The 57,671-nt window shown below is 51.0% G+C and carries 50 protein-coding genes, 14 tRNA genes, 3 rRNA genes and 2 pseudogenes (2 of these 69 running past the window's edge); 15 read left to right on the top strand and 54 right to left on the bottom strand.

The genetic code is table 11. The annotated features are described in order from the left end of the window. From NST99_RS04265 to NST99_RS04220, 10 genes and pseudogenes are all read right to left on the bottom strand, one after another. Nucleotides 1–1,203: the 5' portion of an adenine deaminase gene (locus tag NST99_RS04265; protein ID WP_341089898.1), read on the bottom strand. It extends 519 nt beyond the left edge of the window; 1,203 of the gene's 1,722 nt are visible here — the first part of the coding sequence; the start codon lies at nt 1,201–1,203; its stop codon lies beyond the left edge, outside the window. Nucleotides 1,204–1,226: 23 nt separating this feature from the next. Next, nucleotides 1,227–2,291 (bottom strand): ABC transporter ATP-binding protein, encoded by a 1,065-nt coding sequence (locus NST99_RS04260; protein ID WP_341089897.1) that lies wholly within the window; start codon nt 2,289–2,291, stop codon nt 1,227–1,229. Nucleotides 2,292–2,307: 16 nt separating this feature from the next. Then, a complete protein-coding gene (locus NST99_RS04255) occupies nt 2,308–3,096 on the bottom strand; it encodes an ABC transporter permease (protein ID WP_038586142.1) in 789 nt (262 codons plus the stop codon). A 4-nt stretch (nt 3,097–3,100) separates the two neighbouring features. Next, nucleotides 3,101–3,928, bottom strand: coding sequence for an ABC transporter permease (locus NST99_RS04250; RefSeq protein ID WP_341089896.1), 828 nt, complete (start codon nt 3,926–3,928; stop codon nt 3,101–3,103). Nucleotides 3,929–3,931: 3 nt separating this feature from the next. Next, nucleotides 3,932–4,894: a nucleoside hydrolase gene (locus tag NST99_RS04245; protein WP_341089895.1), complete on the bottom strand. Its 963-nt coding sequence runs from the start codon at nt 4,892–4,894 to the stop codon at nt 3,932–3,934. Nucleotides 4,895–4,896: 2 nt separating this feature from the next. Then, nucleotides 4,897–5,982 carry an ABC transporter substrate-binding protein gene (locus NST99_RS04240; RefSeq protein WP_341089894.1) on the bottom strand — a complete coding sequence of 362 codons (1,086 nt, stop codon included), beginning with the start codon at nt 5,980–5,982 and terminating at the stop codon, nt 4,897–4,899. A gap of 297 nt (nt 5,983–6,279) precedes the next feature. Beyond that, nucleotides 6,280–6,624 carry a DUF2294 domain-containing protein gene (locus tag NST99_RS04235; RefSeq protein ID WP_341089893.1) on the bottom strand — a complete coding sequence of 115 codons (345 nt, stop codon included), beginning with the start codon at nt 6,622–6,624 and terminating at the stop codon, nt 6,280–6,282. 359 nt (nt 6,625–6,983) lie between these two features. Further along, nucleotides 6,984–7,175 carry a GH36 C-terminal domain-containing protein gene (locus NST99_RS04230; protein WP_341089891.1) on the bottom strand — a complete coding sequence of 64 codons (192 nt, stop codon included), beginning with the start codon at nt 7,173–7,175 and terminating at the stop codon, nt 6,984–6,986. Continuing rightward, nucleotides 7,156–7,872, bottom strand: a pseudogene (locus tag NST99_RS04225) (glycoside hydrolase family 36 N-terminal domain-containing protein); the annotation flags it as partial. The pseudogene NST99_RS04225 and the gene NST99_RS04230, both read right to left, overlap by 20 nt. Next, entirely contained in the window at nt 7,859–10,411 is a 2,553-nt protein-coding gene (locus tag NST99_RS04220) for a beta-mannosidase (protein WP_341089890.1), read from the bottom strand. The pseudogene NST99_RS04225 and the gene NST99_RS04220, both read right to left, overlap by 14 nt. Before the next feature lie 196 nt (nt 10,412–10,607). Here NST99_RS04220 and NST99_RS04215 point away from each other — a divergent pair, with 196 nt between their 5' ends. The 6 genes from NST99_RS04215 to NST99_RS04190 all read left to right on the top strand — a co-directional run bounded on the left by NST99_RS04215 (nt 10,608) and on the right by NST99_RS04190 (nt 17,921). Continuing rightward, a complete protein-coding gene (locus tag NST99_RS04215) occupies nt 10,608–11,948 on the top strand; it encodes an ABC transporter substrate-binding protein (RefSeq protein ID WP_341089889.1) in 1,341 nt (446 codons plus the stop codon). 124 nt (nt 11,949–12,072) lie between these two features. After that, a complete protein-coding gene (locus NST99_RS04210; protein ID WP_038586119.1) occupies nt 12,073–12,966 on the top strand; it encodes a carbohydrate ABC transporter permease in 894 nt (297 codons plus the stop codon). A 2-nt stretch (nt 12,967–12,968) separates the two neighbouring features. Beyond that, nucleotides 12,969–13,802, top strand: a complete 834-nt coding sequence (locus tag NST99_RS04205) for a carbohydrate ABC transporter permease (RefSeq protein WP_038586116.1) — start codon at nt 12,969–12,971, stop codon at nt 13,800–13,802. Nucleotides 13,803–13,826: 24 nt separating this feature from the next. Next, the gene (locus NST99_RS04200; RefSeq protein WP_341089888.1) at nt 13,827–15,647 is read left to right on the top strand and encodes a cache domain-containing sensor histidine kinase; all 1,821 of its coding nucleotides are present in this window, start codon (nt 13,827–13,829) and stop codon (nt 15,645–15,647) included. A gap of 26 nt (nt 15,648–15,673) precedes the next feature. Further along, nucleotides 15,674–17,170 carry a response regulator gene (locus tag NST99_RS04195; RefSeq protein ID WP_341089887.1) on the top strand — a complete coding sequence of 499 codons (1,497 nt, stop codon included), beginning with the start codon at nt 15,674–15,676 and terminating at the stop codon, nt 17,168–17,170. A 13-nt stretch (nt 17,171–17,183) separates the two neighbouring features. Further along, entirely contained in the window at nt 17,184–17,921 is a 738-nt protein-coding gene (locus NST99_RS04190; protein ID WP_341089886.1) for a spermidine synthase, read from the top strand. 30 nt (nt 17,922–17,951) lie between these two features. Here NST99_RS04190 and NST99_RS04185 read toward each other — a convergent pair whose 3' ends face one another. From NST99_RS04185 to NST99_RS04175, 3 genes are all read right to left on the bottom strand, one after another. Next, complete coding sequence (locus tag NST99_RS04185; protein WP_341097547.1) at nt 17,952–18,293, bottom strand: nuclear transport factor 2 family protein; 342 nt, start codon at nt 18,291–18,293, stop codon at nt 17,952–17,954. A 215-nt stretch (nt 18,294–18,508) separates the two neighbouring features. Next, nucleotides 18,509–19,396: a serine/threonine protein kinase gene (locus NST99_RS04180; protein WP_341089884.1), complete on the bottom strand. Its 888-nt coding sequence runs from the start codon at nt 19,394–19,396 to the stop codon at nt 18,509–18,511. A 50-nt stretch (nt 19,397–19,446) separates the two neighbouring features. Beyond that, a complete protein-coding gene (locus NST99_RS04175) occupies nt 19,447–20,061 on the bottom strand; it encodes a hypothetical protein (protein WP_341089883.1) in 615 nt (204 codons plus the stop codon). A 306-nt stretch (nt 20,062–20,367) separates the two neighbouring features. On the opposite strand from NST99_RS04175, the gene NST99_RS04170 reads away from it, so the two are divergent. Together NST99_RS04170 and NST99_RS04165 are read left to right on the top strand one after the other, a co-directional pair. Further along, nucleotides 20,368–21,120 carry a 3'-5' exonuclease gene (locus tag NST99_RS04170; protein WP_341089882.1) on the top strand — a complete coding sequence of 251 codons (753 nt, stop codon included), beginning with the start codon at nt 20,368–20,370 and terminating at the stop codon, nt 21,118–21,120. Nucleotides 21,121–21,340: 220 nt separating this feature from the next. Then, nucleotides 21,341–22,105 (top strand): MerR family transcriptional regulator, encoded by a 765-nt coding sequence (locus NST99_RS04165; protein WP_341089881.1) that lies wholly within the window; start codon nt 21,341–21,343, stop codon nt 22,103–22,105. 117 nt (nt 22,106–22,222) lie between these two features. On the opposite strand, the gene NST99_RS04160 is transcribed toward NST99_RS04165, so the two are convergent. The 6 genes from NST99_RS04160 to rbsK form a co-directional block, all read right to left on the bottom strand. Further along, the gene (locus NST99_RS04160; RefSeq protein ID WP_341089879.1) at nt 22,223–22,792 is read right to left on the bottom strand and encodes a PepSY domain-containing protein; all 570 of its coding nucleotides are present in this window, start codon (nt 22,790–22,792) and stop codon (nt 22,223–22,225) included. A 106-nt stretch (nt 22,793–22,898) separates the two neighbouring features. Continuing rightward, complete coding sequence (locus NST99_RS04155) at nt 22,899–23,498, bottom strand: PepSY domain-containing protein (protein ID WP_341089877.1); 600 nt, start codon at nt 23,496–23,498, stop codon at nt 22,899–22,901. After that, nucleotides 23,495–24,859: a sensor histidine kinase gene (locus NST99_RS04150; protein ID WP_341089875.1), complete on the bottom strand. Its 1,365-nt coding sequence runs from the start codon at nt 24,857–24,859 to the stop codon at nt 23,495–23,497. The genes NST99_RS04155 and NST99_RS04150 overlap by 4 nt, the downstream gene beginning before the upstream one ends. After that, complete coding sequence (locus NST99_RS04145) at nt 24,856–25,548, bottom strand: response regulator transcription factor (protein WP_341089874.1); 693 nt, start codon at nt 25,546–25,548, stop codon at nt 24,856–24,858. The genes NST99_RS04150 and NST99_RS04145 overlap by 4 nt, the downstream gene beginning before the upstream one ends. Nucleotides 25,549–25,886: 338 nt before the next feature. Then, nucleotides 25,887–26,651, bottom strand: coding sequence for a type I 3-dehydroquinate dehydratase (aroD, locus tag NST99_RS04140; RefSeq protein ID WP_341089873.1), 765 nt, complete (start codon nt 26,649–26,651; stop codon nt 25,887–25,889). Nucleotides 26,652–26,694: 43 nt separating this feature from the next. Beyond that, on the bottom strand, nt 26,695–27,612 hold the full coding sequence (rbsK, locus tag NST99_RS04135) for a ribokinase (RefSeq protein WP_341097546.1): 918 nt from the start codon (nt 27,610–27,612) through the stop codon (nt 26,695–26,697). Nucleotides 27,613–28,054: 442 nt separating this feature from the next. Here rbsK and glgP point away from each other — a divergent pair, with 442 nt between their 5' ends. Continuing rightward, nucleotides 28,055–29,671, top strand: coding sequence for an alpha-glucan family phosphorylase (glgP, locus tag NST99_RS04130; protein WP_341089871.1), 1,617 nt, complete (start codon nt 28,055–28,057; stop codon nt 29,669–29,671). Between the two features lie 356 nt (nt 29,672–30,027). Beyond that, nucleotides 30,028–31,485 carry a catalase KatA gene (gene katA / locus NST99_RS04125; protein WP_341089870.1) on the top strand — a complete coding sequence of 486 codons (1,458 nt, stop codon included), beginning with the start codon at nt 30,028–30,030 and terminating at the stop codon, nt 31,483–31,485. A gap of 94 nt (nt 31,486–31,579) precedes the next feature. Here katA and NST99_RS04120 read toward each other — a convergent pair whose 3' ends face one another. The 20 genes from NST99_RS04120 to NST99_RS04025 form a co-directional block, all read right to left on the bottom strand. Further along, nucleotides 31,580–32,533 carry a helix-turn-helix transcriptional regulator gene (locus tag NST99_RS04120; protein WP_341089869.1) on the bottom strand — a complete coding sequence of 318 codons (954 nt, stop codon included), beginning with the start codon at nt 32,531–32,533 and terminating at the stop codon, nt 31,580–31,582. A 372-nt stretch (nt 32,534–32,905) separates the two neighbouring features. Next, nucleotides 32,906–32,976, bottom strand: a tRNA-Gly gene (locus NST99_RS04115). A 12-nt stretch (nt 32,977–32,988) separates the two neighbouring features. Continuing rightward, nucleotides 32,989–33,062: transfer RNA gene (locus NST99_RS04110), tRNA-Pro, on the bottom strand. Nucleotides 33,063–33,075: 13 nt separating this feature from the next. Continuing rightward, nucleotides 33,076–33,152 (bottom strand) — tRNA-Arg (locus NST99_RS04105). 10 nt (nt 33,153–33,162) lie between these two features. After that, nucleotides 33,163–33,237, bottom strand: a tRNA-Gly gene (locus NST99_RS04100). Nucleotides 33,238–33,244: 7 nt separating this feature from the next. Further along, nucleotides 33,245–33,328, bottom strand: a tRNA-Leu gene (locus tag NST99_RS04095). A gap of 14 nt (nt 33,329–33,342) precedes the next feature. Then, nucleotides 33,343–33,418, bottom strand: a tRNA-Lys gene (locus NST99_RS04090). A gap of 9 nt (nt 33,419–33,427) precedes the next feature. Next, nucleotides 33,428–33,502, bottom strand: a tRNA-Gln gene (locus NST99_RS04085). A gap of 111 nt (nt 33,503–33,613) precedes the next feature. After that, a tRNA-Asp gene (locus NST99_RS04080) sits at nt 33,614–33,691 on the bottom strand. Nucleotides 33,692–33,695: 4 nt separating this feature from the next. Continuing rightward, nucleotides 33,696–33,772: transfer RNA gene (locus tag NST99_RS04075), tRNA-Met, on the bottom strand. A gap of 81 nt (nt 33,773–33,853) precedes the next feature. Next, nucleotides 33,854–33,929 (bottom strand) — tRNA-Val (locus tag NST99_RS04070). Between the two features lie 6 nt (nt 33,930–33,935). Further along, nucleotides 33,936–34,007: transfer RNA gene (locus NST99_RS04065), tRNA-Glu, on the bottom strand. Nucleotides 34,008–34,025: 18 nt separating this feature from the next. Continuing rightward, nucleotides 34,026–34,118: transfer RNA gene (locus NST99_RS04060), tRNA-Ser, on the bottom strand. Between the two features lie 3 nt (nt 34,119–34,121). Beyond that, nucleotides 34,122–34,197 (bottom strand) — tRNA-Asn (locus tag NST99_RS04055). A gap of 3 nt (nt 34,198–34,200) precedes the next feature. Beyond that, nucleotides 34,201–34,277 (bottom strand) — tRNA-Ile (locus NST99_RS04050). 57 nt (nt 34,278–34,334) lie between these two features. After that, nucleotides 34,335–34,451: ribosomal RNA gene (gene rrf / locus NST99_RS04045) — 5S ribosomal RNA — on the bottom strand. Between the two features lie 77 nt (nt 34,452–34,528). Continuing rightward, nucleotides 34,529–37,456, bottom strand: a 23S ribosomal RNA gene (locus NST99_RS04040). Nucleotides 37,457–37,683: 227 nt separating this feature from the next. Continuing rightward, nucleotides 37,684–39,239, bottom strand: a 16S ribosomal RNA gene (locus NST99_RS04035). The 16S, 23S and 5S rRNA genes sit together here with 14 tRNA genes alongside, the layout of an rRNA operon. 353 nt (nt 39,240–39,592) lie before the next feature. Further along, entirely contained in the window at nt 39,593–40,801 is a 1,209-nt protein-coding gene (locus NST99_RS04030) for an Acg family FMN-binding oxidoreductase (RefSeq protein WP_341089868.1), read from the bottom strand. Nucleotides 40,802–40,814: 13 nt separating this feature from the next. After that, nucleotides 40,815–41,462: a TetR/AcrR family transcriptional regulator gene (locus tag NST99_RS04025; protein ID WP_341089867.1), complete on the bottom strand. Its 648-nt coding sequence runs from the start codon at nt 41,460–41,462 to the stop codon at nt 40,815–40,817. Between the two features lie 271 nt (nt 41,463–41,733). On the opposite strand from NST99_RS04025, the gene NST99_RS04020 reads away from it, so the two are divergent. Beyond that, nucleotides 41,734–41,859 carry a DUF4023 family protein gene (locus NST99_RS04020; RefSeq protein ID WP_341089863.1) on the top strand — a complete coding sequence of 42 codons (126 nt, stop codon included), beginning with the start codon at nt 41,734–41,736 and terminating at the stop codon, nt 41,857–41,859. 92 nt (nt 41,860–41,951) lie between these two features. Here NST99_RS04020 and NST99_RS04015 read toward each other — a convergent pair whose 3' ends face one another. The 3 genes from NST99_RS04015 to NST99_RS04005 all read right to left on the bottom strand — a co-directional run bounded on the left by NST99_RS04015 (nt 41,952) and on the right by NST99_RS04005 (nt 44,244). After that, nucleotides 41,952–42,647, bottom strand: coding sequence for a hypothetical protein (locus tag NST99_RS04015; RefSeq protein WP_341089861.1), 696 nt, complete (start codon nt 42,645–42,647; stop codon nt 41,952–41,954). 160 nt (nt 42,648–42,807) lie between these two features. After that, a complete protein-coding gene (locus NST99_RS04010; RefSeq protein WP_341089860.1) occupies nt 42,808–43,335 on the bottom strand; it encodes a GNAT family N-acetyltransferase in 528 nt (175 codons plus the stop codon). A gap of 57 nt (nt 43,336–43,392) precedes the next feature. After that, nucleotides 43,393–44,244, bottom strand: a complete 852-nt coding sequence (locus tag NST99_RS04005) for a hypothetical protein (RefSeq protein WP_341089859.1) — start codon at nt 44,242–44,244, stop codon at nt 43,393–43,395. Nucleotides 44,245–44,669: 425 nt separating this feature from the next. Between NST99_RS04005 and NST99_RS04000 the strand changes: the two genes are divergently transcribed. Beyond that, complete coding sequence (locus NST99_RS04000; RefSeq protein WP_341097545.1) at nt 44,670–46,214, top strand: acyl-CoA synthetase; 1,545 nt, start codon at nt 44,670–44,672, stop codon at nt 46,212–46,214. Between the two features lie 123 nt (nt 46,215–46,337). Here NST99_RS04000 and NST99_RS03995 read toward each other — a convergent pair whose 3' ends face one another. The 4 genes from NST99_RS03995 to NST99_RS03980 form a co-directional block, all read right to left on the bottom strand. Further along, entirely contained in the window at nt 46,338–47,231 is an 894-nt protein-coding gene (locus NST99_RS03995) for a CPBP family intramembrane glutamic endopeptidase (protein WP_341089858.1), read from the bottom strand. Nucleotides 47,232–47,306: 75 nt separating this feature from the next. After that, on the bottom strand, nt 47,307–47,903 hold the full coding sequence (locus NST99_RS03990) for a hypothetical protein (RefSeq protein WP_341089857.1): 597 nt from the start codon (nt 47,901–47,903) through the stop codon (nt 47,307–47,309). Between the two features lie 176 nt (nt 47,904–48,079). Further along, entirely contained in the window at nt 48,080–48,520 is a 441-nt protein-coding gene (locus NST99_RS03985; RefSeq protein WP_038586039.1) for a HEAT repeat domain-containing protein, read from the bottom strand. 158 nt (nt 48,521–48,678) lie between these two features. Next, nucleotides 48,679–49,584: an aminoglycoside phosphotransferase family protein gene (locus NST99_RS03980; protein WP_341089856.1), complete on the bottom strand. Its 906-nt coding sequence runs from the start codon at nt 49,582–49,584 to the stop codon at nt 48,679–48,681. 355 nt (nt 49,585–49,939) lie between these two features. On the opposite strand from NST99_RS03980, the gene NST99_RS03975 reads away from it, so the two are divergent. From NST99_RS03975 to NST99_RS03965, 3 genes are all read left to right on the top strand, one after another. Then, nucleotides 49,940–50,326, top strand: coding sequence for a hypothetical protein (locus tag NST99_RS03975; RefSeq protein WP_341089855.1), 387 nt, complete (start codon nt 49,940–49,942; stop codon nt 50,324–50,326). Between the two features lie 285 nt (nt 50,327–50,611). Further along, nucleotides 50,612–51,796 carry a nucleotidyltransferase domain-containing protein gene (locus NST99_RS03970; protein ID WP_341089854.1) on the top strand — a complete coding sequence of 395 codons (1,185 nt, stop codon included), beginning with the start codon at nt 50,612–50,614 and terminating at the stop codon, nt 51,794–51,796. Beyond that, nucleotides 51,760–52,140: a hypothetical protein gene (locus tag NST99_RS03965; protein WP_341089853.1), complete on the top strand. Its 381-nt coding sequence runs from the start codon at nt 51,760–51,762 to the stop codon at nt 52,138–52,140. Before NST99_RS03970 ends, NST99_RS03965 begins: the two co-directional genes overlap by 37 nt. A 960-nt stretch (nt 52,141–53,100) precedes the next feature. On the opposite strand, the pseudogene NST99_RS03960 reads toward NST99_RS03965, so the two are convergent. From NST99_RS03960 to NST99_RS03925, 8 genes and pseudogenes are all read right to left on the bottom strand, one after another. Then, nucleotides 53,101–54,891 (bottom strand): annotated as a pseudogene (locus NST99_RS03960) (ABC transporter ATP-binding protein). Nucleotides 54,892–54,904: 13 nt separating this feature from the next. Further along, nucleotides 54,905–55,108, bottom strand: coding sequence for a lasso peptide biosynthesis B2 protein (locus NST99_RS03955; RefSeq protein ID WP_341089851.1), 204 nt, complete (start codon nt 55,106–55,108; stop codon nt 54,905–54,907). A 10-nt stretch (nt 55,109–55,118) separates the two neighbouring features. Then, the gene (locus tag NST99_RS03950) at nt 55,119–55,361 is read right to left on the bottom strand and encodes a hypothetical protein (RefSeq protein WP_341089849.1); all 243 of its coding nucleotides are present in this window, start codon (nt 55,359–55,361) and stop codon (nt 55,119–55,121) included. Further along, a complete protein-coding gene (locus NST99_RS03945; RefSeq protein WP_341089848.1) occupies nt 55,358–55,657 on the bottom strand; it encodes a lasso peptide biosynthesis PqqD family chaperone in 300 nt (99 codons plus the stop codon). The genes NST99_RS03950 and NST99_RS03945 overlap by 4 nt, the downstream gene beginning before the upstream one ends. Before the next feature lie 4 nt (nt 55,658–55,661). Continuing rightward, the gene (locus NST99_RS03940; RefSeq protein WP_341089847.1) at nt 55,662–56,150 is read right to left on the bottom strand and encodes a hypothetical protein; all 489 of its coding nucleotides are present in this window, start codon (nt 56,148–56,150) and stop codon (nt 55,662–55,664) included. A 108-nt stretch (nt 56,151–56,258) separates the two neighbouring features. After that, nucleotides 56,259–56,669: a hypothetical protein gene (locus NST99_RS03935; protein ID WP_341089845.1), complete on the bottom strand. Its 411-nt coding sequence runs from the start codon at nt 56,667–56,669 to the stop codon at nt 56,259–56,261. 33 nt (nt 56,670–56,702) lie between these two features. Further along, on the bottom strand, nt 56,703–56,828 hold the full coding sequence (locus tag NST99_RS03930; protein ID WP_038586022.1) for a paeninodin family lasso peptide: 126 nt from the start codon (nt 56,826–56,828) through the stop codon (nt 56,703–56,705). Between the two features lie 31 nt (nt 56,829–56,859). Beyond that, nucleotides 56,860–57,671, bottom strand: partial view of an asparagine synthase-related protein gene (locus NST99_RS03925; RefSeq protein ID WP_341089844.1) — the end only. 1,117 nt of this gene lie beyond the right edge of the window; 812 of the gene's 1,929 nt are visible here — the last part of the coding sequence; its start codon lies off the right edge, out of view — the gene reads right to left on this strand; it ends in the stop codon at nt 56,860–56,862.

Raw genomic sequence — 57,671 nt, 5'->3', positions numbered from 1 at the left:
TTTCTCTTCGGTAAACGTGGACACGTTGTTGACCATCATCACCCGGCAGCCATAGCGGCCGTCCGCCAGCTCCGATGACACCGCGAAGTCACTTGCAGCCAATGGAGCCAACTGCACGCTGCGGTAGAAATGGGCCGGGAACCGCGGCCCCCGCTCCACCTGAGGCAGCGGCTGCATGCGGTCGTAGACCTGGACGCCCCGTTTGTAGACCTTTTCGACCGCGAAGCTGCCCAGATCCGACAGCAGCACATAATCGGCGGCTTTGTTCGGGGCGATCACGCCGCGGTCAGCCATCTTCATCCGCCGGGCCGGGGTGAAGGTGGCTGCATAGACTGCGTCCTCCGGTGCCATGCCCATGGCGATGGCTTTGCGTACCAGATGATCAAGGTGTCCGGTCTGCACCAGGGAATCGGTCATCACATCATCGGTCACGAAGCAGAAATGCTCGCTGACCGCATGGCTGATCAGATACTCCATCACATCCGGGGTCATCGATTTCTCCTGAATCTCGATGAACATCCCCGCTGCAATCCGGGCGGTCAGCCCTTCGATGCTCTGGTGGGTGTGATCTGAATCAATCCCGGCATAGATCAGGCGGTGCAGATCAAGGTCCAGCAGCTTCGGCGTATGCCCCTCGATGACAAGACCGGGATAACGGCTGCGGACATGCTGGATGATGCGGTTGCTTTTGCAATCAGGGTCGCGGATGACATCAACATAATTCATCACTTCGCCCAGACAGATCATCTGCTCCGTCTCCATCAGCTCGTCGATATCAGCAACTTCAATCGACCCGCCCGTTGTCTCCAGCGGAGTCGCCGGCACCGAGCTTGGAATCGCGTAGAACATATCCACCTGACAGTCCCGGCTGGCCCGGATCATCTCATGTACACCCTCTACACCGAATACATTGGCCATTTCATGCGGTTCTGGAACAATTGTAGTGACCCCATGCTGCAGAATACCGTAGGAGAAGGTCTCCGGCGTAATCATTGTGCTCTCGATATGCAGATGGATATCAATCAGGCCTGGCACCATATATCGGCCTTCCGCCTGAATGACTTCCCCAGCTGTGAACGTCTCCGCGCCGAGCGCCCCCACATAGAGGAAACGCCCCTCTTTCACGGCGACATTTGCCGTCTCGAACCGTTTATAGTAACTGTTGTACACTTTAGCGTTCAGTATAAGTTGATCTGTAATCATCATGTATGCTCCTTAATGACGCGCTACTGCACCAGCACCAGCTTCTCTTTTGGAAAATAAACCGTAACCTGCTGTCCTTGAATGAAAGGCTGCTCCATTTCCTGATTAACAGTGAATACACCCAGCTCCGTCTCTACCTGGTATTGATAGCTGCGGCCGAGATACGTGCTGATCTGCACCGTGCCAGGCAGTGTGTTGCCGGCGGCGTTTGGATCAGGCGCAGTGCCGAGCAGCTGCAGATCGTCAGGACGGATGGCACCAAGTAATCCGGTATTGCCTTCCCCGCCCGGCCGTTTGGCCGCCAGGAACTTCAGCGCTCCCCGGCTGAGCTCGATATCCGCTCCCTCGTCATTCCTGCCCTCAAAGGAAATGAAGTTCCCGAACCCGATGAACCGGGCCACAAATTCACTGGCCGGATACTTGAAGATCGCCGATGGCTTGTCGAGCTGCTCGATCTTGCCATTATTCATCACGGCTACCTGATCGGAGATGGAGAAGCACTCCTCCTGGTCATGGGAGACATAGACGGTCGTAATGCCCAGCTCCTGCTGAATGCGGCGGATTTCCACCCGCATGTTCACCCGCAGATTGGCATCAAGATTACTGAGCGGCTCGTCGAACAGCAGCAGGTCCGGCTCGATGACCAGCGCTCTGGCAATCGCTACCCGTTGGCGTTGTCCGCCGGAAAGGGCAGCGGGCAGTCTTTTCTCAAAGCCGCCCAGGCTGACAATTTCCAGCATCCGGGTAACACGCTTCTTAACCTCCGCTTCCTTCAGCTTGCGCAGCCGGAGGCCGAACGCTACATTGTCATAGACTGACAGATGCGGGAACAGCGCGTAGCTCTGAAACACAAAACCGAAATTCCGCTTTTCCACGGGGATCTTGGTATAGTCCTTCCCGCCGAACATGAATGCTCCTGATTCCGCGTTCAGAAAACCGGCGATCAGCCGCAGTGTGGTCGTTTTGCCGCAGCCGCTGGGGCCGAGCAGCGAGAGAAGCTGCCCCTTGGCCAGCGACAGATTGAAATCCTCCAGGATCAAACGGTTGTCATACGCAACCGATACATGATCAAGACTTAATAGTGACATTGCGTTATGCCTCCGTTTATCGTTTGGTAAAATAAGCGAATCCCATCAGACGTTCAATGACGAACATCAGCGCCGCCGTCAGCACCATCAGAATGACTGAAATCGCGGCAATCGTGGGATCGAAGTAATTTTGCACATAAGTCAGCATTTGAATCGGCAGGGTACTAATCCCCGGGCCGGTCATGAACACGGAAATGTCCACATTGTTGAAGGATTCCAGAAAAGCAATCAGAATGGCCGCCAGAATACCGGAACGGATATTGGGCAGGACCACTTTAAAGAACGTGTACAATCTGGAAGCCCCCAGGCTCTGTGCCGCTTCTTCCACGGCGAAATCGAAGTTCTCCAGACTCGAGGCAATCACCCGGATAATAAAAGGGAGCATGATTACCGTATGTCCGATTAACAGTCCGGCTACAATCGGCAGCCCGTACACTACAATCAGGTAGCGCAGCAGCGTGAAGCCCAGAACAATGCCGGGAATCAGGACGGGGGACAGAAAAATCGCATTCAGCGTATCCCGGCCGCGGAACCGGTATCTGCTCAGCGCGTAGGCCGCAGGCACACCCAGGAGAAGCGCCAGCAAATTGCCGAGCAGCGAGATCACAATCGAGGTCTTGAAGGTCTCCATGAACGCGCTGACCTCGAAGATATTTTTGTACCACTTCAATGAAAAGCCCTCAGGGGGGAATTTCAGGACTGTGCCCGGCTCAAAGGAAGTAACGGAAATGATGATGAGCGGACCCAGCAGAAAAATAAAGACCAGCAGCGTATACAGCGACAGCGCGCGGTTTCCTTCCTTCATGTTCTCACCCCTTCGGATTTAATCGGTTGGCCCAGACGTTCATCAGCCCCACGACCACAAATGTAATGACGATCATAATTACGGCAATAACCGAGGCCGACTGCCAGTCATTCAGCGTCATGGCATTCTGGTACAGGAAGGTGGAGACCACCCGTTCCTTACCGCCGAGCAGCGCCGGCGTGGTATAGGCCGTCAGACTGCCGACGAAGACGAGAATTCCGCCGATGATCAGCCCCGGCACTGTCAGCGGGAAGGTGATTTTGCGGAACGCCGCAAACGGGGAAGCGCCCAGACTGCGCGCCGCCCGGACCAGCTCATGGTCCAGATTCTCCATGACCCCCAGCAGTGTGATGATGATCAGCGGCAGGAATAAATGCACCAGCCCGATCATCATTGCCGTAGGCGTATAGAGAATATCCAGGGGTTTCCCGATCAGCCCGGTGTTGACCAGGAAGGAGTTGATCAGCCCCTTTTTGCCGAGAATAATCATCCAGCTGAAGGAACGCACAACGGGACTGGTCAGCAGCGGGAAGATCGACAGCGCCAGCAGAAGGCTCTTCTTCCGTGCGCTTGCCCGCGAAATATAATAAGCCGCCGGATACCCGAGCAGCATGCAGACCAGCGTGGTCACGACACTTACCCGGAGCGTAGTCAGCAGGATGCGGTTAAAGTACCCGTCGCGGAAAAAATGCAGATACCCTTCCAGAGTCAGCTTCCCATCCTGCACGAAAGTGGAGGCAATGGTCAGCGTGATCGGGACCAGCATGAAGGCCGCCAGGAACAAGAGGCCCGGCAGCAGCAGATACATTGCTCTTTTGTTCTTGTTCTTCATTTTCTAATGACTCCCGTCCTTCTTCGGCTCTTGGTTCAAGCTATCAATGAAACACTCCAGAAAAGCGGCCGCGTCCACCTCCAGGCAGACAGCGGCATTTACCGGCTTGCCCAGCCGGTTCTGAAAATCGCAGACGGTCTGGCCGTCGCACAGCTCGCTTCGGGTCTCCACATCCACATAATAATCGTGCACGGTGACGAACCCGCGGTTCAGGGCCACGCCAACCGCCAGCGGATCATGCAGGGCACAGGCCTGCACACCGTTGCGCTCATAATAACGCTCCCGGTAGCCGGAGGTGCTCTGCTCCACATAATCGCGGATCGCCGGAATGCGCAGCTTCGCAATGTCCTCCGCGCTAAGCAGCGCACGGCGGGTCACATCCAGCCCGACCAGCGTCAGCCGGGGGAATCCGGCAGCCAGTACCTGCTTCGCGGCCTCCGGATCGACGTACATGTTGTATTCCGCCGTCGGCGTGATATTGCCGAAGCCCTGCACCACGCCGCCCATGATGATTACCTCAGCGGCATGCTGGGTAAGCTCCGGGCATTTCTGCAGTGCGCGCGCCAGATTGGCCAGCGGCGCGGTCATGATCAGCGTGACCTCGCCGGGCTGCGCCAGCACCTGGCGGATGATGAAGTCCTCCGCAGGCTCTGCTTCGGCCTGCTTTGTTACCGGCATATCCCCCAATGCACCGCCGATGCCATCCGCACCGTGCACACGGTGCTCAAAAATCGCTTCACGGGCCAGCGGCTTGTCCGCTCCGCGGTATACCGGAATCTGCCCGGACACGCCGAGCAGCTGGAGAATTTTGCAGGTGTTCAGGGTTGCCTGATCCAGCGAGACATTGCCGCTGACTGTGGTGATGCCGAGAATGTCAAGCTGTCCGCTCGTCACCGCCAGCATAATCGCCAGCGCGTCATCCACCCCTGTATCTACGTCCAGAATGACTTTTTTACGCCCCGTCATCCTTAGCCGCCAATCTCACGGTTGAAGCGGTCCGTCCACTCTGTAATGTGCTCGTTCACGAAGGACATATCCAGCTTGCGCAGCTTGCCGATAACATCCGGACCGTACGTTACGCCCACAGCTTCTTCAGGTGTCAGCTTTACGTTCATATTGACAGGGGAATCGACCTTTGCTTTGGCGGATGCCGCCTGCACTTCATCGCTCAGCTGCCAGTTGATGAACTCTTCGGCAAGCTCTTTATTGTTGCTGCCTTTGACAACGTTGACTGTATTCATTACGGCATAAGCACCTTCAGACGGTGCGATAAATTTGGCGTCAGGCACAGCAGCCTGCAGATCCTTGAAGTACATTTCCATAATCGGACCACCGGCAATTTCCTCCTGGCCGAACATGTTCACATACTCGGAAGTCTGGCCATAGTATTTAACAACCTTACTGTCCAGCTCCTTCAGCTTCGTGAATGCTGTATCCTCGTTGAAGTCCGCATTGCCCGCCGCAAGAGATGCCGCATCTACAACCATTGGACCTGCTGTAGCTGTAATTGCCGGCATCGCCAGGTTTTTATCAAACTTCGTCCACAGATCGCTCCAGCCGGTTACGTCACCTTTAACCAGTGCCGGATTATAGGCAATTCCCAGGCGTCCGATCGTATACGCAGGACCATATTCTGCACCCAGCGGGGCTTTGGCGATATCATAAAGGTTCTGGAGATTCGGAATCTTGCTGCTGTCGATCGTTTCGAATAAACCTTCATTAATTGCCTGCTGCGCATAATAGTCCGACAGATAAATGACATCCACATCGGAGCTGCCTTGACGGATTTTGTTCAGACGCTCGGCGTTGTTGCCGATTTCCACCACGATTTTCACATTGTGCTCTTTCTCAAACGGCGCATAGACCGATGCCTTGAAGAAATCTTCCGAAAAACCCCAGGTGGAGACAACCAGTTCCGTAGGCTCGCCCGATTGTGCCGTTTCCGGTGCAGCTGCGTTATTTGTTCCTGTGTTGTTCGTCGAGGTATTGTTGCCGCAAGCAGCAAGCACAGCAGTCAGTGTAAGGGCAAGGCCCGCATTCATTATTTTTTTCATTAGAATAACCTCCCAAGTGTAATATGCTGTACAAATCCAGTCTTCATCCTATAGTTGCGGCAATTTCAGTTCTCTTCATTCCAGTGAGCTTCTGGCGGAAAACGGTTTGGCAGCACCTCCTGTTGGTAGTAAAAGCTTGATTCCCCTTATTTTTTCATAAAAAAAAGAAAAGCATTCTTGTAGGAACAAGAACACTTTTCTTTGTATAAACAAAGCAAAGAGCTACCCGTAATAGAAGGACGGTCTTCGCTTAAGATAGATCAAAAACGAAAATCCGCAGATATCATGTTGAATCTGTCATTCTCCGGCCAATATCATATTCGTAAAGGCCCACCCCGTCGGTGCGTCATAATCCCTGAGCAGAACCTCAATCGTTAGTCCCATCTCTGCTTCAAGTCTTTCCTTGAACCTCTTCTTAAACAGCAGTGACATCCGAAAATCCACTTCCTGCTTAAGTTCAGGCGCTTCGCCTTCCAGGGCGGTCGACCGGGGAGATCTGCGGTGCTTGGCGTGAAAGGTAATGACCCGCTGATCGACAGTAACGCGGAGCAGGGTCGTCCCGAAACCAAACAAATCCTTAGCGATCTCATTGTAGATCTGGCACATTTTCTTCTTCTGCTCGCTGTTTTCCAGTTCTGCCATGAAACCACCTTTGAAAACAGAATATCGTACAATTCCTTCGATAGCAATTGTTATTATACATAAATATCGCATTTTCAGCAACAAAAAAGCAATAACTTACATGAAAGTTACATTAAACACGAACAATTAGGGTTTTCAGCAGGCCAATGTTTAGAAAAGTGCTCCGATTTCAGACGCACTTTCACCTCTGATTCCGCTATACAACCCGCCTACACCAAATTCAGATGCACTTCTACCTCTCATTTCCCCATATTGCCCGCCTACGCCAAATTCAGATGCACTTTTACCTCTCAATGGTCCCCCAAACAAAACAAAAGAAGCCAAGTCCCCCTGGCTTCTCCTGTTCTCCCAAATGCTAATTACGGTTGTGCCCTTAAGCGGAAACATCCGCTCACATAGTCCTGCTGGATGTCCGGCAGCGCCAGCCCGGCCTGCATCAGCCGGTCACCGCCGAAGACTTCACCGCTGTCTGTAAGCGTGTAGTCATAGTCGGGGTTCAGGCCGCTAAGCAGCAGACTGCGGCGAGGCGGGCTTGCCGAACCAGCCGTCATCGAGCACAAACAGCTCGATGCCCAGCTTCGAGCCTTTGGCGGCGATCTCCACCAGCTTGTCGGCATTGAAATTGAAATAGGAAAGCCGTATACCTCGCCCTGGTGCTCATCTGTACCCGGCTTGGCCAGCGCGGCAAACGGATTGTGCTGATGGCTGCTCATTCCACGGCGGGACTGGAGTGCGGTAGTGCCCTGTTCCAGCCGTCTGCGGGTCAGGTTGGCTTCCCGCGACCAGCCGCCGGAAAGATAGATCAGATCGAATTGGCCGTCCTCCGGGAAATCGACGGAAGCGCTCAGCGCGCAGCAGGTCAAGCGGCGCCTGGCCGTCATTAACAAATCCTACCGAGCGGGCAATCACATCCGTGTCACGATATACGGTATAGCGTAAAATGACGTTCAGCGACGAGTAATCATCACGCAGCGTAATTTCCAGCGTATCTGCTTCTTCAGGGGACTCCACATACACGGAAGGAAGTCCGGCGAGCGTTGGCTTGCCCTGCAGTACACGGTATCCGGTGTACTGCAGCTCAGTAATCCGCGTGCCGTCCGCAAGCTTGGCCTGATAAGCCGGCACACGGAAATCTCCCGTGCCGTACTGGGGATATTCCTGTGGAAGCCGGTCCAGGCCGGTGCCCGCCCCGAGATGCGGCAGACCACCCAGGTTGCCGTCCTGGCGCAGTTTTTTACCCCAGGTAATCTTCCTTCACATAGTCAGCCATCGAATGAATCTCAAGCCCCTTTGGCGCTGCCGGAATGAAGTCCCGATCTCCATTGCCCCGCAGCATAAACTGCACCGTCTTCGGCTCACCCGGAAGCAGATCAAAGAAGTTATCCGAGAAGATGCCTTCCTCTTCCGCAGTCAGGTATACCCCTCTGGCCAGCACATCGCTGCTGACCGTAAAGTCCAGGCTGCCCGGAATCTCGGTCACCGTAAGAACCGGCCGGTTCAGCTTGCTGTCCTTGGCCGAAGCAAAGTAATGCTCCTTACGCTCCAGTAGGGAGCCGTCCGCCAGCAGAGAAGCCACCAACACCACCTGCTTCGGATCGTTACTCTGCAGCAGTTCCGCAGTCGGCACCGCGAAGACCACCGCCGCCGAATCGGCCTCCAGCTGAACCGGCGGCGTCCATTCACGCAATAGCGAGCCGCTGAAATCATACAGCCGGAGTACCAGTTCACCAGCCAGTGCCTTTTGAAGATCTGAAACGGCATGCACTTGCAGGTTCTCCCCATCCATCTCTTCAATAGAGAGCATAAGCTCCTGGAAGCTTTTGCGCACCGTATATTGCAGCGCCTTCCAGCGGCCGTAATAATCCATGCCAGCCCAGGAAGCCACCGGCCAGCAGTCGTTCATCTGCCAGTACAGTGTTCCCATGCAATACGGCTTGTTTCTTCTGTGGCTTTCAATAGCAATTCTCATCGCCTCTGCCTGAAGAATCTGACTCATATACAGGAATGACCTGAAGTCCTTCGGCTGCGGCAGGTAGATGTCCATATACTCTTTAATGATCAGGTTGCCCCGTCCATTCTTCTGGTGAGCCAGCATCACTTCCGATTCCAGCTCCATATCCTCTTCCTCCGCGTAGCTCAGCACCGATTTCAGCTCAGGAAAGGACTGGAAGCCGTATTCGCTCATGAAGCGGCCAACCTTGACGTTATAGTTCTCAAAAGGCTCAATCCCGTGCCACACACCCCAGTAATGAATATCGCCCTCACCCATGATTCGCGTCGCATGCTGATCTTGATCAGTAGTAAGTTCACGAAGCGGAGAGGACGGCCAGTAATCAGCACCCGGATGATAAGCCGCTACCGCTTCCGGCAGAATGCGGTGGAAGATTTCTTCATAATAACCCCAGAGCGTTTCGCGGATCTCGGCGCTGTAGCCTTCTTTCCAGCCCCAGCCCATGTTATCCTCATATTGCGACCAGGCGGAGTCAATCTCATTATTGCCGCACCATAGGGCGATGCAGGGATGATTGCGCAATCTGCGTACGTTGTATTCTGCTTCCTTCCGTACATTCTCAAGAAAAGGCTCATCTCCGGGGTACATGCTGCAGGCGAACATGAAATCCTGCCAGACCAGCAGCCCATACTCATCACACAGCCGATAAAAAACTTCCTCCTCATAAATCCCGCCGCCCCACACCCGCAGCATGTTCATGTTCGACTCTACCGCTGTGGCAATCTCGTGCCGGTAACGTTCCTCCGTTATTTCCGTGGTAAAGCTGTCGTTCGGTATATGGTTGGAGCCCTTTACGAATAACGGCACGCCGTTAAGCTCAAACTGAAACGAAGCGCCCTTTGCATCAGGTTTGCGGATCAGCTTGATCTCCCGCAGCCCGGTAGTTACTTCTGCACTGGACAATACCGTAGCGCTATCCAGCAGCTCTGCCCGGAAGGTAGTTAAATGAGGCATACCCAGCCCGTTGCACCACCATAACTCCGGCTGATCAACGACAATATCCATCTCCACAGTCTGCTTGCCGGAGAGCGCAGAAACCGCTTGCATCCATTCTTGTCCATTAGCAGTCGTGATCCGCAGCATTCCCTCGCAAGCTTGCGGAGCTTCAATCTCCACGACAGCTGTAAGCCGCGCCTCTTCCCGCTTAACTTCATTCTGGCGGATATAGAGATCCGTAATGGCTGCCGCATCCCGGCCTTGCAGCACCGCTTCCCGCCAGAGTCCGCTGGTAAGAAATCTCGGGCCCCAGTCCCAGCCATAATGATAGGGCGCTTTGCGGGCAAACACGCTAATTCTCTGTTCTTGCAGTCCGCCCAGCTCTGATTGATCATTGGGCGCCGGCAGATCATACCCCAGCTGCGCCAGCTTCGGCAGGTCTTTCTTAACTACGGAACGGAATTTCACGAGAATTTCATTGTCACCGGCCACCAGCAGCCCTTTGACATTTACAGTCCAGGCCCGGAACATATTGTCTGCTGAAAGCGCATGCACATTATTCACAAAAACATCGGCATAGGTGTCCAAGCCCGCAAAGACCAATTCCGTAATGGCCAGGCTCTGCCATTCTTCTTCCAGCCGCAGCTTGCTTCTGTACTCCCAGTCCTTCTTGTCGATCCATTGCAGCTCATGCTCGTTCTTTCCATAGAAGGGCTGCGAAATAAGTCCATTGCGGAGCAAATCCGTGTGCACCGTTCCCGGCACAACCGCCGGAAGCCACGTTTCGTCACCGCAGGCTCTAAATTCCCAGTTTGTCAATTCAAGATGATATGGTTTCATAAGTCCTCCCTATTTCAGCAAAATTCATTTGTTTCATTATATTTTGTTATCTTATTGTTAGCAACAAAGTAATTATAAACCCAGAAAGAAAACAAATAAAGACAATAAATAATAATTGAATACATTTAATGCTGGAATCAATGACGCTATAATGATAATGTAAACGCTAACATCAAAACGAAAAGGGGACAACGCAATGAGAAACAAGTTATTTTCGTTATTTTTTGTTATCACCATGACTTTCTCTTTATCTCTGACAGGCTGCGGATCGAACAATAATAACAACGCAGCTAAAGCCACAGATGAGCCGGCTGCAACCAAAGCACCAGAGAATTCCGGCAGTGAAGCAACTACTGAGCCGGCGGCTGGAAGCGGTTCCGACATTAGCGGAAAGATTACCTTCCTGACTAACAGAACCGATATGATCGGCAAAGAGTATGACGAATATGTTAAACGTTTTAACGAGAAGTATCCGAACATAAAGGTCGAGTTCGAAGCTTCTCAAACGGACTACAACCAGCAAGCCAAGGTCAGAATGGCCAGTGGTGAGCTTCCCGATGTGATGTTCATTCCTTCCATTCCTAACTCCGATCTTCCGAAATATTTTGCTTCCCTGGACGATCTTGGCCTGAATGATCAGATCACCTTTAAAGATTTCAAATCCTATGAAGGCAAGCTTTACGGAATTACCACAGGTAACTCCACCACTGGAATTGTCTACAATAAAAAAGCCTTCGCCGATGCAGGCATCACCGAGGTTCCGAAGACTTGGGATGAATTCCTAGCTGCCTGCGAAAAGCTTAAAGCCAAAGGTGTCGTTCCGCTCGCTTCCAACTTTAAGGACAAATGGCCGCTTAACGATTGGGTGTACTCTGTTCCCCGCGTGATTGCAGGCAACCCGGATTTCCCGAACGAAAAGCTGACCTCCGAAACACCTTTCACTATGGACAACGGCTACGGAAAATCACTCAACCTGCTTAGAGAGCTGAACGAAAAGGGCTATCTGGAAAAAGACATCAACTCTACCAACTGGGAACAATCGAAGAAGGACATTGCCTCAGGCAAATTCGCCATGTACTTCCTTGGCAATTGGGTCATCAATCAAGTCATCGGCGCCGGCACCACTTCTGACAACGTAGGTTTCTTCCCGCTTCCTTATGACAACTCAGGCAAAATTACTGCACCGCTCAGCCCTGACTTCTTCTATGCTGTAGCCAAGGACAGCAAAAATCCGGATGCTGCCAAAGCGTTCGTGAAATGGATGATCGAGGATTCCGGTTATGAGGATTTTGCCGGATTTATCTCCCCGCTGAAGGGCAAAGAATCCAAGCTGACTCAACTGAAGGAATTCCAGGCGACTGGCGTAACCCTGCAAGAGGGTACAGTGGATGATGCCAAGGTAACAGAAATTACTAACAAGGCACAACTCGACCTGCCGGCTATGGTACAGGAATTCGTCCTGGCCAAGGACCCGCAATCCGTCTTCGACAAATGGAACAAAGCCTGGGCCAAAGCCAAAAAAGACCTCGGCTATTGATCTTTAGCAAGACCAGTAACGTTAGAACCTAGCAATCCACCGGCGCAAAATGGATTATCGCTTTCTCCGGATAATCCATTTTGTCGTCATTGACCAACGCGCTATTCAGAAAGAAGGTTAAGCGATGTTCGGAACATTATCCTATAACAAACAAAAGCTCATTATCATTGTATCCTTCCTGCTGATTCCCCTGCTCCTGCTGGCGACATTCACTTATTATCCAGCCATTAAACTGGTCTATTACAGCTTTACCAACTGGGACGGGTACAGCCCCGAGAAGCCTTGGGTCGGTCTGGACAATTACCGCGAGGTTTTTGGCAATCCTGATATTTTCAAGGTGTTCACCCATAACTTCGCCTACTTTGCGATGGGGATTGTCCAGAATATTGTCGCCATTTATTTCGCCGTCGTGCTGAACAGCAAGCTGCGGGGTAAAAACGGGTTCCGGATTATGCTCTTCCTGCCTTATATCATGAACGGTGTAGCCGTGGCCTTCATGTTCGGCTATGTGTTTGATACTACCAATGGTTCACTCAATATGTTCCTGAACAGCATCGGCCTCACCGGACTAGGACAGACCAGTTGGCTCGGTACTGAAGGATTGGTGAACTACTCGCTCGCTTCCACTGGTTTTTGGCGGTTCATGGGCTACAACATGGTCATTTACATTGCCTCCCTGCAGGCGATTCCGAAAGACATTTATGAAGCAGCCAAAATAGATGGTGCAGGCTCGTTTCAGACGCTGTGGAGAATTACACTGCCAAATATGAAGCCCGTCATTCAATTGAATTTATTCCTGACCGTAACCGGCGCGCTGGAAGTATTCGATCTGCCGTTTGTGCTGACGAAGGGCGGCCCGGCGGGTGCCAGCCAGACTTATGTTCAGCGGGTAGTAGATACCGCATTTGCTTTTAATAACTACGGCCTGGCCTCAGCGATGAGCGTTATCCTGATCTTCATTGTCGTTGTCGTGCTCTTGCTGCAGCAATTGGTTCTTAACCGGGGAGGAGATAAGTAGCCATGGAACATTCCAAACTTAGCCTAAAAGACATTTTTAAATACTTCACGCTGCTTATCGGCGTATTCGTCGTACTCTTTCCGCCTTATGTCGTGGTGGTCAACGCCTTCAAATCAACCGAGGAATTCAACAGCAGCAGTTCCATGGCTCTGCCGCGCAGTTTCTTCAACTTCGATAACTTCGTGACTGTGTTTCAGCGTGGCGGACTGCTCAGCGGCTTCGGCAACGTACTGATTATTATCATTATTACATTGACCCTGAACATTCTGTTTGGGACAATGGTGGCATATGTACTGGGGCGGTTCTCTTTCAAGCTTAAGCCGATTGTCTTCGGCGCTTATCTTGTGGCGACCATCATTCCAAGCATCACTACTCAGGTAGCGACCTTTGGCATCATCAAAAGTATGGGCCTCTACAACACCTTGGGTGCTCCGATCGTACTCTATATCGGAGCAGACGTCATTCAGATCATCCTGTATTTGCAGTTCATCCGCAACATCCCCGTTGATCTCGATGAGAATGCGATGGTTGAGGGTGCATCCCTGTTCAAAATCTACCGTTCGATTATCTTCCCGCTGCTGTCACCGGCGACGGCAACATTGATTATTTTGAAGACGATCAGCATCTACAATGACATGTACATCCCCTATCTATATATGCCAAAACAAAGCCTCGGCGTCGTTACCACCGTCCTCATGCGTTTTCAGGGGGTCAATACGGCCGATTGGAATTTGATCTGTGCAGCCATTCTGCTTATCCTGCTGCCGACAGTCATTCTTTACTTCTTCCTGCAGCGTTATATCTTTGAGGGGGTAACCAGCGGCGCCGTCAAATAGGGGGTACGGAAAGGAATAACCATAGTGGTCTCTTACATCCGGAGAATTGTTCGCAGCATGTGGCTGTTCCTGGCCAACCTGCCGATGGAGCGGAAGCTGATTGTCGTATTTATTTTTCTGATCTCCCTGCCAATCACTTACGTCAGCTATCTTTCTTCACGCTCCACCTTCAACTCGGTGCTGTCTAGCTCCACAAAGAGTGCCGGACAGATGGCAGACAGCGCTTCGGATACCATAGACCGGTATGTTGCCGATCTCAAGCGGTACACGGCGCTGCCGCTGTACAATACCGATGTTCAGTTCTACCTGGAGCAGCGTAATACCGATTGGGAAAAGAACACCAGCATGTCGATGTTCCTGAGCTATTTGAACCATACGAAAGAACAGATTATTGCCGTATACTTAGTGGACAAATACGGTTCCGTTTTTTTTGACAGGGCTCCCGGCATCAATGAATTGTTCCCGGCGGAACGGCTGGCGCAGTGGCAGAGCCTCACTGAGGGGGCCGGTGCAGCTCCGGTAGTCCAAGGCAGGCATACGATCCGTGTAAATTCCGGCGGCCACAAAGAGGTGTTCAGCGTTCTGCGCACCATTACTTCGGTCAGCACGCTCAAAAATATCGGAATCCTTGTCTTCGACATTGACATCAACAACCTGTTCAAGGGGATCGTTGATCCTGTAAACGCCGTCACCCAGGGCAATACGCTAATCGTGGACGACAAGGGCGAATTAATGTATGACGGTGAGCATGTGGACGGCCAAGAGACCCAGAAACAGCAAAAAAACGCACAGTTGCTGCTGCAGAAGGCCACCGCTCCAAATGGCCACTTTCAGATCACTTTGGATGGCCTTGATGTTCTTGCAGTGTACAGGGTATCCCAGAAGACCGGTTGGACAACCATTGTCTCCATTCCGCTGGACCGCATCCTCTCCCCGGTGGAGAAGAACCGCAACCGGCTGATTTTCACTACCCTGTCGATTATTGCATTCGCGCTCGTCGTTGCCACTTTTATTTCCCATGCACTGACCAAACCGCTGAAATCGATGGTCCGTCTGATGAAGCAGGTGCAGCACGGCAATCTGGATGTCTGGCTGCATCCGAAATATAATGACGAAATCGGGATGCTCGGCAGCCACTTCAACCGGATGATTATCCGGGTCAAGGATCTGCCTCAGGAGGTCTCCCTTACGGAGAAACGCAAACAAAAGGCAGATATGCGGGCGCTGCAGAACCAGATTAACCCGCATTTTATTTATAATACGCTGGAATCCATCCGCATGCTGGCGGAGAGCAGTGATGACCCCCGCGTCGCGAAGCTCACCTATCTGCTCGGACTGCAGATGCGTTACGGCATTGTCCGCAGTGAAGAAACCGTTACGATCCGGCATGAGCTGGATCATGTGCGTAATTATTTGCATCTGCTGCAAATCCGCTTTCCGGATAAATTCCGGCTCAATATCCATGTGCCGGAGGAATTCCTGCCGCTGCCGGTGATCAAGCTGGTCTTCCAGCCGATTGTCGAGAATGCCGTTTTTCACGGGCTTGAACCTAAGGAGGGACCGGGCACACTGAACATTACGGCTTGGGAGGAGGACGGTAAAACTGTATTTTGTATCGAGGATGACGGAATAGGTATGGATGAGGATACCCTGCGCGCTTTGAACAACAGTCTGATGGGCGGGGCAGACGGTGAAATGTTCGGAATCGGTCTGCGAAATGTGAATGAGCGCATCCGTATGCATTACGGCAGCTCCTTCGGATTACATGTGCAGAGTCAACTTGGCACAGGAACCCGTGTGACCTTAAGAATCGAGGATCTTTCGGACGATCACAGCGAAGAATAATATCATTTCAAAAAGGGGGACTCGGCTTGCTGCGTATTGCGATTGTAGATGATGAAGTTCTAATTCGCGAAGGTCTGGCACGAATGATCAGCAAAGAGAGCAGCACCTTCGTTGTCGCCGGTATTTATCCGGACGGCAAACATTTGCTTGATGCGCTCCCCTCCCTCCACATTGACGTTGTTATAACCGATATCCGTATGCCGCAAATCGACGGGCTGGAGCTGATCCGGCAGCTTAAAGCAAACCACCCCGGAATTCGCAGCCTGCTGATGAGCGGATTCGTTGAATTTAATTATGCCCGGGAAGCTATCCGCAGTTCAGCGGTAGATTATCTGCTCAAACCTATCAACAAAGAACAGCTCTTCGAAGTGCTGTATAGTCTGGAGAAGGAGCAGAAGCTGTTACGGGAAAAAGAAGAATGCCAGCGTACCGGCCTGCTGCACTCCCTGCTGCATATCGAGGACCCCTCTGCCGTTCTTTTAAGCGGCCTTACCTTGCCCCAGTCTTATTTCACGGTCTATGCCCTTAAAGGAAGCTCCCGGGAAAAAGTCTGCGGAATTGCAGACAGTTTGCGGCAAGAGAAGGCGTTCGTCCTCGATACGCTGGAAGTGCAGAAAGGGCTGCGGGCATGGATCTGTTATTCCCCGCTGCCGCTCACCCCTGAAGAATCACGCCAAATCGGAGAGATTATCGGCGTTGCAAGCAAGGACCAGCGTCTCCATGCGGGAGCCAGCCGCTCCTACGATGACCCGGGCAAATTTAGAACAGCCTATCTTGAAGCCAAGCTGGCCTGCGATGCAGGGATTTATAATCCGCTGCCGCTGCATTATGTTACGATTAGAGAGCTCCAGACACCAGTGCAGGCTGCCGGTGATCCATTCCCTCCATTCCGGGAGCCGCTGATCCATGAGCTGCAGATTCTAAATGTGGCCGGGGTGCTGGAAGTACTGCACAAGCTATTCTCTGTGCTGGAGCTGCAGCAGGCTTATCCCGACTTGATCCTGCGCACTTGCCGGCAGGTCGAGGATACTGCCCGCAAGGAGCTGCAGGAATTTGAAGCGGTCTACCGAAAGGACTGCAGCCAGCGGCTGGAAGAGCAAATCGAAGCCTGCATGGCCTTTGCTGAAATTGAGGAACTCTTCACCTCCTCCTTCTTGGTCGCGCTGAACGAAATCCGCAAGCACCGGCTGGAGATGTCCGGTACGGCCATTGAAACGGTCAAGCGCTGGGTAGCGGCCCATTATAATCAGCATGCCGATTTGAACATGCTGGCCGGTATGGTGTTTTTGACGCCAAGCTATTTAAGCAAGCTGTTCAAGCAGGAGACTGGGCTGACCCTGACCGATTATGTAATTGAAATCCGCATCCGCAAAGCGAAGCAGCTGCTGAGGAATGCGCCGGATCTGAAGGTGCACGAGATCGGCACCGAAGTCGGCTATCCCGACCCTGCTTACTTCAACAAGCTGTTCAAGAAGGTTGTCGGTGTTACGCCGAACGAATATAAACGCATTTCGCTCGTATAAGGAGAATGATACCTTGCATCCAGAGTTCCTGAACTCAAAGAACACCCCCGAAATCCAGGTGTACGAAACGACAGAGTTATATGGCGAGAGAGGCAGATTCCGCGTGCTGCAGTTTTCGGGAGACGCTATTCAGGGTGCCCTTGATCTGGACCACCCCCGGCGGGTGGTCTTTGAATATCCGCGGGCAATGATCCATCTAATGGAGGCTGGCGAACCTTATTTCGAAGATGTATTCCTGATTGGACATGGGATTGGAACGATTGCCGGTTATTTTGCGGAGAAGCGCTTTAAAGTGGCTGAAGTGAATGCGGAGGTCGTGAAGCTAAGCCGGCAGCATTTTGGCTACAGCCAGGATAATGTCATTGTCGGGGACGGACGGCGCATTCTGGAGGGCGAGCCGGAACGCCGCTATGACTTCCTTCTTCTGGATGCCTTCACCGCTGACGGCACTCCCCGGCATCTGGTCTCCAGCGATTTCTTCGCCCTGGCCCGTTCTAAGCTGAACAGCCGCGGCTCCATCATCATGAACCTGATGGGCAGAAGCGAAAAGGACCGCCTGATAGGGGCCATCCACACGACTTTAGCTGGGGAATTCGCCTATATCAAAGCCTTTGCCCTCCCTTCGGAGGGCACCGCCGACATCCGCAATATCATCATCATGGGCAGCGGCAAGCCGATCCGCTATCAAACCCGGCAGATGGCCGGGTTTGTGGAAGTCACCCTTGGCCAGGGGCATGTGATCCGGGACTAAGCATGGACAACCTATATGTTTCAATTAACCTTATCCTCTCACCGGGGTTCCTTGATGAAAAAACATCTGCCACCGCCCATCCCTGAATTTCCAGATTGAACTGCGCAGTGTCTCTCCACCTGTCTCTTCGTTCATGATCCGGTAGGTGGCCAGCAAAGCCTCCCCGGATAACGGATGAAGTTCGAACCCGCTCAGGGTCATTCGGACCTCGCCCGCTCCTTCTTCCCCCAGCAAGTCCTGCTTATGCCATACCTTCCCGGAGCTTCCGAATTCAAAAAAATCGTCTGCCAACAGTCGCGACAGTTCATCCGGCGAAGTGCGCACCTCGGTGTTCAGCAGCTTCTCTTCCAGTTCACAGATCTGCTTGGCCATTGCGTTCAGTTCCTTGTATCCTAAGCCTTTTTTTTCAAGCACTGTAATCCTTCTTTCTGCCACTATTCGTACCCGGGAAATCTCGCCCTACAATACACCGTTCATTCCACCAAATATCCGGCCAAAAACATTTTTGTTTTGCAGTGGATTTATTCGCAGCTCTCATTCGGTATTTCTCTTCCCGTTCGCAGATCTGTTTGTTCAGCGTAGATTTATTATCCATCGTTTGCTTCCTTCCTCGCCTTATCCCATTCCGCCTTGAACTCCGAGACACTCCGGTAACGCTGAGCCCGCTCTGGATCTACGGCCCGCAGCGCAACCTCGTACAGCTCCGGTCCCGCTTCCCATTTATCCCTGGAACGGTCACTTTCTCCACCCAGCAGTACGAAAGCAGCAGCCCCCATATTATATACATTGGTGATTTGGTCGATTGGGGCATCCATGAGGTATTCTTCCGGTGATTTGAACCGTTTGGAACCCCATAGCTGCTCTCCCATGCCGTTGAAGAAGGGCTTAGGTTGATAGAAATCAATATCGCAAATTGCTGTACGGTCCTTAGTGAAATCATAGAGAATGCTTCCGTCATAAAAATCTACAGCTACATATCCTTTAGACTCTATGTATTCATGAAAGCCAAAGATGACCTCCAGTGAATCCAGCCGTTTCTCCGTGGACAAGGCCCTATAGCGGTAAAAAGGCGATTCGGGATCACTATACTTGGCCGCTCCGCCAAAAGCCCAATGCGAATGCAGGCACTCGCCTTCCGTCCATTCAAAAACCACTGCATATCCCGTTTCCACAGGACCATGAGATAACAACTGGATTAGCGACGGATGCCGCAGCTCCTCATAGAGAGGAACCGCCTGAATCAATCTTTCAACCGCTTCCGCAGGATCACCATGGAATTGCATCGTTTTCGCTCCGGCGAACTTCACAAAAACCTTGCATCCGTCTTGCTCAACCCCAAAGCTGATATTTCCGGAATCCTGCTCATCAAACACCCGGAACACCCGCCCCATTGCCGTCAGCCAATCAAAAGAGTAGGCCTCCTGCAGTTGAAACGTAGCCTCGTCAATTACAAATCTATATCCGTTTCCGCTCATCGTCTGCCTCCTGTGCATTTGCTCTTCCCTTAAGTTTCATCAGCAGCCATTCAGGAACTGAAGTACAGCTCCAACATGGCAAAGCTCTGTTTCAGACTCAGGCTTCCATCCACCTCCAGCACTTTCAGCTTCCGTGCTTCAGCCTCCTCCTTCACCCTCGCTGCAAACAGGGCGTCCCGCTTCATCCAATTGCGGAATGCGATCCCAGAGTTCTCAGTCTCCTGCAATATGTCATGAATCCACTCCCGCCTGCTGTAATGCTCCCATTGGAACTGTTCCGTAGGGACAATCCAGATCGCCTTGTGATTATTCTTCATCAGTGGAGCTACGAGTCGGGGCAGCAGCTGGTTTCCTTCCACCACAACCGCTTTCTCTCCCATACGTGCCAGATCGAGCAGCACAAATGTGAAGTCCTCTTGGAAGCATTCGATATATGTATTCAGTTGCTCCTCAACTTTCCTTGTATAAAAAGCCTCGTTCATCGTCAGCCTGGTGACCCGGTGTATTGCAGGCTGCTGCTCCCGCGAAATCTGCTGCACATGCTCATGAAAGTGCTCATCGCAAGCATACAGCGCCAGCCCATATTTATCAGCGTACATTTTAGCCAGCGTGCTTTTGCCGGTACATGCCGAGCCGCCGATCCAGTAAATCTGTTGGTCCTGCATTACTGATCCTCCCACTGTTTAACTTGTTCGTAAGTATTAATCATTGACCTCCCCCAAAAATATATCAATTACAATTTCCCAATTCACGCCATCATGCTTACTTATTCTTCCAACCTTCTCCCTTATCCTTCTTCCCGTTTACCACGGCTCCTCATCACTCTTCAATACAAAAACAGCCTTAGCCGCACACCCCGGACGGCAATTTCCCGTCTTATTTCCCATTCCTCCGCTTTTTTTGCTAAAATAGAAGGGTCGGCGCATTCTTCAGCCTGTAAGGCGCCAGTCACTGAAACGGAGGCATTACCTGTGGATTATATTATTCTGGACATCGAATTCAACGGCCGCAAATTTGCCAGCGAGCATCCTATGGAGGTCATTGAGATTGGAGCCGTCCGGTTAGACGCTTCATTGCAAGTTAAGGATGAGTTCTCAGCCTTAATTAAACCTATATACTTCTCCACCCTGAATTCGTTCATTAAGAAAAAAACCGGCATTCCCCAAGAGGATATCGACGTCGCCGACCGTTTTCCCAAGGTCATTACCGCCTTTAGAGCCTGGCTGGATCAGAGCAGTGACGGAGTGCTGCTTCTGACCTGGGGCGGTGAGGATATGAAGCGGATCATTCAGGATATCCGGATGCACAAAATGGATGATTCTTACTGGATGGCTGCAACCTATTTTGATCTCTTGAAGGGCGTGCTTCGTGCCCGCGGCCTCAGCAATGATATCAGCGTCGAAGGTGCGATGACCCTGTTCGGGCTTGAGCCTTCCGGTTCCGCTCACCGGGCGCTGGACGATGCCAAGATGACCGCGGAGATTTTCCGCGCTGTCTTTAACGACCTGGATTTTGAGCGGTCCCAGCATTACAAGGACACCTTCTCCAACGCCAGAGAACGCAAGACAGTCAAGATCGCCATCAAGGCAATGATCTCACAAAAAATCGTTCCCACCTGGGAACTGGTCGCCGAACATTACTTCCCGGGTGAAGATGCGCTGGCGGATCCCCGGAAGCTGGCAGAGCTGCGGGAATATTTCACGGCACAGGTCGGCAAGAAATAATCCGGCTTCATGTGTAATACAAGGTTAGCAGCAGTTTCCTTAGTGGACATACTATGGGGAGCTGCTTTTTTTTTGAGCGATATTCCTCACAAAAAAGTGTTTGACCTTGCCGTTGCGTGAAGGTGTAGAGTGATCTTGTAAGCAGCAAGCCGCAGCTTACAAGTATGCAATTGGGTCCAATGATACTACGCTGAAACAAGTTATGGGAGGTACAGCTATTATGGAATACACGGTGCAAAAGCTGGGAGCTTTGGCTGGCATCAGTACGCGGACATTGCGCTATTACGATGAGGTTGGTATTCTCAAGCCGGCGAGAATCAACTCCTCGGGATACCGCATCTACGGACAGGCCGAGGTCGACCGGCTGCAGCAGATTCTTTTTTACCGGGAACTGGGCTTAAGCCTCGAAGGAATCAAAGAAATCGTGACCGCGCCGTCCTTTGATGGCACCCGGGCACTGCGGGAGCACCATGACCAGCTGCTTCAGCGGAGAGAGCAATTGGATCAATTAATCGCAAACGTCGAAAAAACACTGGCCCAAAATGAAGGGAGAATAACCATGAGCAATGAAGAGAAATTTGCAGGCTTTAAGCAAAAGCTGATTGAAGATAATGAGCGTACGTACGGACAGGAAGCCCGCACCAAATACGGGGAGGAGGCTGTTGAGAAGTCTAACCGCAAGCTGAAAAACATGACCGAAGAGCAGTATGCCGCCATCCAGCAGCTTGAAGCAGACATGTTCGCAGCCCTTGAGCAAGCGATGGAGGAAGGCGATTCCGCCAGCGAGCTGGCGCAGCAGGCCGCTGAGCTGCACCGCCAGTGGCTCACCTTCTACTGGGACACTTATACTAAAGAAGCTCACGCCCACGTAGCACAAATGTATGTGGATGACGAACGCTTTACCGCCTATTATGACAAGCACCGTCCGGGTCTGGCCGAGTTCCTGAGAGATGCTGTGCACGTCTATACAGGTACAAAGCAGTAGTCTTCCACTCCGCTTGCCCGGAGTGATAAAGCAGTTGTATGATATATAAAAGCGGGGCAGCCGATATCCGGCTGCCCCGCTTTTATATAGTGTTAATTCATCTACATTTTCATGGATTCAATCATCATCGTCATCAGAATCTACATCCGTATACAGAACCTTCGCAGTATAGGCATCGACTCCCACTTCGGTCGTCACTTTGCCGTTTCTGATCTCCACTTCATATACGAAACTTCCATTGTCCCCATCAAGGTCAATTTCAGTAACTGTACCCTTTGCGGAGGCAGAAGCCGCTTCTGCCGCTTTAGCTGCGCTGATCATCGTTCCGCTTTGTGATGTGGCTGACGCGTAGTTGTCATCATCGTCATCGTCATCGGTTTCTTTGCGCACGCTTAAGATTTTACCTGTGTAGGCATCAACCCGAACGTCTATTTCCTGGTTGTTATGACGGATCTCAACCTCGTAATACGAACCGCTGATTCTCTCCTTCAGATCTATGCTCTCTACCCGGCCCTGTGCTGACTTCAGCGCATACGCCTCCGCCTTGTCCACGCCAATCAGTGTCTTGCTTTGACTTTGTGAAGCGGTCGATCCTGCAGAAGCACCCTGAACCTCGCTGATGCTGTATGCACCCCCGAACAGAATGGCTGCCGCCGCTACACTGCTCCATAATTTCATCTTCATCATTTATTGCCGCCTCCTCATGTTCAATCTGTGCTGCTCATGTATTCAATATACACGGCCCAAATGAGAGAAAGGCGGCAGTAACATTAGAAATTGATGAGAATTCTGCTTAAGGATGATCCTCATCCGGTTCTTCCCAAGCCACGGACATAATGTTTCCCGAGATCGCGTCCACCTGGACCACCGCTTCACGCCCATCCGTTGTATTCACTTCCACCAGATAAAAGGCTCCTGATTCGTTAATTTCGGTATCCACATCATCCAGTTCTCCCGGCACCTCCTGCAGCGCCAGCTTGACTGCCTCGTCTTCCGACACTGCACGCGGAGCAGCCGGGGAAGGGGATGGCAAGGCGCTGCCGCCTGCCGAAGGGTTCGAAGAAGGCAATGGTGTGGGCCGGACCTCTGCGGAAGCCAGTGGCTCCAGCAGGACAATGGAAATAATCTCACCTGTTGACCCATCCAGCTCCAGCTCATAGAGGCCCTGGCCGGTTTTCAGCTCCGCTACATAGTTCCCGGATTGCAGGGTCAGTTTCTCTACGCTGCCGGAATACTCTTTCAGCACAGCCTGTTTCGCCTGCTCCTTCGTCAATAGCTGTGCAGACTGATTTGTGAATATTTTAAACGCAGCACTGGACAGAAGCAGCACGGCAGCAATAATAATGACGGCTTTGTATATAATTTTTTTGCTCTCAGGTTTCTTTATTTTCATTGTCTTCCCCTGCTCTCAGCCGCAATTCGGATCATAACCGATGTTCCGGCGCCTTCCACACTCTCCATGGACAGCTTGGCTCCAATGGCTTCGGCAATTTCCGCAGCGAGTGACAACCCCAGCCCTGCTCCTCCGCCCTGGCGGCTTCTTGCCTCATCTACTCTGTAGAAGCGGTCGAACACTCTGGGCAGCTCCCCGCTCGGAATCCCGATGCCCCGGTCAGTAATGACAATGTGGCTCTCCTGCCCGGAGGCTCCAAGCGTGATGGTTATCGCTTCATCGCTGTATTTGCGGGCATTGTCCAAAAATATGAACAGCAGCTGTCGCAGCTTCGCTTCATCGCTGTATCCCTTGACCTCCCCCAGTGCATTGACGGTGACTTCTCTGCCATATGCATTGCGGAAGACTTTAGCCGATGCGTTGGCCAGCTCTTGCAGATCAACAACCTTCATGGACAGATCCCATTGTTCGTGGTGCTTCGCCAGCAGCAGCAGCTGCTCGGTCAGCTCCTTCATCCGAATCGCCTCGGAATGGATGGCTTCAACGGATTCATTGAACAATTCAGGATGGGTAAGTCCCCGCCTTTTGAGCAGACTGGCGTAGCTTTCAATAACCGTCAGCGGAGTACGCAGCTCATGCGAGGCGTCGGACACGAATTTCTCCTGCTTCAAATAATTACTCTCCAGCAAAGCAATCATATCGTTGAACGTGCGCCCCATTTCAACCAGCTCATCTCTGGATGTGTCTTCCAGCGTTAGTCTGCTGAATTTCCCGCTGTCCTTGATCTCCCGCATCGTAGCTGTCATTTGCACAATGGGACGCATAATCAGCCCGGACAGCACACGGCTGGAGAGCAGCAGCGGAAGCAGTGCAAAGGCGGTTGCCCCCGCCAGCACAACCCTTAGCACGCGGAGCGTATTCATCGTACTCTCCAGGCTTTTGGTCATTTGGACATTCATCACCATCCCGTCTATCCAGATGACCGGAGTCGTCACGAAAGCATAGGAACGGCCATCCACCTTGATAATCCCACTAAGCTTGTCTTTATAATATACCGGCTTCAGCCGGCTGATCTCCTGTTCCGACGCCGAAGTCACGGGCGCCGGTCCGCTCCCGTCCGGAGCCAGCAGCCGGAGCATTCCCTCAATCGGCACGTACGCCCGGAGCAGCTCAGGGGCAGCCACACCGGTTCCAACTCTTCGCATATCGGCAGCGATTTTGGCAGTCTCGGCAGCGGCCTGATCCAGCTGATTATCTGTCGACAACCGGCTGAACATAAAGTAAATGACGAGGTTCATAATGACAAGGAGTACAGCAAACAGCACGCTGGAATAAAGATAAATTTTGCTCCGCAGCTTCATGGGGAGTCCTTCAGGACATACCCGATGCCCCGGACGGTATGAATAAGCTCGCTCTGATCCCCTTGGGTAAGTTTTTTACGGACATAACGGATATACACATCTACAACATTGGTATCACCGTAATGATCGTACCCCCAAACCGCGGTCATAATCTGCTCTCTATTCAGCACCTGGCGCTTGTTCTTCAGCAAGAACACCAGCAGATCGAATTCCCTCGGGGTGAGATCAATCGTTCTGCCAGCCCGAACAACTTCACGCGTGGTTTCGTTCAGCTCAAGATCATCCGCTTTAAGCCAGCTGCCTGTCTCCTCAATGTTTCGGGCAGACGCAAGCCGCAGCGCAGCGCGGACACGCGCCAGAAGCTCCTCAATTTGAAAGGGCTTGGTGATATAGTCATTTGCCCCAAGGTCAAGACCGGATACTTTGTCTTCCACCGAGCTTTTGGCAGTCAGCATCAGTACAGGGGTAAGCGCATCATTGACCCGGATACGGCGCAGCAGCTCAATTCCGCTGAACCCTGGGAGCATCACATCAAGCAGAAGGAGGTCCGGCTGCTGTGCCTGATAGATTTCAAGCGCCTGATGGCCGCTGCCCGCAATAAATACGCGATAGCCCTCGCATTCCAGCTCAATCTGCAGCAGCCGGGCGATTTTTTCTTCATCCTCCACGACCAGGATGGATTCCGTCATTGGCAGTTCTCCCTTTCTTCGTTCCGCAAATAGATGATTTAACTACTTGGCTGCCTTCATTGTAGGGCATAACCGGGCGCTGATTCAAACCCTGCCGTACCTTGAAGATGATTTATAGTGTGAACCATATATATGTTTAACTATTAACTATCAAGTGGAAAAGGCTTCGCCGTCCTCAGAAGGACGGTATCCGTTTCAGCGAGAAATAGATGGGTAATTTATAGCGTGAAACAAATAAATCCTTATATTTCCAATAAAAAGGTGTTCCCGCCGTTTCACTGGCTTAGAACACCCCATTCTAATTGTTTCTATTGCTGCCGGACAATAAATGAACAGTTCTATAGGCTGCGGTGTAGCAGCTCCAGCACCTTCCGCAGCTCGGCAACCGCCACCTGTCCAGGGGCAGATGGCTTATGGGCCGCGCCGAAGGTAAGCGCAGAGCCGAAGATTTCCCCGGCTAGGCGGCTGATTACGCCCTCCCCGGCCATGGACATCGTAATAATCGGACGGTCCGCATACAATTCCTGCATCCGGTTTGTCGCAGCCAGCAGTGTCAGCACATCTGCCGCGCTGCATGGCATAACGGCGATCTTCGGCAGATCGCCGCCCAGCTCCTGAGCCTTGCGCAGCCGGGACACAATCTCCTCCTCGGGAGGTGTTCCCTGAAAATCATGGTTCGACACAATCACGAACACCCCGCAGTCATGCGCGGCAACGATAAGCGCCTGCACATCAGCTTCCTCATTGAACAGCTCCACATCAATGATATCGACGAGTCCACTCGCGGCTGCAGCCTTATTCAGCCGGATATAATCCTCCGTGGCGATCTGCCGCTCCCCGCCTTCTCTGGCGCTGCGGAACGTGAAAATTAGCGGAAGGTCCGGAAGACACGCCTGGATCATTTCCAGTACTTCCGTAACTGCCTCAATATTGTCCACTCCGGCAAAAAAATCGCTCCGCCACTCCACCACATCCGGTGCCAGAGCTTTCAGTGCCTCCGCTTCTTCCTTCAGCTCGGTCAATGTTGCTCCGATCAGCGATACGCAAATCTTGGGCATTCCCTCGCCCAGAGTCACATTCTTAACCGTTACAGTGCCACTCATTTACTTCAGCTCCTCATCTATCCGATCTATATCTATCCCTGGCTTACCGTTCAGCTGTTTCTTTCAGGAACTGCTCGACCTCCGGCAGCTTCGGCAGCGACGGAATTGCCCCTTCTTTGCCTACAGCCAGCGCACCAACTGCATTGGCGAACCTCACTGCTTCTTCCAAGGCCACACCGCGGGTCAGTTGGTAAGCCAGCGCACCGTTAAAGGAATCGCCTGCCGCAACCGTATCGACCGCCTGTACCGGGAATCCGGTAATATGCTGCGCGTTGCCGGATTCATTCACGAGCAGCGCCCCCTTGGAACCCAGAGTGACAATGACGTTCCGCACCCCTTTCCCCAGCAAAATACGCGCCGCCTGCTCAGCCGTCTCCGTATTATTTACTTCAATGCCGGACAGGATTCCCGCTTCGGTTTCGTTCGGGGTCAGATATGTCACATGTCTCAACATTTCCTGGCTAAGCTCTCTGGCCGGAGCCGGATTCAGAATGACCGGAATGCCGTGGCGCTGCGCAATAGAAGCCGCCTGTTCACACATCGGAAGATCCGTCTCCAGCTGCATCACAATCATTTCAGCTCCGCTGATTACGTGCTCAAGCGCCTGAATATCCGCTGGACCAAGTTCAATATTCGCTCCCGGCACAACAATAATCCGGTTCTCCCCTTCTCCATCGACCACAATTGACGCGACGCCGGTAGCCTGCGAGTTACTCTGGGCAATATGCCGGACATCAATATGCTCCTGCCGCATAATCTCCAGCAGTTCACTGCCAAAGGCATCCCGGCCGACACTTCCGATCATGGCTACCTCGGCACCAAGACGCGCTGCGGCTACTGCCTGATTGGCGCCTTTCCCTCCCGGTGACAAGGCGAAGCCTTGTCCAAACAAAGTCTCCCCGGCTTCGGGGGCGCGGCTGGTGCGTACCACCATATCCATATTCAAACTTCCGATCACCACTATACTCAAGCTTTACACCACCAATAGTTATTTTGAACAATCGGGATTTACAACCTATACTTATCTTAAGCCGCTGCGGCCATAATTTGTCCGCTTTCGGTATAGAACCTGAATATCCTTACGGCCGGAACCATGCTAAACTGTCACTCTTACATCCATATAGCCCGCTTCAGCAGCATAATCACTTCAAAGGGGATATTGTCCCTTCCTTATCTTATGGCCTGAAGCCCTCTTTATCAAACTTTTCTGTTTAGTATTTTCATGAATCCTTATGTTTGTTCTTCACAAAAACTTCGTTATGCTTTTTGACTGCAAGTGTGCTAGAATAGATGTGCAATCGCTTCCAGGGAAGACTACATCATTTTGAGCAAACGTTTGCACCTTAGATTGAGCCTACAGCAATACCAGATTATAATCTAATTCGTATTAGGAGGCTTATCAAGTGAACGAGAACCAATTACCGTCAGTTGCTTATTTCAGCATGGAGTATGGCCTGCATTCCGATTTCAAAATGTACGCCGGAGGCCTGGGCATCCTGGCCGGAGATTACATCAAGGGCGCGAAGGATATCAACGCTCCTATCATTCCAATCGGACTGAAGTGGAAGCAAGGGTACACGGATCAAAAGATTGATGCCCACGGCAATCCGTATGACTCCTATCACAACTATGTTTATGATTTCCTTGAAGATACAGGGGTTAAAGTAACGGTTAAAGTAAGAAAAATCGATGTTGTCTGTAAAGTGTGGAAGACTGAGCAGTTTGGCAACAGTCCGCTGTACCTGCTGGACACGGATATTCCCGAGAACAGCGATGCCTGGATTACAGGCCAACTGTACGGCTGGTTCGGCGAAGAGCGGATCGCTCAGGAAATCGTTCTTGGGATTGGCGGCGTTAAAGCGATGCGTGCACTGCAAATTCCAATTGATGTCTATCACTTCAATGAAGGACATGCGGCACTGGCCGCCATCGAGCTGATCCGTGAAAAAATGTCCGGCGGCAGTACCTTTGAGGAAGCCTGGAAAGCTACCCGTGAAGAGGTTGTGTTCACTACCCATACACCCATCAAGGAAGGCAATGAAACGCATCCGCTCGACCGCCTCGAGTATATGGGCGCATTCAATGGCTTAACCCGCGATCAAATGGAACGCATCGGTGGAGATCCTTTCAATATGACCGTAGCCGGTCTGCGGTTGTCGCGCATTTCTAATGCAGTGGCCCAGCTTCACGCTGATACTGCGAACAAAATGTGGAAGGAAGTTGCCGGCAGATCAGAGATCATCGGCATTACCAATGCCATTCATACCCCTACCTGGGTGGACGAACGGATTACCCGCACCTTTGAGGAGAACGGCGATCTTTGGGCCACGCATAAAGAAATTAAAAATGAGCTGGTCGGGTTCATTGAAGAACGCTCCGGCATCGCCCTGAATGCGGACAATCTGCTCATCGGCTTCTCCCGCCGCGCCGCTCCTTACAAACGCAGCGACCTGATTTTCTCCCAGCCGGAAGTCATTGAGCCTTACCTGAAGGACGGCAAAATCCAAATCGTCTTCTCCGGCAAAGCCCATCCGTTGGATGACAATGGCAAAAAAATTGTCAGCAATCTCGTGGCGATGATGAAAAAATATCCGAAAAGTGTCGTTTTCCTGGAAAACTACGATATGACCATTGGGGCACAGCTGACCCGCGGCTCCGACATCTGGCTCAACAATCCGCGCAGACCGCTGGAAGCCAGCGGCACCTCCGGGATGAAAGCGGCTATGAACGGAGTCCTCAACTGCTCGATTCTGGATGGCTGGTGGCCGGAAGCCTGCATCGACGGCGAGAACGGCTGGCAGATTGGCGACGGCTTCGAGACCACCGATTTCGAAGTGCTCGACAAGCATGACAGCGACGCGCTTTACGACACCCTCTTGAACCGCGTACTCCCTACCTTCTATGACAACCGGGAGAAATGGGTACAAATGATGCGCAAGAGCATCGAGACCACCCGTGTTGAATTCGCGAGCAAACGTATGCTGGATGAATATTACAGCAGAATGTATATCAAAGACTAAGCAGCGTATTTTTTAGCGTCAGTTTTTAGTTATACTACTGCTCTGACACTTTAGCCTATCCTGCCTTTTCCCCTGCTCCCGTCCGCTGCTGCGGATGGGAGTTATTTGCAATTAGATTCCCCTTACTTTTCAACGACATTCATAAATATCCTTTACTACACCCTTGTTAACTTAGGGACTACAACTCAAGCTTCTTTCATCGGACGTGCCTCCTTTCCCATTATCATGATTCCACCTAATTCCGCATATTGTTAATTAAAATTATTATAAAAAAGAATTGCTTTTCCCGTTTTATTTGTTATTATAGAACTTATACTAAATCTAATATCAAATCCTATTACGAGGTGATTGTATTCATGAGTCAGAGCAATAACAAACTTACAACAAGCTGGGGTGCCCCTGTCGGAGACAACCAGAACTCAATGACCGCAGGCTCCCGTGGACCTACCTTACTGCAGGATGTTCATCTGCTGGAGAAATTGGCCCACTTTAACAGGGAGCGTGTTCCTGAACGTGTTGTCCACGCCAAAGGAGCCGGTGCTCATGGATATTTTGAAGTCACTCAGGATTTGTCACAATATACCAAGGCAGCATTCCTGTCCGAAGTCGGCAAACGCACGCCAATGTTCATTCGCTTTTCCACCGTTGCCGGAGAGTTGGGCTCTTCCGATACGGTCCGTGATCCACGCGGGTTTGCAGTAAAGTTCTACACGGAAGAGGGGAATTATGATCTCGTCGGCAACAATACACCGGTCTTCTTCATTCGCGATGCGATCAAATTCCCGGATTTCATCCATACCCAGAAACGTCACCCGCAGACTCATTTGAAGAATCCGAATGCTGTTTGGGATTTCTGGTCTCTATCTCCTGAATCCCTGCATCAGGTAACCATTCTTATGTCCGACCGCGGCATCCCGGCTACACTCCGTCATATGCACGGGTTCGGCAGCCACACCTTCAAATGGGTGAATGCCGAAGGCAAGGCTGTCTGGGTGAAATACCATTTCAAAACTGAACAGGGCGTAAGAAATCTTGATGTAAATCTGGCAGCACAAATTGCCGGGGAGAACCCGGATTATCATACAGAGGATTTGTTTAACGCAATTGATAAAGGAGATTTCCCGGCATGGAAACTGCATGTGCAGATTATGCCTGTAGAGGATGCCGACACGTACCGTTTCGACCCATTCGATGTGACCAAGGTATGGTCGCAGAAGGATTATCCATTAATTGAGGTTGGCCGTATGGTCCTGGACCGCAATCCGGAGAATTATTTCGCAGAAGTAGAGCAGGCTACCTTCTCTCCGGGTTCTTTTGTTCCAGGCATTGAAGCATCCCCCGACAAAATGCTGCAAGGCCGCCTATTCGCCTATGCCGATGCCCACCGCTACCGGGTAGGTGCGAATCATAACCAGTTGCCGATTAACCGGCCTATTGCCGAGGTCAACAACAATCAGCGTGACGGTGCAATGAACTCCGGCAGCAACGGCGGCAGTTCTGTCTATTACGAGCCTAATAGCTTCGGCGGAGCAACGGAATCTCCGCAGCATAAACCAGCGCCATACAATGTTTCCGGTCAGGCAGACAGTGTCCCTTATGATCACGATGATCATTATACACAAGCCGGCGACCTCTACCGGCTGCTGAGCGAAGAGGAACGTGCGCGTCTTGTCCGCAATATTGTCGGTGCCATGACTCCTGTCGAGTTCGACGAAATCAAAATCCGCCAGATCGGCCACTTTTACAAAGCCGATCCTGAATTCGGTCAGCGCATCGCCGAAGGTCTGGGCTTTCCTGTACCTCTAGCTGAATAAAATCATATGCAAAACCCCGGACCTTGAGGTTCGGGGTTTCTTGCTGCCCTAAAAATGACGGTGTTTAGATCAGGAACAAGAGGATACTGTACTCCTATTCCCTATAAATACTCATCCAATGCTCCAGCCGGTGCTTTAGCTCCACTCTGGCCGAAGTCGGCTCCAGGATTTCCGCATTTGGCCCGTATTGCAATATCCACTTCATGAACTCTTTTTCATTGTTCACAGTCACTTCGAACAGCAGACTGCCATCCGGCTCATCGCTCATCCGCGGATGAACGAACAGTTCCTCTTCCTTTATATAACGCGCAATCTCCGGCTGGAACCGCACCTTGAACTTTATGTTTTTATTGCCGCGGTCGATGGACCAGGTATTTTTCAAATATTTCTTAATATTGAAGTTCCCCTTGTCGAAGCTCGCCTCCATTACCTCCACGTCCAGAAAACGGCTGATTCTGAAGGTTCGGATGGCCTTTTTAAGGTGGCAATACCCAATGAGGTAAAAGCGCTGATCCCGCGGAATCAAATAATAGGGATCGATCTCACGTTCCGTTGTCGCATCGCGCGACTGCGAGTGATATACAGCTCGGATCCGGCGCTGCTCCAGAATCGCCCCGATAATCGGCTGTAGAAAATTCCGGCTTTCTTTACGATAGGCGGGTGTGCCCATCTGAATGATGTCGGCAATGTTCTCCAGAATCCCATTCTGCCTGGATTTCTCCTTCATATGTGTACCCATTACTTTGTCATAAGCTGTATGGAAACCCGGAGGGATTTTGTCCTCATTGAGTACAGAAGGTAAAAGAGAGAATGCCAACGCTTCCTGCTCGGAAAAATCAAGCGGATAGAGAAAGAACTTGCCAAGAAACTTATAGCCGGTGCCTCTACCCTCATTCGTAACGGGCGCAAAATGGCTGATGATCTCAAGATCCCTGTAGATCGTTCTAACGTTCACATCACATCTGAAAGCCAAATCTGTCGCCGTAATACCAGGATTAGATTGAATCGCATTAATAATTCTGAAGATTCGAATTACTTTATCTGTCATTTGAGCTGCTCCTTAATACTTCCTGATCATTGAAGCCCGATATCGTAAATCTAATATACCAGCTTCACAGACCCGTTGGCTGTCACGAAACACACTTTCCGGCAAACAAAAAAACACGAAGGAACTATCTCCCAACGTGTTCGTCAAGCTACTATTAATTAGTTTGCTTTCCCTTTGCGATTAGCTATTGATCAAATGTATTCTCAACTCTTTCAGATAAAGTAAAGTAAGCAGTCCAGATTAGATTTTTTATTGGGTAATGTCCCACTCTAACTTTAATTTCACTAGACTGTAGCTGCTGCATGACTCTTGAGCACAAAGTACAAAAAAAAGCCTTGCATATCACAGGCTTCTTTTGTGGATTATTCTTTAAGCGGGTGATGGGAATCGAACCCACGCTATCAGCTTGGAAGGCTGAAGTTCTACCATTGAACTACACCCGCATAGGTGTACAATCGGGATGACACGATTTGAACATGCGACCCCCTGGTCCCAAACCAGGTGCTCTACCAAGCTGAGCTACATCCCGTTAATATTAAAAATGGCGCGCCCTGAGAGATTCGAACTCCCGGCCTTTTGATTCGTAGTCAAACGCTCTATCCAGCTGAGCTAAGGGCGCAAAATCTATATGGAGCGGACGACGGGAATCGAACCCGCGACCCTCGCCTTGGCAAGGCGATGCTCTACCGCTGAGCCACGTCCGCAAAAACATGGTGCGCGTGAAGGGACTTGAACCCCCACGTCGTAAAACGCCAGATCCTAAGTCTGGTGCGTCTGCCATTCCGCCACACGCGCACACTTTAAAGAAATGGTGAGCCATGAAGGACTCGAACCTTCGACACCCTGATTAAAAGTCAGGTGCTCTACCAACTGAGCTAATGGCTCTCGTGAAAATGGCTGGGGATATAGGATTTGAACCTATGCATGACGGAGTCAAAGTCCGTTGCCTTACCGCTTGGCTAATCCCCAATATTTATAATTAGCTAAAACACGGAACAGGGCGGATACTCTGCACTTCGTTGCGAGATTGCAAAGTAATTCTTGCGAAGCATATACTTCTGATCCCTGATGCCATACTAATGGCGGAACCGACGGGATTCGAACCCGCGATCTCCTGCGTGACAGGCAGGCATGTTAGGCCAACTACACCACGGTTCCAAATTGGTTGCGGGGGCAGGATTTGAACCTGCGGCCTTCGGGTTATGAGCCCGACGAGCTACCGGGCTGCTCCACCCCGCGTCAGTAAAAGTTATTGTTCCCTTGCGGCCCCAGAAAAACACCTGGAATCCATGCGAAGCTACAGCTTCTAAGGAAATGTTATGGTGGAGGCTGAGGGGATCGAACCCCCGACCCTCTGCTTGTAAGGCAGATGCTCTCCCAGCTGAGCTAAGCCTCCATGATATGACCCGTATGGGATTCGAACCCATGTTACCTCCGTGAAAGGGAGGTGTCTTAACCCCTTGACCAACGGGCCATGCTTGTTGAAAATTTGTGGCGGAGAGAGAGGGATTCGAACCCTCGAGACGCTTGTGGCGCCTACACGATTTCCAATCGTGCTCCTTCGGCCAAACTCGGACACCTCTCCATATGGCTCCCCGAACAGGACTCGAACCTGTGACAACTCGATTAACAGTCGAGTGCTCTACCAACTGAGCTATCAGGGAAAATGGTGGGCCTTAGTGGACTCGAACCACCGACCTCACCCTTATCAGGGGTGCGCTCTAACCAGCTGAGCTAAAGGCCCTTCTACCGTATATAAATATTAAGGGCAAAAAAAATACCACAGTGTGTGTGGTTGTCCGCTTGGCGGCGTCCTACTCTCCCAGGACCCTTCGGTCCAAGTACCATCGGCGCTGGAGGGCTTAACGGTCGTGTTCGGGATGGGTACGCGTGGAACCCCTCCGCTATCGCCACCAAACGGGCATTTACAGCGTAAATGCTTCAGGAACCTTGATTCCTGAAAACTGAATCCGAAACGAATCTGCGTCTTACTTGTTGGATAAGCCCTCGACCGATTAGTATTGGTCAGCTCCATGCATTGCTGCACTTCCACCTCCAACCTATCTACCTCGTCGTCTTCAAGGGGTCTTACTAATTGGGAAATCTCATCTTGAGGGGGGCTTCACGCTTAGATGCTTTCAGCGCTTATCCCGTCCGTACGTAGCTACTCAGCCATGCTCCTGGCGGAACAACTGATGCACCAGCGGTACGTCCATCCCGGTCCTCTCGTACTAAGGACAGCTCCTCTCAAATTTCCTGCGCCCACGACAGATAGGGACCGAACTGTCTCACGACGTTCTGAACCCAGCTCGCGTACCGCTTTAATGGGCGAACAGCCCAACCCTTGGGACCTACTTCAGCCCCAGGATGCGATGAGCCGACATCGAGGTGCCAAACCTCCCCGTCGATGTGGACTCTTGGGGGAGATAAGCCTGTTATCCCCAGGGTAGCTTTTATCCGTTGAGCGATGGCCCTTCCATGCGGTACCACCGGATCACTAAGTCCGACTTTCGTCCCTGCTCGACTTGTAGGTCTCGCAGTCAAGCTCCCTTATGCCTTTGCACTCTTCGAATGATTTCCAACCATTCTGAGGGAACCTTTGAACGCCTCCGTTACTCTTTAGGAGGCGACCGCCCCAGTCAAACTGCCCGCCTGACACGGTCCCCGTACCCGATTAGGGCACCAGGTTAGAACCTAGATACGATCAGGGTGGTATCCCAACGGCGCCTCCGCAGAAGCTTGCGCTCCTGCCTCTACGGCTCCCACCTATCCTGTACAGATCGTACCCAAATTCAATATCAAGCTGCAGTAAAGCTCCATGGGGTCTTTCCGTCTTGTCGCGGGTAACCTGCATCTTCACAGGTATTAAAATTTCACCGGATCTCTCGTTGAGACAGCGCCCAAGTCGTTACGCCATTCGTGCGGGTCAGAATTTACCTGACAAGGAATTTCGCTACCTTAGGACCGTTATAGTTACGGCCGCCGTTTACTGGGGCTTCGGTTCACAGCTTCGGATTACTCCTAACCGCTCCCCTTAACCTTCCAGCACCGGGCAGGCGTCAGCCCGTATACTTCGCCTTGCGGCTTCGCACAGACCTGTGTTTTTGCTAAACAGTCGCTTGGGCCTTTTCACTGCGGCCCCCTCGGGCTATTCACCCTACCGAGGCACCCCTTCTCCCGAAGTTACGGGGTCATTTTGCCGAGTTCCTTAACGAGAGTTCTTCCGCGCGCCTTAGAATTCTCTTCTCGCCTACCTGTGTCGGTTTGCGGTACGGGCACCTTCTCCTGGCTAGAGGCTTTTCTTGGCAGTGTGAGATCATGACCTTCGCTACTATAATTTTCGCTCCCCATCACAGCCCAGCCTTAACGGTGTGCGGATTTGCCTACACACCAGCCTCACTGCTTAGACGGACATCCATCAGTCCGCGTCACTACCCTCCTGCGTCACCCCATCGCTCATAGCGGATTACGGTGGTACAGTAATTTCAAACTGTTGTCCTTCGACTACGCCTTTCGGCCTCGCCTTAGGTCCCGACTTACCCTGAGCGGACGAGCCTTCCTCAGGAAACCTTGGGCTTTCGGCGGATCAGATTCTCACTGATCTTTTCGTTACTCATACCGGCATTCTCACTTGTATGCTGTCCAGCGCTCCTTACGGTACACCTTCAACCCACATACAACGCTCCCCTACCCCAGATGCAAAGCATCTAGCCATAGCTTCGGTGGTGTGTTTAGCCCCGTTACATTTTCGGCGCAGAGTCACTCGACCAGTGAGCTATTACGCACTCTTTCAATGGTGGCTGCTTCTAAGCCAACATCCTGGTTGTCTGTGCAACTCCACATCCTTTCCCACTTAACACACACTTGGGGACCTTAGCTGATGGTCTGGGCTGTTTCCCTTTTGACAATGGATCTTAGCACTCACTGTCTGACTCCCGGCAAGAAGTTAATGGCATTCGGAGTTTGACTGAGCTTGGTAACCCTTGCGGGCCCCGCACCCAATCAGTGCTCTACCTCCACCACTCCATTCACCGAGGCTAGCCCTAAAGCTATTTCGGGGAGAACCAGCTATCTCCGAGTTCGATTGGAATTTCTCCGCTACCCCCACCTCATCCCCGCATTTTTCAACATACGTGGGTTCGGGCCTCCAGTGCGTGTTACCGCACCTTCACCCTGGACAGGGGTAGATCACACGGTTTCGGGTCTACGTCCACATACTTAAGTCGCCCTATTCAGACTCGCTTTCGCTGCGGCTCCGGCTTCTCACCTTAACCTTGCATGTTAAACGTAACTCGCCGGTTCATTCTACAAAAGGCACGCCATCACCCCTAGATCGGGCTCTGACTTTTTGTAAGCACACGGTTTCAGGTTCTATTTCACTCCCCTTCCGGGGTGCTTTTCACCTTTCCCTCACGGTACTGTTTCACTATCGGTCGCCAGGTAGTATTTAGCCTTAGCAGATGGTCCTGCTGGATTCATACGGGGTTTCACGTGCCCCGCACTACTCGGGATCCGTCTCGGAGAGAACACAGTTTAGGCTACAGGGCTTTTACCTCTATCGCGGGCCTTTCCAGACCTCTTCGCCTACCATATTCCTTTGTAACTCCATGTGAGACGTCCCACAACCCCAAGGGGCAAGCCCCTTGGTTTAGGCTGTTCCGCGTTCGCTCGCCGCTACTGACGGAATCACTATTGTTTTCTCTTCCTCAGGGTACTTAGATGTTTCAGTTCCCCTGGTCTGCCTCTATCTCTCCTATGTATTCAGAGAGAAGTAACTGCGAATTACCACAGCTGGGTTTCCCCATTCGGACACCCCCGGATCAAAGCTTGCTTACAGCTCCCCGAGGCAGTTTCGTTGTTCGCCACGTCCTTCGTCGGCTCCTGGCGCCTAGGCATCCTCCGTGTGCTCTTATTAGCTTAACCAATGCGTTTTCCGTTAGGAAAATCGCTAGCATCGCTATAATTAAAACTTGTTTACACAAGTTTCAGCTAAAAGATGTTCTAAAACGCAAATTCGTTTCGGTATCCAGTTTTCAAGGATCAAGGTACTTCCTGAGAGCTTAAACTCTCAAAACTGACCAACGAGTGAGTGTTTTGGAAGCTAAGCTTCCGATTTGAATGTTTCCGTTGCAGGAAACGATTCTCCATAGAAAGGAGGTGATCCAGCCGCACCTTCCGATACGGCTACCTTGTTACGACTTCACCCCAATCATCTACCCCACCTTCGGCGGCTGGCTCCCTTGCGGGTTACCCCACCGACTTCGGGTGTTGTAAACTCTCGTGGTGTGACGGGCGGTGTGTACAAGACCCGGGAACGTATTCACCGCGGCATGCTGATCCGCGATTACTAGCAATTCCGACTTCATGCAGGCGAGTTGCAGCCTGCAATCCGAACTGAGACCGGCTTTGCTGGGATTGGCTCCACCTCGCGGCTTCGCTTCCCGTTGTACCGGCCATTGTAGTACGTGTGTAGCCCAGGTCATAAGGGGCATGATGATTTGACGTCATCCCCACCTTCCTCCGGTTTGTCACCGGCAGTCACTCTAGAGTGCCCAGCCTTACCTGCTGGCAACTAAAGTCAAGGGTTGCGCTCGTTGCGGGACTTAACCCAACATCTCACGACACGAGCTGACGACAACCATGCACCACCTGTCTCCTCTGTCCCGAAGGCCGCCACTATCTCTAGTGGATTCAGAGGGATGTCAAGACCTGGTAAGGTTCTTCGCGTTGCTTCGAATTAAACCACATACTCCACTGCTTGTGCGGGTCCCCGTCAATTCCTTTGAGTTTCAGTCTTGCGACCGTACTCCCCAGGCGGAGTGCTTACTGTGTTAACTTCGGCACCAAGGGTATCGAAACCCCTAACACCTAGCACTCATCGTTTACGGCGTGGACTACCAGGGTATCTAATCCTGTTTGCTCCCCACGCTTTCGCGCCTCAGCGTCAGTTACAGCCCAGAAAGTCGCCTTCGCCACTGGTGTTCCTCCACATATCTACGCATTTCACCGCTACACGTGGAATTCCACTTTCCTCTTCTGTACTCAAGCCACCCAGTTTCCAGTGCGACCTCAGGTTGAGCCCAAGGTTTAAACACCAGACTTAAATAGCCGCCTGCGCGCGCTTTACGCCCAATAATTCCGGACAACGCTTGCCCCCTACGTATTACCGCGGCTGCTGGCACGTAGTTAGCCGGGGCTTTCTTCTCAGGTACCGTCACTCCGGTAGCAGTTACTCTACCGGACGTTCTTCCCTGGCAACAGAGCTTTACGATCCGAAAACCTTCATCACTCACGCGGCGTTGCTCCGTCAGGCTTTCGCCCATTGCGGAAGATTCCCTACTGCTGCCTCCCGTAGGAGTCTGGGCCGTGTCTCAGTCCCAGTGTGGCCGTTCACCCTCTCAGGTCGGCTACGCATCGTCGCCTTGGTGAGCCGTTACCCCACCAACTAGCTAATGCGCCGCAGGCCCATCTCCTTGTAGCAGATTGCTCCGCCTTTCATCCTTCGTCCATGTGAACAAAGGAATTATCCGGTATTAGCTACCGTTTCCGGTAGTTATCCCAGTCAAAGAGGTAGGTTGCCTACGTGTTACTCACCCGTCCGCCGCTAAGTTATTCCAGAGCAAGCTCCTTCATAACTCCGCTCGACTTGCATGTATTAGGCACGCCGCCAGCGTTCGTCCTGAGCCAGGATCAAACTCTCCAAATTGGTATTTAGAAAGAGCGATTGCTCAATTTGAAACATCTGACGAGAATTTACATTCTCACGATGAAATTTCTAAAGCGTATAAATACGCTGTGAAACTCATCAGTTTCGGATCTCACTTGCGTGATTTCCATACTCACTCGTTGTTCAGTTTTCAAAGATCAAGCTCGTTGTCAGTGTCGATTATCTCGTCACCAGCAACTCTTATAATATATCACATCCAGCCGATCAATGCAAGCTCTTTTTTTTAACTTCTTTTCCGAGCCAGGCGTTGATGTTTCGTGGCCAGAAATAGAATATATCATGTATTTCAGAACATTGCAACACTTTATTTATATTCCCCCTTTTCAGCTTTATTATTCTGAAGACTCGCTGATTAGCAATTCGTGTACATCTCTTCTCAAGCTTAAAGGCGCTATTTTTACTGGAATACCGATACGCATGAGCATTTGAATAGTCTCTCCATCTGCTGCATAACTGCGGTGAATACCGCTATATAGCCTGCTCATTTCAGGATATTCCTCCAACACCTGGCTTAAAGGCTGTATGGCAAGCCCCAAACGGTGAGCGGACAGCACCAGCCTGCTGTATAACATTCCGCTGCGGACCTGGCTCAAGCGGCTGTTGTCGGCAGAACGAATCATGGCAAAGGCAGGCGTGTTGTTTACGGAAGTTTCAGTCGATGTGATGAATTGCTTGGAAGCAGCCTCTCCCTTGTTCAGCGAAGGAAACAGTGTAACCAGACCTTGCAGCATATGACGCATAAGTCCATCCGTTCCCTGCCCCTCTACGGAGAAGCCATAACGATATTTATTCTTCTCTTTTTCATTAGATCGGAATATCCTTGCTGACTCTTCCATTACCGTATCGACGCCCGCCTCAACAATAGACGCTTCTGTTATGTATGTTGCAAGCCGCTTCTTATTATCCGGATCTTGAACAATTTTTAAGGAAATATCCTTATTCTCTTGAAGACCCTGCAGCTCATCCACCTGCTCGGCACGCAGTGCATCCGATCGGTAAGCCCCTCTGTTGGTGTCCGAAAGGAATAAATACTTGTAGAGCGGATGGCTCACAGAGTTCATTCGGGTGAGAGTGATGACCGCTACAGGTTTGGTACGCATACTCTGCACAAGTCTCTTCTCATCATAGTCACCTTCCGGAAACAGCTCAATCGCTGTCTCATAACCCAGTTCTTCTCCAGCAACCCTGACATATTCTAAAAAAGTCCCCTGCGAAACCATGAACTGCCGCGCATATGGATCAACTGCAGGCGATAAACGTTCACTATCCGCATACAGAGCAAACTTCAGCGGATTGCTGCTGTCCAATTTGATCTTCCAAGGCTGCATGTTGTGGCTGCTGGCAGCCAAAAGCCCATGCGCAGCCAATTGCACCCTCGGGTCCGTGATTGCAGCAGAATAGCTCGGCTTCCAAGGCTGCAGATACTTCTGCTCCCGGAAGACTCCACTAATAAACATTAATGAAGCAAAAGTTATGACAAGCAAAACGCCAATCGCTGAAAGAATGAGAATCACCCGACTTCTCCACCTTATCCCTGTCATGTTCTCTCCCCCTTTAGTTACGGATAGACTCAAGCATGAGAGTAAATGCTGCCGTAACCAGTTCATCCGATGTTGTAGAATGCATGTGGCGGATGTATTTTTCCTTCTTATGCGCAGTATTCAGCACACCAATTACACAAGACCAAAGTACGAGAGCTGTTTTTACCACATCCAGGTCCTTGCGGATCTCCCCCTCATCCATCCCCTGACGCAAAAGTCCAACCAAATATTCCGTCATTTCTTCACCCAGGGCATAACATTCATCCCTTGCCTCGTCCGTCACCCCACTCTCAAAATCGAGCTCTGCGGTCTCATATTCAATAATGGCCTTGAAGTATTCCGGATGCTGCCTGCTGAAGCTGTAAAAAACATCTCCCATTTGCCTCAGACTCTCTATAGCTGTAACTGCGCCTGCATTCTGGATTTTCTGCTTCAGCAAACCGATCATCAGCCTATAGCCCCGAATCATAATTTCAAAATAGATTTGCTCCTTGCTGTTGAAATACACGTATACGGTTCTTTTACTGAACTCAGCCGCTTTAGCCACATCGTCCATAGTCGCCTGATTGTATCCTTTGGTAAAAAAGACATGCTCCGCCGCTTCCAGGATGTCATTTCGGCGGATCTGTTTTTCCTTCTCCCTGCGTTGATCGATTCCCAATGGTTTTGCCGCCCCCATATTACACTATAGTGTTTCAAAGTAAACTATCAGTTTACTTTGCTCCATTTTAAATGTTTTGTCAACCATTGGATTGCTCCAGAAAAGACCGGCAGCATGTTGAACAGTCACTTACCGCTCAATGTGAATGATTTGATGCCTATATGGTTACAGTAACAAACAGCAGTTTGGTTAAGGCCTATGCTTCCGAAGCGAGTTATGTACGAAGTGGACCCGAGAATCGGATGCTTACAATACTTTTAGGAGGTTCAGCATGAATACTCATGAATTTGTGGAGAAGTTTCAAGAAAATCAGCGGAAGGCGGAGAAGAACAAACGCCGGGGGAAGGGGTCACCAGAAGCAGCGCTGCCAACTAAACAACATGGTACAAATAAATAGACAAGGGGATGTCTGCAGAGCCGGTGGCTTTGACAGACATCCTCTTTTTTGCCGAAGGCCTTTATGGACCTTAGATTCGAAGGACTGGTTGCTTACTTGCTCAATTTCGCCACGCTTACGGCTACATTCTCCAACTGTGCTTTACTTAACGATTTATCCGGGGAGCTGATGGTGACATAGCGGTCAGCTACTTTGAAGGTCATCATTGCAAGATCACTAGGCGTGTACCATTTGCCTTCCGTTCCGTTCGACAGCTTCACTGTAGTTCCATCATACGAATCAGAGTAATCGCGGGGAGAAATAACCACTCTCATATGTTTGAACAGGAAGTTTACCCCATCCCCGCTGCCGTCAACTTTCTGGAAAGTATCTCCGCTGGTCATTTTGAATGGAGCATAAGCAGTCTCAAAGCCCTGGAAGTTTGCGAATGCCTTGTTGATCTCCTGTTTTTGCTCAGCGCTGTATGGAACGGCGGCTAATGTAACAGCTGAGCTGTTATTGGTACCCAGGATCACCTGGTTGGATGAGGCGTCGAAGGCCACCGGCACCTTCAGCACATCCGCCATCGCACGTACAGGCAAGTAAGTCGTATTATTATAAGTAATAGGAGCCAGTGTTTTGCCATTACCGTCTACCGGCGTATAATCCGCTCCGTTTACTTGGAAGCCAATGCTATGGTTCAGATAGGCACTAATCTTTTGCAGATTTGTTCCTGCGTACACACCTGCCGAGCCCGTAACCGCCATACCGAATACCATCGTTGCTATGATCTTTTTTTTGCTTTTCATTGAATATCGTCTCCCTTGCGAGTTGGTTTGTTATGTCCTTTGCTATAGTTCAATTTAATCATGAACTTGTTTCTAACTTGTATCCGGATTGTAAAGAAGGATTTCCAAGCAGAACAGCCCGCCTATCAATGCGATAGCGCGGGCTGTTTATGGTAATGAATCAGCATGGACGGCTGCCTGGTGCTGTAACTTTATACACCTCAGTGTACAGGATTTCCCTGTATTGATGGAATTCCTCCCGGTTTATCGGGCAGGGATACGTCATAATGCGCAGCGGCAGATCAGCCTGTCCTGTACGGAGCGGGGGCTGGTTATACTCATAGGCATTGAGGTGAAAGCCAAGCCGCTCATAAAACCCGATTCTCCGCTGCTCCAGTTCCCCGCTTGGCGGCTCTACCTCCAGCAGAATAGGAATGTCCGAACGGCCCATATAATTGAGCATCAGCTTTTTGCCGAGTCCTCCTCCCCTGATGCCGGGATCTACTGCTATATGCTCGACAAAACGCAGAGCCGGAAACTCCCACGCTGCCAAAAAGGCGAGCGTCCTCCCCTTAGCGTCCTGCTCAGTGAACAGGCGGTAGTTAGGGTTGTGCAGCAAAGATCGCTGCCCGCTGTAGGTTCTAATTTCACTCTCTGGAAAAGAAGATTTCATAATACCAAATATCTCATCAAAGGTTGTAGGGCCCATAATCAACTGCCTGCTTTCTGATAAAGTGTGTATCGTTTAGACTGCTGTTCAAAAGGTCTAGCCCTGCTGCAGCTTAACGGAATATGACCTTCCATTATATTGAAACTTAATCATATTGTTATCTAACATAAACTGTTTCATTTCCGTCTTCCGTTCCTGTTCAAGAGAATATACATATACTTCATATTCATAGCTGCCATCGCCATCAGGAAGCTGGCTCACCGATACATATAGCTTGTCCTGTTCCTCTATTCCCCAACTATAGAAGTAACCGCCTGCGGTACGAAAGGAGAGAATTTCAATATTGTCCGCCGGATCGCCGGTTTTCAGCGCCCAAGCCTGGTTCCTCAACGCCTGTGCGCCTCCCCGGAACATTGTGTACGTATGGTAGACTACATATTCACCTACACCCTGCAGACTATTGAGCTTTGTATATTCATCGGAAGCCTCCGGCAATGCCAGCGTCCAAAGCTTACGGGCCTTCGCAGCATTCAGCTCGATATCCGCCGGATCGCTAAGATAAACGGTGAAAGGCTCCAGCGGGATACCTGCCGGATCAGTACCTTCCCCCTCCATTGGGGGAGCAGGTGACCAGACGATCCCGGTTGAGGTTGCAGCCGCAAAATTATAACGCTTCGTCGCAACATTGTGGCCTGGGAAGAAATAAGTCATTCCTTTTAATTGAATAGAGAGTACATTTGGTTCCGCCGCTGAGTTAGACGGTCCGGGAACAGCCGGTATGACGGAAGCGCCAGGATTAGCTTGTGCCCCCTGTGAAACGAAAGGTGACGGAATGGACGAAGAATCCGCTGAAAGATTACCGGCAGCCACAGGCCGGCTACTGCAGGCTGACAATAAGCAGGACATTGTTAAGAATCCCGTTATAACAGGGATCGGTTTAAAAAGCATGCTGGAGTCTCCTTATCTTTCGTGAAGTTCTTTAATCTATATATTATAAGTCTTCCAAAGCTTGAATGGTCTAAATTTTGATAATTTTTCTCAAAATATGACTATAAATTACATTTTTCCCCTCTCAGATGTCCTTGTACTGCAACTGCGGATGGCGTTACACCTAAATCCAGGCTTCCGCTTCGCTCAGGAGGGGTAACCAGCGCACGGATCTGCGAATAACTCTCACGCCTTTATATAGGCATTATAACAAAATAGTCACAGAACCTTCTCTTACCCATCTTCACATCACCTCAAATTAGCATCTGGTACTAAGTAAAGTGCTATACTATAGAGTATGGATATACCATTACGTTTATATAGGAGAGGTTCATTTGGACAATCAGCATTGGATCGCACCGGAATTCTACAATCTGACTTCGGAAATGGAGCAGCATCCTTCCGATAAGATTGCGCTTAAATGGTTGCATGAGGATGGCGGGTACGAGGAAATTACCTACGGAAAGCTGCTAGGACAAGCTAACCGGCTTGCCGGCGGCCTTAAAGAACTCGGACTTCAACAAGGTGACCGTGTGCTGGTCATGGTTCCGCGCCGCATTATTGCCTACGCAATCTATCTCGCCTGCCTGAAGCTCGGGCTCGCCGTTATCCCTTCCTCCGAGATGCTCCGGGCGAAGGATTTATCCTACCGCCTGCGCCATTCGGAAGCGAGAGCTGTAATCGTCTGGTCTGAAGTTACCGCAGAAGTTAACAAAATCGCCGAAGATCTGCCGGCCTTAGATTACCGTCTCTCCGTATCCGGACATGAAGATGACCTTGGTGAAGGCTGGATCAGTTTGGAGAGCCTTATGGCGGACAAGCCGGATACTTTCCCGGCCGTAGCCAGCCGCCGCGACGATATTGCCATCCTTGCTTATACCTCCGGCACTACCGGCAACCCTAAAGCCGTAGTTCATACACATGGCTGGGGATATGCGCACCTGCGGATCACCTCATCCCTATGGCTGGACATCCGCGAATCAGATACCGTCTGGGCAACTGCAGCACCGGGCTGGCAAAAATGGATCTGGAGTCCGTTCTTAACTGTGCTCGGCAATGGAGCCACCGGCTTTGTCTACAATGGTCCATTCCATCCGGACCGGTATCTGCAGCTGCTTCAGGATCAAGCCATTCAGGTATTATGCTGCACTCCGACGGAATACCGCTTAATGGCCAAGGCTGAAGGACTGCCGCAATATGACCTGTCAAAACTGCGCTGTGCCGTATCCGCCGGCGAACCTCTGAACGAGGAGGTCATCCGGACCTTCCAACAGCATTTTGACATTACCATCCGCGACGGCTACGGCCAGACGGAAAGCACGCTGATCATTGCTGCGCTGAAAGATCAGCCTATCCGTGTCGGGTCTATGGGCCAATCCATCGCGCCGGGCATTGTCGAGGTGATTAATGAGGAAGGGCAGCCGGTTCCTGCGGGTGTTGTCGGCGATATCGCCGTGCATTTAAGCATGCCTGCCCTGTTCCAGAACTATTACAAAGACCCTGAACGCAAGGCGAATTGCTCCCACGGAGAATATTTTGTCACCGGAGACCGGGCGCGCAAAGATGAGGATGGCTATTTCTGGTTTGAAGGCCGGGGAGACGATATCATCATCAGCTCAGGCTACACCATCGGTCCTTTTGAAGTGGAAGAAGCCCTGATGAAGCATGCCATGGTTAAAGAATGCGCAGTTGTGGCCAGCCCTGACGAGATCCGCGGCTCGATCGTAAAAGCCTTTGTCGTGCTGAAGGACAACAGCGCAGGCACACCGGAGCTGATTAAGGAATTGCAGAGTCATGTCAAGGAAATGACAGCCCCTTATAAATATCCGCGCAAAATTGAATTCATCACGGATCTTCCGAAGACTACCTCCGGCAAAATACGGAGAATTGAGCTGCGGGAGCAGGAGAAGCGGTCTGTGCAGGGGGAATAGATGACAGTAGCTAAGTATCGTATCAGTATCAATCCTAACAAAGAGCAGCCCGGATTCAGGCTGCTCTTTATTGCGGGTACAGTATCAATTTTATCATTCGGACTGCTTAAAGCAGCAGCGACATCAACGAGTAACTGAACCGAAGCCCCCGCCCATCGTATTCCTCATTCCCGCTACGCGTTTGACGGCCAATAGCATAAAAACAAAAACCAACCCAAGCACAAGCGTTGTTACAAGACTTCCCTCTACTCCAAACTCTCCTCCGGTCATCCAATCGGCACCCGTTAATTTCAGCGAATACAACCCATGTGGTATATTTCCGCTGACTGCGATGCCCAGTACATACCCTTGAAACAGATTCCACGAGATGTGCAGAGCTATCGCAAAATATAAGTTTCCTGTCCGGATGACCATCGTTGAGAAGATAAGGGCTATCAACACAATATTAAGAAAGCAGATCCCGTTGTAGCCCGGATTGGCCATATGCGCCAGTGAGAACAGTACAGAGGTGATGGCCACGGCCCAATAAAGGCCCACGCGACTAGCCAGCAGATGCTGAATAAATCCTCTGAACAGAATTTCTTCGCAGATTCCAGCTAGGATTGCGGTGATGACCAGATCAACGATATCTAGCCGCATAAATTGAGGATTGGCCCACTCCCCCTGAAAAGTTGCTGAGCCGAGGCCCCACAGCAGCAGAGCAATACATGTCAAGAGTAGCACACCGCTAATGAATCCTTGAATGAATCTGGCTCCGTCAGGCCGCGAAAATCCGATAGAGGTTAAGGGAAGTTTATGCAGGACACGCATCGTGAACCATACAGTGATAAACGTATAAAGACCATCTGATTTGAATATCCTCACCCAGCCGTCTTGGTCGAACCATTGCCGGGAATCCACCCGCAGCGAGACCCCAAACGAGACAATCATTGTAATAGCAAATATTGCCGCTGTCAGCAGCAGTATCTCCCATCCTGCTCTGATTTGGCGGTTTTTATTTCTGAATAGATTTTGCATCTGATCTGCACCTTCCCATTACCAGTCTGTCCATTAGACGGTAAAAAAAGGAATAAACCCTGCAACAGATTTGGTTTATTCCGCCCAATATTCCGCAGCCGGATTGAGGGCAGCACCTACCTCGCCTTCTTTGACCAAATCGCAGTCGAGATACCCCTCCTCATCCAAAAAATAAACTTCCTGCTCATAGAATTCACATAACGTCTCCAGAAATTTCTGTGGCGAATCATACATCACAACCAGATCGCCGTAGTCATGCAGCAGGTCGCAAATCCGCTCCGTTCCGTCAGTGGACCGGTAGTAGCAAATAAAGTCGCTGCCATAATTGGTCAGAACCGGAAGAATCACTCCGTCGGTCTGGTGGCCCTTCTCCTCCAGAATGCCTGCCAGCACCTGCATTTCCTGCTTATATTCCTTGATATGAATCAGTCTGTATCCCGGTATGAACTCAATCAGGCTCGGTTCTTCCTCATCGCTGCCGGTACCGGAAACCGTGCTGTAGATTACTTCTAGAAGCTCCGGCACTTCGGGCACTATGCTGCTGATTGAAGAGTTACTGTCTTCCGGACGGCTTCCCAGGCTGGCAATATAATTGGGGCGCAATTCCCCGGAGAGCTTAAGAAATTCCTGAAATTGCTCAGAGAGCATTTCGGTTGATGGGTTAGTGTTCATGTTGTCATCCTTTGTGTAATTGATATAGGAAAAGATTACTGCTGCAATGTTCCGTTCTCTTCCTCTTGCCACCTTACTATATATCCGCCGGGCTTAGCAATGGAGTGATCGGCTGGAACTAAAAACGAAGAGCCAAGGACTTGTCCAGTCCTTGGCTCCCGCTATATTACCGCTAACTATTTTGTCGCTGAAATCCACAACTTCTCCAGCCATTGATCGAAATCCTCGCCCTTCTCACCTTCGTAAGCATCGTAGACGTCGATTCTCATCTTCTTCAGCTTTTCCTTGAACTCTTCATACGAATGGTCTTTAGGGAGACTCTTCTTGATGCGCAGCGCAATCTTGGATACGCCTCTGAACAGCTCTGCCTTATTCTTCGACGGCACCTTCACATCTTCACCGAAGGCTTTCAGCTTCTCATATGCAGCTTCTTGAACGGTATATACAGGATCGCTAATCATCAGGCGATTCAGAATATCGATAATTTGTTTGTGCTTCGTCTGTCCCAGCTCTTCCACTGCAGCAAGACGCGCTCTCCAATCCGCCGAACGGCCGGCGGCTTTCTTCAGCTCCTCGTAATTCTCGGGCAGCTCTTGGTTCACTTCTTCATTATTCAAACGATACAATCCCCTTCTTGGTTAAATCTGCTGATAGTGCAATTCTACCGTACTGCACTCCTTGATTTCAATCTTTTGGCCAAACATTAATACGCCGTAAAAAAAATCCTGCAGAATCACCCTCGTCTTCTATAGATTGCAGGCATCTTCGATGTGCCTTATGCCTGATACCAGCGCGGAATGACTCTACAGAAATAATCATAATCCTCCAGCGCCATTCTGCCGCGTGTCATCATGCATTCAATGTCGGCTGCCCCAAAGGGGATCGACCACTTAATCGAAAAAAGTGAGCTGTAAGCCACGTACAGTGCCTGCCTGTTCCAAAATTCCTCTGGAGGCGTTCCTTCGAAATATCCTTCAAGCTTGCCTACGGCAAACGGAACGCTCCGGTCTCTGTCAAAAAACTGCAGCTTATAGAACTCTTCAACATAATCTCCGTTGTCCCAGCGGTTGAAATCAATAACTCCAATCCCGCCTTCAGGAGTGTAGATGAGATTGCCCATGTGAAAGTCTCCGTGCTGGTAGACCTTTTTCACGTTATGGATCAGCCCGATATTTTCTTTTACATAAGCAATAGCTTGCTCATCACCCTCCAAATGATACGGGCAGTCTTCATATTGTTTGATGCGGGCCAGAATTTTGGCCTGCATCTGTTCTTCCCATTGAGGGAGGTCATTGCTATTCGGGATGGAGTGCATCAGCTTCAATATCTTTCCCGCCTCCACGCCAAGCTCATACTGTTCCTTAGCTGTTAGCATAAGCAGACACTCCTCCAGCGGACGCCCCTCTACCCACGTCAGCAGCATATAGGTATACCTGCCTTGGCCGCATGTTCCGAAATCAATCACCCGCGACATCGGAAAATCAAGCTTATTAAACAGTTTTAGAACCTGATGCTCTGCCTGCTTCCGCTGGAAGGCTTCAATGCCTGAGATCCTCAGCAGCAGCTTGCGCCCGGCCTCATCCTCAACATAATACTTTTTATCCTCCGACCAGCCCTTAAGTACCGGTTCAATGATTGTCCACGATTCTGCCCCGTGAATTCCGCTTAGCTCCTCATGCAATTTCCTCTCCCCCTTAAGATCTAGAAGACAGAGATTCCCCAAACAAGCTTCTGCTTATAATTATTTTTCCCGCCAGTTCAGGCAACAATATCTTAGCATAAATGGACGCTACTGGAAATCCAGTACGGACTGGCAGAAACCAGAATTATCCACCCGGAAAGTGGGGGCTCTCATTCCCCTGTAATGGATGAAAGTGGTAAAATCTTTGTACGGGACGGATTAACTTCAGCCCTAATCTGTTCGAAATAAGAAACAGGAGAAGGTGGTACTCATTCCAGCAGTTATTACAGCAGGCTGCATTGCAGTCCTTGCATTGGTCGGACTAGTCTTGAGATTCCTACAGGTACGGAAGCAGATGAGCGCCTGTGAGATCATATTTTCTGAGCGTTCGGCTAACTTCTATGGTCTTTCTTCCCTGGGCCCAGGTCAATTCCGCGGAAACGGCTGGCTGGCCTTGACCAAAGATTCCCTGATGTTCAAGATGTATTTTCCGGCCAAAAGCTTAACCATTCCCCTTGAAACGATAAACAGGGTGGAGGCCGTGCGTACCCATCTGGGCAAAACAGGAAAAGCAGGTTCCTCCCTGCTCCGTATCAGCTATCTCTCGGGAGAGCACGAAGAAGCTGCCGCCTGGAACGTGGATCATACAGCACAATGGATCGAAGGGATTAGGGCAAACGGTAGAAACGGAGCAAATGGTACAACAGACCTCTTTTCCCGGGAAAGAAATCGGCAGTCATAAAGAGGCAACCGTGTGCTCTATAAAGAGATGGAGAATGGCAAAAACGCCGACAGACTGCTTCCAGTGTTTGAATTTTCATTGTGGATTTGGGCAATCATAGAGTTTCTTACATGCTTCTATTGCACATTGTGTGTTTAATTAAAGACATGCCCAATGCAAGGACAATACACATCTTCCACATAAAAATTGACAAATTTCGGATGACGGTGTTACGCTCACAATGCGTTCTTTAAATAGAACAAATCCGCCAACGGATCTGTTCACATTCCACTAAGGAGAGTCTCTATGACTGACCGGTATACCCTTGATAAAAGGAGCTTATCTAAGGAAGTATTACTTCTTCTTGCACTGCTTACAGCTGACAACATCGATGATATGGCGGAACAGAATCCGGAGCAGTTCGCGGATATCGACTGGGAGCTGATGATCCGGCTATCGCTGCATCACCGCGTTTATCCTTTTTTATATCCTAAGCTTAGCCGCATGCAAGGTGAAGCTGTACCGTCTTTGGTTACCCAGCGTTTGAAATGGGAGTACCGCAGAAATACCGTCCAGATGCTTCAGCTCAGCGGTGAAATGGGGAATATCGGCGAATCGCTGGCCCGGCTGAATATCCGTTCTCTGTTTCTGAAGGGTCCGGTGCTTGCACAGGATTTATACGGTGATATCTCGCTGCGAACCTCGCGTGACCTCGATTTTATTGTGCCGATGGAACAGCTGACCGAGACGGAAGCATTGCTGGTCTCTCTCGGTTACGTGAAAGAAGAGGAATTCGAGAGTATATTGGGAGACTGGAAGTGGCGCGAACATCACAACACCTTCAATCACCCCGCCAAATACATCAAGGTTGAGGTTCATTGGCGATTAAGTCCCGGGCCTTCTAAGGAGCCTGATTTTGATGAGCTTTGGAAACATGCACGGACAAGCAGCCAGCTCGGACAAAACGTCCATTACTTGGGCAGGGAGGATTTGTTCCTGTTTCTGGCTGCGCATGGCGCAAGGCATGGCTGGTCGAGGCTGCGATGGCTGCTGGATATCAAACAGCTGCTTCTGCAAGAGCCCGACGCCGGCGTGTTGACCGGGCTGCTCCGGCGTTATAATTACGACAGCGTTGGTGGGCAAGCCTTGATCCTCGCGGCGGATTTGCTGGAGGCGCCGATTGCTCCCGGTCTGTCCGGGTTGACGGACAAGCCGAAGCCCCGCCGGTTGGCACAGCTTGCACTTTTCTATGTGGCACGAATGGTTAATCTGCACAATCCGCCCCTGGAGCCCGAGGTGGAGCGGCATTACAAATATTATCAGCCGGCGATTCTTACGCCGTGGCATCAGTTCCTGTATGCAGCGGGCTTCCTTTATCCTTACGCGGTGGATGAGAAAACGCTGCCCCTGCCGAAACCACTGCATTTTCTTTATTTCCCCCTACGTCCCTTCTTATGGACTTGGCGAAAACTAACCGGCAAAGAGAATTAACATATTTACATAAGTGTGATAAGGCAGCTGCTACAGGGCGGGCCAGAAACAATGTACAACGTGGACTGAAGATACACGCCTGTGGTTTGGGTTTGGGTTTGGGTTTGGGTTTGGGTTTGGGTTTGGGTTTGGGTTTGGGTTTGGGTTTGGGTTTGGGTTTGGGTTTGGGTTTGGGTTTGGGTTTGGGTTTGGGTTTGGGTTTGGGTTTGGGTTTGGGTTTGGGTTTGGGTTTGGGTTTGGGTTTGGGTTTGGGTTTGGGTTTGGGTTTGGGTTTGGGTTTGGGTTTGGGTTTGGGTTTGGGTTTGGGTTTGGGTTTGGGTGCGAGTGCGGGTGCTAGTTCATAGTGCCGGTGCAAGTTCATAGTGCGGGTTCGGGTTCATAGTGCGGGTGCTAGTTCATAGTGCCGGTGCCGGTGCGAGTACTGGTGCGAGTTGGGGTTTCCCCTCTGTTTGGTTAGTTGTATTTCGTGCAGTTATACTCCAGCTTTTCGTGTTCGATATGGATATAATTGCACTCCTTACATCTATTTTAAGGAATTTGGCTAAAAGTGAGCAAATTCCTGTTTTTAGTTGCACAGACTACATCTAACTCTCAGAAACAGCCGCTGTCGCACCAAATAGCTGCAGTAACTACATCTAACTCGGCTGCTGTCCAAATCAAACCTTCATCTATATAAGCTAACCTTGAGATTGCGGCGGAGTGATGATTTCGTGTGCTTAATGGAGGAAGACACAGGAGAAGGATGTGGGGGGCATTGGGTGAGCTGGGTATCGCGTGTGCAGGGTGGGTAAACTGAGTTTAGGATGTGCCGAGCGTTGCATGTGCGGGATGTTGGGTAAACTAATTTTAGGATAAGCCGAGCATTGCGTGTGCGGAACGTTGGGTAAACTAATTTTAGGATGAGCCGAGCGTTGCAAGTGCGGGGACGACTGGGATATCTTAGAGGGATTGATAGATGACGGGCGAATGGACGAATAGATGAGTAGACGAATGGACGAATGAATGAATGAATAGACAAATAGACAAATAGACAAATAGCATGGCCTCTCGCTACCGAAAATCGGCAGCGAGGGGCTTTTGGTATCCTATCTATCAGCCAATTTGGTATGGAGTTTGAAGATGATTGCACTTTGTACAGCAGAATTCCACCGAAAGCAGGTATATTCGATTCTACTGTACTTTTTTGCAGTCAAATTTCGAAGAACCGCCGATATGCAGCTATATCTGTGAAATCTAGTGTAGGAATACAACAGACTGCTATCCGAGCACATGCCTCGCCAGCTTCAACCGAAACTGTGCGTCGCCTACATCGCCTCTTCCTGACTGCTGAGCAACCGGCTGAACATGCCGCCCTTTTCTGAGGCCAGACCGCCGAACACGCCCTGCTGGATGACCCGCCTGGTCGATGACCAGAATCTGATCGGCTCCCCGGATGGTGGACAACCGGTGGGCGATCACGATTACCGTAACGGAATGCTTTAGCCGTTCGAGCGCTTCCTGAATCCGCTTCTCGTTCTCAGTATCGAGCGCGCTTGTTGCCTCATGGAATGGATGGAAGGCTTGCGGATAATCGCGCGTGCCAGCACCAGACGCTGCCGTTCGCCGCCGGACAGGCGGATGCCCCGGTCACCGATCAGCGTATCCAGTCCTTCCGGCAGCTTGCGGACAAAATCGGCCGAAGAAGCAAACTCCAGCGCTTCCCACAGTTCTTCCTCGCTGGCATCCGGTTTGATCATCGTCAGATTATCGCGGATCGTCGCGTTGTAAAGAAAAGGATCCTGCGCTACATAACCGATGGAGCGCCGGTAAGACAGCAGGTTGTCTCCTGAAACAGACTGACCGTCGGCCAAGATCTCGCCCGCTTCCGGCTGCATCAGGCCCATGAGCAGATCGACTAGCGTGCTTTTCCCTGCGCCCGAACGTCCGACAATCGCCGTCATCTTATTAGCCGGAATCACCACATTCACCCCTGGAGCGAATATTGCGGCTCCTGCGGATCATAACGGAAGTTCACGTTCCGGGCTTAAGCTTTGCTTCAAAGCCATAGGTGCAACTTGCTTCGCACTTTCCCCTTCCGCACCATCTTCAGCAGCCTGCAGGCATTCTTCCTGCAGCGCCTGAAGCTGCTTGAAGGAAGGCAGTACGGAGGCGAGCTGCTCCATCAGCGACTGAAGGGCAGCAAAGGTCGGCCACAGCCGGGCAAACACGAGGATAACCAACAGGAAAGCTGGGCCCTCTGCGTGCAGAAACCGGAAAGACACGAAGATAAACGCAGCGATCAGGAGCGTCGACGACATTTTGTACAGCAGCTGGGAATTCGAGCGCAGTCTTGTATAGTCCAGCTGCTCGTTTTTGACCTCAGCGGTAAACCCATGAAGCCATTCCAACCGGGAATGCTCCAGATTATTGCTTTTGATATCCTTAATTCCGTTCAGTTGGTCCGTGATTCCGGCTAGATACATCTGGCCGAGCTGAGAGCTGCGACTGCCCAGCCTCTTGGCTTTGCGGATGAATCTGCGGGAGAACAAGGACAGCAGGACCGCACATACCAGTACAGAGAGAGTCATCTTAGGGGACAGCCAGAAGGCGAAGCCGATCTGTACCAGTGTGAACAGGAGCGAGGTGAGAAACTGCAGAAAACAGCTGATTCCAGCGAGCACCCTCGCCATTTCCGTGGTCATTACGTTAATAAGGTCCGACGTGCGCTTTTTGAGGAAAAAGGCCCACTCCGACTGCAAAAGTGCGCTGTAAACATCATACCGCAGCTGCCGGCTGTAGCTCTGCTGAATCTCCACATTACGGACTGCGACGAAACGCGAAATCAAATTTTGACAAAGCACGATAAAGACATACCCGCCGAGCACAATCCCAAGCGCCGTCGTCTGCGGCAGCTCTGACAGGAAACCGAGCATAGGAATACTGTACCCCGCTCCTGTTCCGCCTAGTTGAATACCGGCCATTCCCAGCATCGGTACAAGCAGCAGAATGGCTGAGCTCTCCAGCAGTCCGCTGATGACCATGCCAAGCAGGTTAAGGTACAGTTTGACTCCGGACAAGCGCTGAAGCTGCCGGATGTAATAGATTATGGCTTGCATGGTCCCACCTCGATTACTCGGCTTGTAACACTTTGGCAAACTTCTCCACAACTACAAAACCCTGCATGGCATCATCGCCGGAGACATAATAAGCTCCGCTGCGCAGCCAGGCATGGGCGATCATTTGACCTTGCTTATCTCTGGCAACCCCCATATAGAGTGTGCTTTCAATCCCGCGTCTCTCTAACATCTGTAGTCCAGCCACTGCACGGACCATACAGGTGCTCTTAGGGCGTATAACGGCTGATGACACGAATCGCTTTCGTAATATGCTTAATCCGGGGAATATCGGCCGCATTGGACACCGCAGAGGTCTCCTGAGACTGTATCCCCAGCCGTGGAGCCGTTCTTGCAAACGGAAAAAGAAGTTGGATTCTCACCAGAAAAAGCCTCCATAATGCCTCTGGAATCAGCGCCACAGCAGCCTTGTCAACGGTCAGCAACAGGCGGATGCGACGGAGGGTTGTCATGATCCGCTGACAATTACGACGAGATCCTCATCCAGCAAACTTTGCACAAAAGCAACCACATCCTGCTCGGCAAGCTCCGCCGAAACTTCAAAAATCTCCTGAATGGTCTCCACAATCCGTGTTACGGTAACCGGTGATGCCAGCGCCGACCAAATCTCTCCGCCAACCTCACCCAGATTGTAGTACTTGCCATTCTTCACGTTCAGCATGACTTTCTCGCCGTCCATGTCACTGGCGATATTGCCCTCACGCTGCACAAGGACCGTTTCGAGGGACAAAATATTTGTAGTACTCATAGGTTCATCTCTCCTCCACTTGATGTTGGATCGTTTCATATATAAGCGAAGCTTGTGCCGGGGCACTGAAGCCTGCTTCAGGACGGGTAAGCCGGTACATCGGCAGCCGGTTAACGAAAGAGGCCAACATGCCAAAATGCCATTCGCGGATCCCAATCCGGTCAATCATTGCCTTTTGATAAGTGTGATTAAATAAAGTATGGAACCGTTGGCCGCTGATGGCCTGTAGAGCTACCGGGCTTTCTCCGGCCGCCGACAGTTCAAACACACCTGCGAGCGGCAGCGGTTCAGCCTGGAAGCGGTCATGCACGGGAACGGCAAATTTGGTTTCACGTTCGAATAACGGGCGGTAAGAGGACGAATTCATTCCCAAATAGTCCAAGCTCTGCTGCCATAGCTTTTGCTGCGGATAGCCTGGAACTGCTAATGGATGTCCATTTTGCACCATAACGGGAATAACGTCGTCGCTGATCAGCAGGTGGCCCTGATCCATCAAATAGGAGGCGAGTGTCGATTTACCTGCCCCTGAACGCCCAACCAGCGCGTAAGCCTTGTTGTCCAGTACAAGCGCACTGCCGTGAAGAGGGAGAATTTTTTTGCATCAGCAGAACGCCCATGCAGCTTCCCAGAATAAAGAGCCGTACACAGTCGCCGTCCGCACCTGGTGCAGGTGACACTGTAATCGTACTGCCGTCCCGAATGGAGAAAATAGCGGTGTCCTTGGCCTCAAACATAACTTCGTTCCCTGATACACCAGGCTGGGTGTGACCTTCGGAATGGCCTGCCAACGCTCCGACAAGTCTTCTTGAATGACCGACACACTGCCGATCAACCCCGGCTGGTCCGAAAGTGGAAGCTCCGGCAAGGGAAATTCACTATGAATTTGCAGGCCAAATGCTTTATAAGCCAAGCCTTGAACGATACTCGCCATACGATTCACTCCATCCTGTAAATTCACATATTCTAAAAGGTGATGATGAAAAGATAGCCCTTCTCCCCCTTCAGCAAGCATAGGGGGATGAGGGCCGCACGACCAAAAGCAGTCTTAGGAGTAGTGCACGATCTCATCCGGATCATCTTGGAAGGAGTCGGCGAGTTTAAATCCTGGTCCAGCCATAGTCATTTTAACGTCGAGCACTTCCAAAGCAGGCTTGCTGTATTCCTTTTTCATATTCTTTCACCCCCTTTCAGGCGTCTTGCTATCAGGATAATGATTTCAGAAAGCGGTAAAATACAAGTCCCCGTGTAAGGAGGCGGAACTCTGAATTGTAAATCATCTCCGGTTTAGGCTCACTAATCCGGTCCAAACATCCCGCAAGCCCGTTGTTGTTCAAGTAGGCTGCAGTCAGGGGGTCCTTAATCATTTCCCGAAGCTCTCCGAGGAAGGTATCCCACTGCGGCAGCATCCGGAGAATCCCGTCTGCCCCCTGCACTCCGCGCTGCTTCCGGTTCATTCTGACCTCATCCGGCAGACGTCCCTCCATGGCCCTGCGAATCAGGGAACGGTCCACACCGTTCTGGACAAACTGTCCCTCCGGCACGGACAGGCAGAAGCGGATCACGCGCAGATCATTCGTGGGATCACGGTCCCATACCCGGTACTTCAGCGACATCTTGGTAGCCACTGTTCCGTTGACATTCCAGATATACGGCTGCTCAAAATGCTTCTGACGGATATCATAAACAGTCTGCGAAGAGGGTCTACGGTCCATATTGAATTCCCGAAGACGTTCATGGACCTCCGTTCGTTTGGCAAATTCGGGATGAATCAGCTCAAGCTGCATCTCCCGTTTGCGGGGCAGCAGCCGCTCAAGCGACGGAAAGGCCTTTTTGCCGACAATCTGCAGCACCTTTCTGCGGTTCGCTTCCATCGACTGATTGTATTGCTTATTCTCACGGTAAAAAGAGAGCCACCGGAATTCACGAATCAGCTTGGCCTGATAATCCAGTGCAGGTCCCTCATAAACACTCCAATTGCCTCTTTGTCCACTCAGCAGAACACCAAGCCCCTGCT

The sequence above is a fragment of the Paenibacillus sp. FSL L8-0470 genome, from assembly GCF_038008625.1.
GTDB lineage: Bacteria > Bacillota > Bacilli > Paenibacillales > Paenibacillaceae > Paenibacillus_AQ.
Note: the sequence above shows the minus strand (reverse complement) of the source record. Positions and strands in the feature narration are given on the sequence as shown.

Bases quoted from the DNA above. Each gene is read 5' to 3' on its own strand.
- NST99_RS04260 (WP_341089897.1), bottom strand. From the start codon at position 2,291: ATGTCACTATTAAGTCTTGATCATGTATCGGTTGCGTATGACAACCGT.
- NST99_RS04255 (WP_038586142.1), bottom strand. From the start codon at position 3,096: ATGAAGGAAGGAAACCGCGCGCTGTCGCTGTATACGCTGCTGGTCTTT.
- NST99_RS04250 (WP_341089896.1), bottom strand. From the start codon at position 3,928: ATGAAGAACAAGAACAAAAGAGCAATGTATCTGCTGCTGCCGGGCCTC.
- NST99_RS04245 (WP_341089895.1), bottom strand. From the start codon at position 4,894: ATGACGGGGCGTAAAAAAGTCATTCTGGACGTAGATACAGGGGTGGAT.
- NST99_RS04240 (WP_341089894.1), bottom strand. From the start codon at position 5,982: ATGAAAAAAATAATGAATGCGGGCCTTGCCCTTACACTGACTGCTGTG.
- NST99_RS04235 (WP_341089893.1), bottom strand. From the start codon at position 6,624: ATGGCAGAACTGGAAAACAGCGAGCAGAAGAAGAAAATGTGCCAGATC.
- NST99_RS04230 (WP_341089891.1), bottom strand. From the start codon at position 7,175: ATGACGGCTGGTTCGGCAAGCCCGCCTCGCCGCAGTCTGCTGCTTAGC.
- NST99_RS04220 (WP_341089890.1), bottom strand. From the start codon at position 10,411: ATGAAACCATATCATCTTGAATTGACAAACTGGGAATTTAGAGCCTGC.
- NST99_RS04215 (WP_341089889.1), top strand. From the start codon at position 10,608: ATGAGAAACAAGTTATTTTCGTTATTTTTTGTTATCACCATGACTTTC.
- NST99_RS04210 (WP_038586119.1), top strand. From the start codon at position 12,073: ATGTTCGGAACATTATCCTATAACAAACAAAAGCTCATTATCATTGTA.
- NST99_RS04205 (WP_038586116.1), top strand. From the start codon at position 12,969: ATGGAACATTCCAAACTTAGCCTAAAAGACATTTTTAAATACTTCACG.
- NST99_RS04185 (WP_341097547.1), bottom strand. From the start codon at position 18,293: ATGGCCAAGCAGATCTGTGAACTGGAAGAGAAGCTGCTGAACACCGAG.
- NST99_RS04180 (WP_341089884.1), bottom strand. From the start codon at position 19,396: ATGAGCGGAAACGGATATAGATTTGTAATTGACGAGGCTACGTTTCAA.
- NST99_RS04175 (WP_341089883.1), bottom strand. From the start codon at position 20,061: ATGCAGGACCAACAGATTTACTGGATCGGCGGCTCGGCATGTACCGGC.
- NST99_RS04165 (WP_341089881.1), top strand. From the start codon at position 21,341: ATGGAATACACGGTGCAAAAGCTGGGAGCTTTGGCTGGCATCAGTACG.
- NST99_RS04160 (WP_341089879.1), bottom strand. From the start codon at position 22,792: ATGATGAAGATGAAATTATGGAGCAGTGTAGCGGCGGCAGCCATTCTG.
- NST99_RS04155 (WP_341089877.1), bottom strand. From the start codon at position 23,498: ATGAAAATAAAGAAACCTGAGAGCAAAAAAATTATATACAAAGCCGTC.
- NST99_RS04150 (WP_341089875.1), bottom strand. From the start codon at position 24,859: ATGAAGCTGCGGAGCAAAATTTATCTTTATTCCAGCGTGCTGTTTGCT.
- NST99_RS04145 (WP_341089874.1), bottom strand. From the start codon at position 25,548: ATGACGGAATCCATCCTGGTCGTGGAGGATGAAGAAAAAATCGCCCGG.
- aroD (WP_341089873.1), bottom strand. From the start codon at position 26,651: ATGAGTGGCACTGTAACGGTTAAGAATGTGACTCTGGGCGAGGGAATG.
- katA (WP_341089870.1), top strand. From the start codon at position 30,028: ATGAGTCAGAGCAATAACAAACTTACAACAAGCTGGGGTGCCCCTGTC.
- NST99_RS04120 (WP_341089869.1), bottom strand. From the start codon at position 32,533: ATGACAGATAAAGTAATTCGAATCTTCAGAATTATTAATGCGATTCAA.
- NST99_RS04030 (WP_341089868.1), bottom strand. From the start codon at position 40,801: ATGACAGGGATAAGGTGGAGAAGTCGGGTGATTCTCATTCTTTCAGCG.
- NST99_RS04020 (WP_341089863.1), top strand. From the start codon at position 41,734: ATGAATACTCATGAATTTGTGGAGAAGTTTCAAGAAAATCAGCGGAAG.
- NST99_RS04015 (WP_341089861.1), bottom strand. From the start codon at position 42,647: ATGAAAAGCAAAAAAAAGATCATAGCAACGATGGTATTCGGTATGGCG.
- NST99_RS04010 (WP_341089860.1), bottom strand. From the start codon at position 43,335: ATGGGCCCTACAACCTTTGATGAGATATTTGGTATTATGAAATCTTCT.
- NST99_RS04005 (WP_341089859.1), bottom strand. From the start codon at position 44,244: ATGCTTTTTAAACCGATCCCTGTTATAACGGGATTCTTAACAATGTCC.
- NST99_RS04000 (WP_341097545.1), top strand. From the start codon at position 44,670: ATGGAGCAGCATCCTTCCGATAAGATTGCGCTTAAATGGTTGCATGAG.
- NST99_RS03995 (WP_341089858.1), bottom strand. From the start codon at position 47,231: ATGCAAAATCTATTCAGAAATAAAAACCGCCAAATCAGAGCAGGATGG.
- NST99_RS03990 (WP_341089857.1), bottom strand. From the start codon at position 47,903: ATGAACACTAACCCATCAACCGAAATGCTCTCTGAGCAATTTCAGGAA.
- NST99_RS03975 (WP_341089855.1), top strand. From the start codon at position 49,940: ATGAGCGCCTGTGAGATCATATTTTCTGAGCGTTCGGCTAACTTCTAT.
- NST99_RS03970 (WP_341089854.1), top strand. From the start codon at position 50,612: ATGACTGACCGGTATACCCTTGATAAAAGGAGCTTATCTAAGGAAGTA.
- NST99_RS03965 (WP_341089853.1), top strand. From the start codon at position 51,760: ATGGACTTGGCGAAAACTAACCGGCAAAGAGAATTAACATATTTACAT.
- NST99_RS03955 (WP_341089851.1), bottom strand. From the start codon at position 55,108: ATGGTCCGTGCAGTGGCTGGACTACAGATGTTAGAGAGACGCGGGATT.
- NST99_RS03950 (WP_341089849.1), bottom strand. From the start codon at position 55,361: ATGACAACCCTCCGTCGCATCCGCCTGTTGCTGACCGTTGACAAGGCT.
- NST99_RS03945 (WP_341089848.1), bottom strand. From the start codon at position 55,657: ATGAGTACTACAAATATTTTGTCCCTCGAAACGGTCCTTGTGCAGCGT.
- NST99_RS03940 (WP_341089847.1), bottom strand. From the start codon at position 56,150: ATGGATCAGGGCCACCTGCTGATCAGCGACGACGTTATTCCCGTTATG.
- NST99_RS03935 (WP_341089845.1), bottom strand. From the start codon at position 56,669: ATGCTTGCTGAAGGGGGAGAAGGGCTATCTTTTCATCATCACCTTTTA.
- NST99_RS03930 (WP_038586022.1), bottom strand. From the start codon at position 56,828: ATGAAAAAGGAATACAGCAAGCCTGCTTTGGAAGTGCTCGACGTTAAA.